The organism is Parafannyhessea umbonata (assembly GCF_900111255.1).
Lineage (GTDB): Bacteria > Actinomycetota > Coriobacteriia > Coriobacteriales > Atopobiaceae > Olsenella_J > Olsenella_J umbonata_A.
The window spans coordinates 1-57671 of sequence record NZ_FOGP01000005.1; the positions used below are offsets into that span (position 1 = coordinate 1).

Here is a 57671-nt window from a genome sequence, read left to right on the forward strand (position 1 = left end):
CTTCGTCATGCCCTCGTCGACGACGGCGCGCGCGGCGGCGACCTTGGTCTCATATGAGTAGACGGCGTATTTCTTTCCCATGTCTGTCAGCCCCTCGATGCCGACGGATCTGTACGTGTCGATCCATTTTCTCACGGCCTCGTAGGGAACACCGATCAGGCTGGAGATGGCTTTGACACCGTTCCCCGCGTCGTAGAGCTCGGCGGCTTTCGACCTCGTGGCGGCGTCGTACAAAGTTCTTCGGGTCATGAAAGAAGCCTCCCTTTTCTCATGTCCAAGAAAAGGGAGGCGGTTCAATGCGCTCCGGGCGGGCCGCCTTTCTCTCGCACGTTGTCTCTCGTGCTACTCCGGTGCCTCGTCGGGGTACTTGGGGGCGAAGCCGTCGTCCCGGTTGAGGATGTTCATGAACTCCTCGCCGGTGATGGTCTCCTTCTTCTGGAGGTAGTGTGCGATCTCGTGCAGCTTGAAGCGGTTCTCCTTGAGCGTTCTGAGAGCCGTCTGGTGACCCTCCTCGACCAAGGCGCTGACCTCGGCGTCGACGGCTGTCGCCGTCTCGTCGGAGCATGTGAGTTCGGTGCCTCCGCCGAGGTACCTGTTCCTGGTCTCGCCGAGTGCCATCATGCCGAACCTGTCGGACATTCCGAGCTGCGTGACCATGGCCCTCGCGATCTTCGTGGCCTTCTCGATGTCGTTGGCAGCCCCCGAGGTCATCTGGCCGAAGATGAGCTCCTCTGCTGCGCGGCCGCCGCAGATCACGGCGATGCGCTGCTTGTACTCCTCGCGCGTCGTCAGGTAGTGCTCGTCCTCCTCCGTCTGCATCGTGAAGCCCAGTGCGCCCGACGTTCGCGGGACGATCGTGATTTTCGAGACGGGGCGCTTCCCGTTCTGCACGGCAGCGACGATGGCGTGGCCGGTCTCGTGGTAGGACACCACCTCCTTCTCGTGCTCCGACAGAACCGTCGACTTCTTCTTCGCACCCGCGATGACCACGTCGACCGACTCGGTGATGTCTTCCTGCGTGACCCTGTCGCGTCCCATCCTGACGGCCCTTAGTGCGGCTTCGTTGATCATGTTCGCCAGATCGGCTCCCGATGCGCCTGGCGTCTGGCGTGCGATCGCGCCGAAGTCCACGCCGGGCTCTATCTTCACGTCGTTGCCGTGGAGCTTGAGGATGGCCTCGCGACCCGTCAAGTCGGGGAGCTCGACGGGCACGCGGCGGTCGAATCGGCCGGGGCGCAGCAGCGCGGGGTCAAGCGAGTCCGGCCTGTTCGTGGCTCCGAGGACGACGATGCCCTTGTGGTTGTCGAAGCCGTCCATCTCGGTGAGGAGCTGGTTGAGCGTCTGCTCGCGCTCGTCGTTGGTGTTGAGCGAGACATCTCGCTTCTTGCCGATGGTGTCGATCTCGTCGATGAACACGATGCAGGGGGCCTTCTCGTTCGCCTGCTTGAAGAGGTCGCGGACCTTGGCGGCGCCGCGGCCGACGAACATCTCGACGAACTCTGAGCCGGATATCTGGAAGAAGGGTACATTGGCCTCGCCGGCGACCGCCTTGGCGAGCAGCGTCTTGCCGGTTCCCGGAGGGCCCACGAGCAGGGCGCCCCTTGGGCATCGGGCGCCGATCGCGGAGTACTTCTCGGGGTGCTCGAGGAAGTTGACGATCTCGGCCAGGGATTCCTTTGCCTCGTCCTGTCCGGCGACGTCCTTGAACGTGACGCCGGTCTCTCGACCCTTGACCTCCTTGACGTTCGAGCGACCGAGTCCTCCACCCATGCCGAAGCCGCTTCCGAAGTTCATGGAGGGACCGTCCTCACCCATCTGCTTTCGAAGCTGGCGGTTGAGCAGATATCCGCCGCCCAGGATTAGCAGAATCGGAAGGCCATAGCTTGCGAGCAGGTAGATCCACATGTTCGAGGACTCGTCCGGGATTTGGGCCGAGAAGTCCACGTTCTTCTTCTCAAGCCTCTTGACCAGGGAGTCGTCATTGGGGAACTGGTTGGTCTGGTAGGTCTGCTTGTCGTCGCCCTCGCCGGTCGTGAAGCGGATGATGCTCTTGCCGGTGTCGAGCTGGACCTGGCTGACCTTGCCGTCGTCCACCATTCCCAGGAACTCGCTGTAGCTCACCTCCTTTATCTGGGGCTGAGTGATGCTTGGGTACAGCACTGACCTCAGCACAATCGCGGCGACGACTGCGACGATCAGGTAGAGGATCATCGACTGTCGCTTCTTCTTGTCGTCCATCTGCATCGGGCTTTGCTCCTTACAGGGTCTGTTAGTTGCCTTCGCTTTGGCTACATAGATACCCATCCGCGTGCCTTTCACGCACCCGACACAACTATTAAAGGTAAATTCGGGATTCGCGCCTTCGGCCAAGCGTCGTGCTAGAATGCTTCCGAAGCATTGATGGGGACATTAGCCTGGGTTGCCGTCGCAAAGCGAGCGGGGGAGTGGTGAGAGCTCCGCCGACGGTCCAAGTGAACATCACCCCGGAGCTGCGGCCCGAAAGCGTTGGTTCACGACGCGAGTAGACGTCGCCGGAGTGGCCGCCGATACAGGTCAGCCGAGTAAGGCGGATTTCCGCTCGCTGGGTGGTTACAAGCGAAGTGACTTTCGGGAGCGCTTCGTCCCAGCCTGAGGGACGAGTGCTCTTTTTTATTGCGCTCGGTACGGGAAAGGTGTGAAAGGTGGCAAATCAGTACAAGAAGACGATGAACCTGCCCAAGACCAGGTTCTCGATGAGGGCTGGTCTCGCCCAGCACGAGCCCGAGCGGCTTAAGGACTGGGACGAGAACGACGTCTACGGCCAGCTCATGAAGAAGAACGAGGGGCACGAAAAGTTCGTGCTCCACGATGGCCCTCCGTATGCCAACGGACCTATTCACCTCGGCCACGCTCAGAATAAGATCTCGAAGGACATCATCAACCGCTACTGGTCGATGCGCGGCTACCAGACTCCCTATGTCCCCGGATGGGACTGCCACGGCCAGCCCATCGAGCACAAGGTCGAGGAGATGCTGGGCACCGCCAAGTTCAACCAGCTTCCCACCGAGAAGATTCGCGAGCTCTGCCGCAAGATGGCCGTCGAGCAGGTCGACACCCAGCGTCAGGGCTTCAAACGCCTCGGTGTCCTTGCCGAGTGGGACAATCCCTACCTGACATACGTTCACGACTACGACGCCACTGACGTCGAGATCTTCAAGGCCATCTTTGACAAGGGGGCCATCTATCGTGGGCGCAAGCCGGTTCACTGGTGCCCCCACTGCCACACCGCCCTGGCGGAGGCCGAGATTGAGTACGGCGATGAGGTCTCACCCGCCATCTTCGTGCGCTTCGAGATGACGACGGTTCCTGCCGGCCTCGAGGCCTACGAAGGCAGGCTTTGGGTCGACATCTGGACCACGACCCCCTGGACCCTTCCCGCTGACGACGCCGTCATCCTTCATCCCGAGGCTGACTACGTTGCCGTTCTCGTCGATGGTCGCGCCGAGATCATGGCGCGCGCCCTCGTCGAGAAGGACTGCGCCAAGTTCGGCTACGAGTCGTATAAACTTGCGACCGACGCCGATGGCAACGTATGGAGCATGACGGGCACCGAGCTCGCCCACAACAAGTACAAGCAGCCCATCTTCGCTGACCAGGGCGAGGAGGGCGAGTTCATCTACGCCGACTATGTCACGCTCGACGACGGCACGGGCATCGTCCACACCGCGCCTGGCCACGGCGTTGACGACTACAACGCTGGCATGCGCTTCAACATCCCCATCATCATGCCCGTCGACGACAACGGCTGCTTCTACAAGGGCGATGGCATCGGCACCGGCGGCCCGTGGTCTGGCATGGACGTCAACGAGGCCAACCCCAAGATTATCGAGTGGCTCGACGAGCGCGGCACGCTCATCCTGCACGAGGACATCAACCACAGTTACCCCCACTGCTGGCGTTGCAAGCGCCCCGTCATCTTCCGCGCCACCAGTCAGTGGTTCGTCTCTATGGATAAGACCGGCCTGCGCAAGGACGCCCTCGAGGAGATCTCCAAGGTCAAGTTCTACCCGACGCACGCGGTCAAGCGCATTGGCTCTATGGTCGAGGGCCGTCCGGACTGGTGCATCAGCCGCCAGCGCAACTGGGGCGTCCCTATTCCCGCCTTCACCTGTCAGGACTGCGGCGAGGTCGTCATGAACGACGCCACGCTCGACAAGGTCATAGAGCTCTTCCGCGAGAAGGGCTCTGACGCATGGTTCACCGATGACCCCAAGGATTATCTGGGCGACGCCTGCGTCTGCGAGAAGTGCGGCAGCCACAACCTCAAGGCGAACAAGGACATCCTCGACGTCTGGTGGGACTCCGGTGTCTCGCACACCGCCGTCTGCAAGCACCGCGACAATCTGAAGTTCCCCGCTGACGTGTACCTCGAGGGCTCAGACCAGCATCGAGGCTGGTTCATGAGTTCCCTCATGACCTCGGTGGGCGCCTATGGCATGGCTCCCTACAAAGCCGTTATCTCGCAGGGCTTCACTCTCGACGGCCAGGGCCGCAAGATGTCCAAGTCGCTGGGCAACGTCATCGACCCAAACAAGGTCTGCGACAACCAGGGCGCTGACGTGCTTCGTCTGTGGCTCTCTTCGGTCGACACCTCCGTTGACGTCCCGTGCGACGACACCATCCTGAGCCACGTCGGCGATGCCTACCGCAAGATCCGCAACACGCTGCGCTTCCTGCTTGGCGAGCTCGAGGGTCAGTTTGATCCCTCCGTCGACGGCCTTCCCTTCGAAGAGCTCGAGGAATTCGACAAGGTGACTCTTGCCCACATGTGCGAGGTTCACGACCAGGTCTCCAAGGCCTACCCCGAGTACCGCTTCAACGTCGTGTATCGCACGCTCTACGACTACGTCACCGAGCTCTCCAACGGTTACCTCAACGCGACGAAGGACCGCACCTACTGCGGCGGCAAGGGCAGCCGCGAGCGCCTCTCCGCGCAGACCGTCTGGGCCCACATTCTGACGATGCTCGTCCACGACCTGCAGCCCATCCTCGCCTACACCACCGACGAGATCATGGAGTTCCTGCCCGAGTCCATGCGTGACGGCCAGAAGTACGCCGCCCTTCTTGACTGGTATGAGAACCCCGTCTCGTCTGAGGTCTACGCGAAGTACCTTCCTGCGTACAAAGCACTCGTCGACGCTCGCGCCGCTTTCACCAAGTCCTACGAGGAGGCCACGACCAACGGTACCGTTACCGAGAAGACGACCCAGGCCACGCGTGCCGAGCTGACCGTCGGGCCCGACGAGTACGCCCTTCTCGGCTCCCTTGGCCGCGACGGCCTTGCCGAGGCCTTCGTCTGCTCCGACGTCTGCCTGCACGAGGGAGACGAGCTCTCCTGCGAGGTGCTTCCCGCCAATGGCGAGAAGTGCCCGCGCTGCTGGAACTGGAGGGAGCTTGGCGAGGATGGGCTCTGCGAGAGGTGCTCTGCGGTTGTCTCCGCTCTGCCGGCAGGGGAGTAGTGATTTCTTGGGCTCACGCACACTTAGGTCGACGCGCGGTCAGCGCGTCATGGCCTTTTGGATCATCGTTGTTCTGGGTGTCATCGTTGACCAGGTGGTCAAGGCTGCCATCCGCGCGACGCTTTCCGTTGGGGAGAGCGCGCCCTTCGTGCCAGGTGTGATTGAGCTGCGTCACGTCGAGAACACCGGCGCCGCCTTTGGCATGGGCGCCGGTGCCGGCGTAGCCTTCGTGGTGATAGCGGCTGTCGTTCTTGTCGCTTCTCTCATGTTCGTCTGGCGCAAGCGGATTCCCATGCAGCTTGCGGTGTCTATCGGTCTCGTTGCCTCCGGTGGCGTGGGAAACATGGTCGACCGTGTGATTGCGGGCTCGGTGACGGATTTTCTCTGCACTACGTTCGTGAGCTTCCCGGTCTTCAACGTGGCTGACATTATGGTTACGTGTGGTGTCGCCGTATCGCTTGTCGGCTACTACGTCTGGGAGTCGCGCACCGAGAGCTAGCGGCGAGTCCTGACAAGCGACCAATGGCTTCCATGGGACGCCCTCGCGCTTGCGCGACGGCGTCCCTCTTGTCGCATGAGAGGAGTTTGATGGCAATCAAGGTAGTTAATGCACTCGTCGGGCCTTCTGGCGACGGGATGCGCCTGGACGTGTTTCTTGCCCAGGTCGAAGGCTGTCCCTCGCGCAGCGCCTGTGCGCGCCTCGTCGAGAGCGGAGCCGTTACCATCAACTCGACTGAAGCCACGTCGAAGAGCGAGGCCGTCTGTCTTGGCGATCGAATCTGCGTGCAGGTCGACGTTCCGGAGCCGCAGGGGCCGCTCTCGCCGAACCCTGACATTCCACTCGATATAAGGTTTGAGGACGAGAGGCTCATCGTGTTGAGCAAGCAGGCTGGTCTCGTCTGCCACCCCAGTCCAGGCCACGTGAACGACACCCTCGCGAACGCCCTGGTCGCGCACTGCGGCTATGGGCATCTTGGCATGCTCCAGGGTGACGACCGCCCTGGCATCGTGCACAGGCTCGACATGGACACCTCTGGGCTCATGGTCGCCGCCAAGGACGACGAGGTCCAGAAAGACCTGCAGGACCTTATTCGCCTTCGCGTTCTTGACAGACGATACGTGACACTCGTCCACGGCTACGTTGCCCTTGACGAAGGGAACATCACGACGGGCATCGCGCGCTCGACGAGGGATCGCCTTAGGATGGCCGTTTCGGATGCGCCCGGCGCCCGCGAGTCAATCACGACCTTCAGGACACTTGAACGCTTTGAGGCCGGGCGCTTCGACGACGGGTACACCCTTCTTGAGTGTCATCTCTACACGGGCAGAACACATCAGATTAGGGTCCATATGCGCCACGTTGGGCACCCTTGCGTCGGCGACCCGCTCTACGGCAGGGGGGATGACCGTGCGAACAGGGGTCTTAGGAGGCAGTTCCTCCACTCGTGGAGCATTGCCTTTGACCATCCCATTACGGGAGAGGCGATCGAGCGAACCGATCGTCTGCCGAAAGATCTTCTTGCTGTACTAGAATCCCTTAAAGGAACCTCAATGGGCCGTACTGCGGCGGGCGAGGAAATTTGCCCGAAGCTCGGCCTTGGTGACCTTTCGTAAATAACGGAACAGAGAGGTTGTTCTCGTGGAAATCAGCAGGCTTGGCCTAACGCCCATCGTCATCTTCAACCTGGTGGTGTGGCTGTTCTTCACTCTGGCTTACTTCTATCAGATTGTGTATATCGTCAGGGTCATCGCCAAGGGAGACGTCATGCTTCCCAAGGCGAAGAAGAAGCACACCTACGCCTTCGTAATTGCCGCGCACAACGAGGAGCCTGTTATCGGCAACCTTGTGCGCTCTATCCTCGGGCAGGAGTACGACGGACGGATCGACTGTTACGTCGTTGCGGACGCCTGCACTGACTCGACGGCCGAGGAGGCCCGCAAGGCAGGCGCCATCACCTGGGAGCGCAACGATCTTGTCCGCAAGGGCAAGAGCTGGGTTCTCGACTTTGCGTTCGACCGCATTCTCAACGAGACGGGCGACAAGTACGAGGCGTTCTTCGTCATGGATGCCGACAACATCATCGCGCCCAACTACGTCGACATCATGAACGATGCCTTTGATGCCGGCTACCTTGTCTGCACGAGCTACCGCAACTCGAAGAACTTTGACTCCAGCTGGATTAGTTCGGCCTATGCCCTCTGGTTCCTGCGCGAGGCGAAGTTCCTCAACAACGCCCGCATGATGCTTGGTACAAGTTGCGCCATCTCGGGTTCCGGTTGGATGGTTTCCTCGGCCATCATTCGCGGCATGCACGGTTGGAACTTCCATACCCTTACCGAGGACATCCAGTTCACGACCTTCTGCAACACGCACGGTATCCAGATTGGGTACGCGCCCGCGGAGTTCTTCGACGAGCAGCCGCTTACGTTCAAGGCCTCGTGGACCCAGAGGATGCGCTGGACCAAGGGGTTCTACCAGGTGTTCTTCTCGTATAACAAGAACTTCCTGCACGGCGTATTCGTGGATCACTCCTTCGCGTCCTATGACATGCTCATGACGGTCGCACCGGGCATGATCCTTACGCTGCTCTCGTTCTTCATCAACGCCGCCTATCTAATAATTGGCACCCTGAGTCACGGTTTCATCGCGACGCAGGCAGAGCTCACCATGTGTGTGGGATCGCTGGTGATGACGTTCGCCTCGATGTACCTTGTCTTCTTCGTCCTTGGCGTTCTGACCACGGTCTCCGAGCGCAAGCATATTCACACGAATAAGAAATGGCGCATCGTCTCCAACTGTTTCACGTTCCCGATTTTCATGATGTCCTATATTCCCATCACTGTTGCCGCGCTGTTCAAGAAGGTCGAGTGGGTTCCTACGAAGCACGACATCGTGGTTAACTTTGATGAGGTTATGGGCGAGGGCTCAAAGTAGCATTTTCGTAACGTATCAGCGCTATACTTTCCTGCAATTTATCTGCTAACGGACTGAAATGGCGCCAAGGTCCACGTCGAAAGGAGACATGCATGGCAACGTTCTTCGAGGGGGAGTCGCACACTTTCTCCGAGTACCTACTAGTCCCTGGATATTCCTCTCATGAGAACATACCGGCCAACGTGTCCCTCGAGACCCCTTTGGTGAAGTTCAAGCGCGGCGAAGAGTCTGCTATCAAAATGAATATCCCGATGGTCTCCGCCATCATGCAGGCTGTCTCTGGCCCGCGCTTGGCCATCGCGCTTGCGCAGGAGGGTGGCATTTCGTTCATCTACGGCTCTCAGACGCCTGAGAACGAGGCTGCGATGATTCGTGAGGTCAAGACATACAAGGCTGGCTTCGTCGTCTCAGACTCGACCCTCACTCCCGACATGACCCTTCAGGACGTTCTCGACCTTCGCGAGATGACCGGTCACACCACCATGCCCGTCACCGAGGACGGTACCGCCCACGGCAAGTTCTGCGGCATCGTCACCTCTCGTGACTACCGCGTCTCCCGAGACGATCGCAGCAAGAAGGTCTCCGAGTTCATGACCCCTGCTTCCGAGTGCGTCACCGCTGACCTGAGCACTTCGCTCAAGGTCTGCAATGACATCATCTGGGAGCACAAGATCAACACTCTGCCGATTGTCGACGGCGAGGGCAACCTCTCTTCCCTCGTGTTCCGCAAGGACTACGACTCGCACAAGTCCCGTCCCGAGGAGCTCCTGGACGAGCACAAGCGCTACATCGTCGGTGCGGGCATCAACACGCGTGACTATGCCGAGCGTGTCCCCCTGCTGGTCGAGGCTGGCGCTGATGTTCTTTGCATCGACTCCTCCGAGGGCTATTCCGAGTGGCAGAAGCTTACCCTTGATTGGATTCGCGAGCACTACGGCGACTCCGTCAAGGTTGGTGCGGGTAACGTCGTCGACGCAGACGGCTTCCGCTTCCTCGCCGAGGCCGGTGCCGACTTCGTCAAGGTCGGCATCGGCGGCGGTTCCATCTGCATCACTCGTGAGCAGAAGGGCATCGGCCGCGGGCAGGCTTCCGCACTTATCGACGTTTGCCGTGCGCGTGACGAGTATTTCGAGGAGACGGGCATCTACGTCCCGGTTTGCTCCGACGGTGGCATCGTCTACGACTACCACATGACGCTTGCTCTCGCCATGGGCGCCGACTTCCTCATGCTCGGCCGCTACTTCGCCCGCTTTGACGAGTCTCCCACGCGGCGCCTCAACGTCAACGGCTCCTATGTCAAGGAGTACTGGGGCGAGGGCTCTGCCCGTGCGCGTAACTGGGCTCGCTACGACCTTGGCGGATCCAAGAAGCTCTCCTTCGTCGAGGGCGTCGATTCCTACGTTCCCTACGCTGGCCCCCTCAAGGACAATGTCGACAACTCGCTTACTAAGGTTCGCTCGACCATGTGCAACTGCGGTGCGCTAAACCTAGCCGAGCTACGGGACAAGGCAAAGATCACGCTCGTCTCCTCCACCTCCCTCGTCGAGGGCGGCGCACATGACGTTATCCTTAAGGACTCCCAGTCTGACGGGTTCCGCTCTTAGCGCACTCCGCCCGGTTCCGTAGGACCGGGCTAGTTTCGAGTATCAGACGGTTCGTGGTCTGCCACCGCTTTCCCCGTATAATGGGGCGCGGTGGCAGACTAGGTTAGAAAGGTAGCTACGTGACTGACAACAATGACGCCGAGCGCGAGCAGGACTATCCGTCCTACGACGCTCAGGCAATCGAGAAGAAGTGGCAGGCCGCGTGGGAGCGCGACGACCTCTACAAGACTGACGAGGATCCCTCCAAGCCCAAGAAGTACGTCCTCGAGATGTTCCCGTATCCCTCAGGCGACCTCCACATGGGGCATGCCCGCAACTACACCATCGGCGACGCGATGGCCCGCCAGGCACGCATGCGCGGCTTCGATGTCCTTCACCCCATGGGCTTCGACGCATTCGGCCTTCCCGCCGAGAACGCTGCCATCAAGCACAACACGCAGGCGTCGAAGTGGACTCACCAGAACATCTCGCAGGCCGTCGAGACCATGAAGCGCATGGGCTTCTCGTATGACTACGACCGCATGTTCAACACCTGCGACCCCGAGTACTACAAGTGGGGCCAGTGGATGTTCATCAAGATGTGGGAGAAGGGACTGGCATACCGAGACACGTCTCCCGTCAACTGGTGCCCGACGTGTCAGACGGTTCTTGCAAACGAACAGGTCGTTGACGGCAAGTGCTGGCGTTGCGGATCCGTCCCCGAGAAGCGCAACCTCTCGCAGTGGTATTTCAAGATCACCGACTACGCCCAGGAGCTCCTGGACGACCTTGACAAGCTTGGCGGCTGGCCCGAGAACGTTAAGGCGCAGCAGCGTAATTGGATTGGTCGCTCCGAGGGTGCCGAGATCGACTTCACGCTTGCCGCCGAGGATGGCGTGACCCCGACTGACCGCAAGGTCACCGTCTTCACCACGAGGGCCGACACCATCTTCGGCGTCTCGTTTATGGTGCTGCCTCCCGAGTCCGAGTTCGCCCACGAGCTCGTGAGCGGCACTGAGTACGAGCAGGCTTACCTCGAGCTCAAGGCTGCCACCGAGAAGGTCTCGAGCGTTGACCGCCAGGGTTCGGATCGCGAGAAGCACGGTATCTTCACTGGTCGCTACGTTATCAACCCGGTCAACGGCCGCCAGGTCCCCGTCTGGGTCGCAGACTACGTCCTTATAGACTACGGTACCGGCGCGGTCATGGGCGTGCCCTGTGGCGACCAGCGCGACTTCGACTTTGCTAAGAAGTATGGTCTCGAGATCGCCCCGATCATCTGCAAGGAGGATGACCCCCTCTACGAGGAGCTCAAGGACGAGAAGGAGCTTCGCGTGCGCTCCGTCGACTGGGACCACGCCATGGCTGCCGAGGGCATCCTCGTCCAGTCTGGCGAGTTCACCGGCCTCAAGGGCGGCAAGCACTCTGAGGCTGTCGACGCCATCATCAAGTGGCTATCCGACAACGGCTGCGGCCGCGAGACCATCCAGTTCCGCCTGCGCGACTGGCTCATCTCCCGCCAGCGCTACTGGGGCAACCCTATCCCCATGATTCACTGCGACGACTGCGGTGACGTCCCTGTCCCAGAGTCCGACCTGCCCGTCATGTTGCCCGACAACCTTGACCTGGGTGCGGGGGAGACCCTCGCGGAGTACGCTCCGTTCTACGAGACCGTCTGCCCCAAGTGCGGCAAGCCCGCGAAGCGCATCACCGATACCATGGACACCTTCACCTGCTCTAGCTGGTATTACATGCGCTACACCGATCCCCACAACGACAAGGCTCCCTTCTCTAGGGATGCGGTCAACCGCTGGATGCCCGTTGACAACTATGTCGGCGGCATCGAGCACGCGATCCTCCACCTTCTGTACTCGCGCTTCTGGACCAAGGTCATGCGCGACCTCGGCATGATCGACGTGGACGAGCCGTTCACCAACCTGCTCTGCCAGGGCATGGTTAAGGACGAGCATGGCGACGTCATGTCCAAGTCCAAGGGCAACGTCGTTCCCCCCTCGAGCGTCATCGAGCCCTACGGCGCGGACACCATGCGCCTCACCATCCTCTTCGTCGCTCCTCCCGAGAAGGACTTCGACTGGGACCCCGACGCCGTTGCGGGTGCCAACCGCTTCCTCAAGCGCGCGTGGCGCATCGTCTGGGCACTCGCCAAGTCTGGCGACAAGGAATCCAAGCTTGACCTGGCGTCCCTCGACTCCCAGAGCAAGGAGCTCAATCGAGTCCTCCATGAGATGGGTCTGAGGTGTACCAACGACTTTGACCGTTGCCAGTTTAACACCGCCATCTCGGCCGTCATGGAGCTCGTCAACGCCGCTTCCAAGTACGTGCTTGACGTTCCCACCGAGAAGCGCGACGCCGCCGTGTGCTACCGCGTCGCCCATGACATCGTCGCTATGCTTGCACCCATCTGCCCCCACTGGGCCGAGGAGCTGTTCCATGCGGCGCTCGGCTGCGATGGCTCGGTCTACAACGAGCCCTGGCCCACGTTTGACACCTCGCAGGCGAAGAGCGACACGGTCGAGATCGCCGTCCAGATCAAGGGCAAGGTGCGTGCCCGCATCGTCGTGTCTGCTGAGGCATCAAAGGAAGAGCTTGAGCGGGCGGCAAAGGAGGCCGTTGCTGACCAGATTGCCGGCAAGGAGATCAAAAAGGTCATCGTCGTTCCTAGCAGACTCGTAAACATCGTCGCGGTCTAGCCGATCGCCTCGCAATATCGCTATTCTCCTGAAGGCGCCCCATCGCTTTTTGTGGTGAGGCGCCTTCCTACTGTCCTATTTTGTGACTAAAAATGGCGCCCCCACTGGGGGCGCCATGTCATAAGCCTTGTGCGGTCTCCTTCTGGCGGGAGCCATGCGGCTTACGCAGGCTGTTCAGCCACGGCCTTCTTCCCCTGCTGTTTTGCCTGGTTCTGCTTGTAGACGTAAGAGGTGATGAGCGGCGTGAGTATCGCGGTCACGATTGCGCATGCCGCGACCTGCGCGGTTGCCGTCGCAAGCACGGCACCCCCAAACTGCTCGGCGTTGACCGTCGCCATGGCTGCGGGAGTCGCGACGTTGGCGCCTGCGCAGCTGGAGATAGCTGCACCCGCGACGCCGGAGCCGCCCGTCAGCCTGTCTGCGGTCACGTTGATGACGGCTCCACCGACAGAGCAGATGATTCCAAGCAGGATTCCGGGGAGGCCTGCCTCGACGATCTGGCCCAGGGTCATGGTCGAACCCATGGCGAAGAAGACGATCATGATGATGCCGGGGAGGCCGGCCGAGAGCGTTTTCTTGAGGCTCGGGAAGAGGTTGCCCAGCACGATGCCGACGAGGATCGGGAGTACGGCCCCGAGGAGGCTCCAGCCGAGAGGGGCTTGGCCTGCTGCGCCGAGTGCGATCATCGTGACGGGGGGTCCTACGACCAGGGTCGTGATTGCGACCGCGCCACGCTCGATCTCGGTGCCGTATGTTCCAGTGAGACCCGCATAGAGCGAGTTGTTGGCGCCGGAGCAGGCCGCGAGGATGACCATGGCGCTCAGGCCGAAGAGATTGTTGCCCAGACCGAACTGGACGACCATTGCGAGGGCGACGCAGAACGCGACCTTCGTGATGATTATGACGGCTCCCCTAAAGGCTGCCTGGGGAGCAGACTTGAACGAAATCGTGGTTCCCACGATCAGGAGGAACGCGCCTACGAGCGCGCCAGAGCCCTGCGTGGTCATCGCGGTGGTAAAGCTGCCGATGCCGAAGACCTGAGGGAAGAACGTGTTGATGACGCATGCGCTCAGAAGCGGGATGAGGATGTTCGCACCGGGAAACTTCCCGAGCTTTTTGAAGAAGCCCTCTTTTTGGGGCTGTTCGTCGTTAGCCATCTTTTGCTCCTTCTCTCTCTTGTATCAACTTGTGTCCCCTTATGGTTGGGACACATAAAAATGGGGCCTGAGGCTCTTGTCCCCAGGCCCCGTATTGGCTGGTTCAGAACAACTAGCCGTCCATGACGATTCCGCCGTCGCAGTCGCCTATTTCGCCGTTGACGAAGCTTGCGAGGTCGGATGCGAAGAACAGAACCATCTGTGCGGGCTCGGAGGGCTTTGCCGCGCGGCCAAGAGGAATCATGCCGATGACCTTTGCGTACTTGTCAGGGTCATTCTGGAGTGCGGTGGTCATGCCCGTGATGGTGAAGGAGGGGCAGACGGCATTGCATGAGATGCCGTACTTGCCGCCCTCTTTTGCGATTGCCTTAGTGAGGCCGTTGACGCCAGCCTTGGAGGAGGCGTAAGCAGCGGTTCCGAGGAGGCCGCCGCCGAGCTTGCCGGCAACCGAGGAGACGTTGACGATACGTCCGCCGCCGTTCTTCTTGAAATAGGGGAAGATGGCGCTGCACATGGTAAACGTGCCCGTCAGGTTGATGTTGATCGTGCGAGCCCACTCGGCGTCGTCAATCTCCTCGAACGGCTTGGCAGAGATGATGCCAGCGACGTTTACGAGTACGTTGACCTCGGGAACCTCAGCCATGATCTTGTCAACGGTCGCGCGAACCTCGGCGGGATCAGAGACGTTGAGCTTGTAGAAGTGGTTGCCTTCGCCAAGGGACTTCACGAACTCGTTGCCGCGCTCCTCGTTGATGTCGGTGACGACGACATGTCCGCCTCCATCAACGATGCCCTTGACAATCTCGCTACCAATGCCGCCGACGCCGCCGGTGACTATGGCAGTTTTGCCTGAAAAATCAAACGCCATTGTCTTCCCTTCTAAATCGCTTGCGAACTATGGTTCTGTTTACACGGGCCCCTAAAGACCGGGGGGAAAGATATCACTGGTGGGAACGAATGAAATGAGTGGGGCTCTCCCGATTGCGCATAGGATTCCTTTTGATTGCCTTCAAATATTTATTTCGCGCGCGAAATTATTCTCTGCGTCTCTGCCGCCTTTCGCGAGGCCGGCCGTCCGTATGCAATAGTGGACCTCGGCGATTCGGCGTTGTGGTTTGACTTTCCGGTATATAACACCATAAAACCTACATCTACCTAAAATTGATTAGAAATACTTGAACCAAAAGATGAAACGGCTTAATCAAATGTGTAGAAAAACGTAGAACAAAGCACGTAGACCCAACCGTTTGCCCGTCTCGTTCTCTGGTGGCAGTGCCTTTGGAGTCGTCTTGAGCTAGGCCTGAAAACTTTCTTTCCCACGTGTGTCAAAACGTGTTATCATTTCTTGAGCTTAATCGTGATTGTTCGAGGAAGTGGGGCGTTAGGTCGCCCCGCTTCCTTTCTGTATGTAGGGACTCCGGTCCCAGAGAGGGGGGAGCGTGGCGTCCAGCGAACTTGAGCTCAAGATTGTCGACGCCCTCGAGGCCGTTGCAGGTGAGCACGGCATCGACGTTGTGGACGTGGAGGTCGTCGGGTCCAGCAAGGTTCCCATCGTCCGTGTTAGGCTTGACTATGCGGATGAGGAGAGCGGACCCATTTCACTTGACGAGGTGTCTGCGCAAAGCCCCTGGGTCAACGAGGTGATTGACGCTGTAGACCCCTTCCCGGGCTCCTATACGCTCGAGATCTCTTCTCCCGGGCTTTCGCGTCCCCTGCGCAAATCGCGCGACTACGAGCGCTTCGCAGGCGAGACCGTCTCGCTTAACACGTTTGCCAAGGAGGGCAGGAAGCACTTTACCGGCAAGCTCCTTGGTCTCGAGGACGGCAAGGTGAAGCTCGACTGTGACGATGGCAGCTTTGCTTTTGACCTCGACGAGATTAAGAACTGCAAGATCAAGCCCACATTCTAGAAGCGGCTCAATAACTATTCGCAAGAATCGATATATGGAAGGAACAACAATGGCATCTGAAATGATGGAAGCCCTGATGATGCTCTGCCAGGAGAAGCACATCGACGAGCTGTACCTGATCGACCAGCTCGAGCAGTCTCTCGCCAAGAGCTACGCCGAGGTCATGCACCTCCAGGATGGCGCTCGCGTCACCATCGACCGCGCCACCGGCAAGGTCTACGTGTACAAGCTCGTTCCCAAGGAGGAGTCCTGGGATGACGAGGTTGGCCTCTACACCGAGTTCGACGAGGAGGACGTTACCCCCAAGGATACGAGCCGCACCGCAGCCCAGCACGCCAAGTCCGTCATCAACGAGATCGTCCGCAACTCTGCCCGCCAGCAGATTTACGAGGAGTTCAGCCAGCGCATCGGTGACATCATCACTGGTACCGTGCTCCAGACCACGCCCGACTTCGCCTTTATTAAGATTCGCGAGAACGTCGAGGCCGAGCTGCCCTATTTCGACCAGCGTCGCTATCCCGACGAGCGCAACGAGCGCCCAGCGGGCGAGCGTTATGCCCACAACCAGAGAATCCGTGCGATCATCGTCGACGTTCGCGACCCCAACAGCAACCAGCCTCCCATCCGTGGCGAGCGTCAGCGTCCGTCCATCGTCGTTTCTCGTACCCATCCCGATCTGATCCGTCGCCTCTTCGAGCTTGAGGTTCCCGAGGTCTATGACGGCGTAGTCGAGATTCGCTCTGTCGCGCGAGAGGCTGGCGTCCGCTCCAAGGTCGCCGTTTCCTCCCTCGACGACCGCCTTGACCCCGTCGGAGCCTGCGTCGGCCCCAAGGGCAGCCGTGTGCGCACTGTCGTCTCCGAGCTCCGTGGTGAGCGCGTCGACGTCGTCCTATGGAGCGACGATCCCGCCAAGTGCGTTGCGAACGCTCTTTCCCCGGCGCGTGTCTCCCGCGTCCTCGTTGACCGCGAGAACAACTACGCGACGGTAATCGTCCCCGACGACCAGCTTTCGCTCGCCATCGGTAAGGAGGGTCAGAATGCCCGTCTCGCGGCCCGTCTCACCGGTATGCACATCGACATCAAGAATGAGTCTCTTGCGGCTGACATCATGCGTGAGATGCCCAAGGAGGTCGAGGCTCCCGCAGAGGAGGGCGAGCACCGCTGCGAGTATGTCGGCCCGACCGGCATCCAATGTCGTAACATGGCTCGCCCCGGCTCCAGGTACTGCGGCATCCATGAGAAGCTTGCAGAGCTTGGCGACGACGTTATCACCGACGATCCCGACTCCCTGATCTAGCGCGAAACGTTAGGTCCCGATTCGTTTCGCCCTACGGAAAGGAAGGTTGGTCACATGGCAAAGACCCGCGTACATGACCTTGCCAAGGAATATGGCATGACAAGCAAGGAGATGCTTGGGCATCTCGCAGACATGAAGATTCCCGCGAAGTCGCCGTCCTCCACCCTTGAGGATGCCTACGTCTCCATCGTCCGCAAGAAACTCAAGCCAATCCTGGAGGAGCGTGCCGCGGTCATCGAGGCCGAGAAGAAGGCCGAGGCCGAGAAGAAGGCCGAGGAGGAGCGCATCGCTGCCGAAAAGGCGGAGAAGGAGCGCATCGAGGCCGAGAAGCGCCGCGAGAAGGAACGTGCCGAGGAGGAGAGGCGTCGTGCCGCCGAGGAGGCCGCTCGCAAGGAGGCCGAGGAGAAGCGCGCCGCCGAGGAGGCCGCTCGCAAGGAGGAAGAGGAGCGCAACCGCGTGCGCGACAACGCTCCGAAGAGCACTCCGTCCTTCTCGAGCCTGCTTGACCAGATCGCCCAGCAGGAGAAGGTCCTCCAGCAGCAGGCGGAGGAGAACGCCCAGAAGAAAGAAGCTTCGAGGGGCCGTGGCGACTCCGATGGCCGTAGGGGCAGGAAGAACTCCTCCTCCAGGAACAACTCCGCCGACACCGAGTCCGAGAGTCGCGGTCGCGGTAAGGGCCGCAAGGGCGGTCGCCGCGGAGGTCAGGAGGAGGACCGCTACTCCCGCATGGCCAGGGAGGCCGAGGAGTACAGCAGGTCTAAGGTGCTCGAGGAGGCCCGCGAGGCCGTCGAGGAGGCGACCCGCGAGTCGACCGGCAGGCGCAAGGAACGCAAGAAGCGCCGCAAGCAGCAGCAGGCCGAGGCGGCCAAGGAGGCCCGCATCGAGGAGGCCCTCGCCAACGACCAGGACATCTCGCAGCTTGACACGGTTAAGGTTCCCCAGGGTTCCACCGTCGCCGACCTGGCCGACCTTCTGGGTATCAACCCGAACGACATCATCAAGCGCCTGTTCCTCCTGGGAACCCCGCTCACGATGACCGAGTCCATGTCCGACGAGCTCATCGAGCTCGTCGCCGACGACCTCGGCCGTGACGTTAAGGTCATGACCAAGGAGGAGGAGAACTCCTTCACGTTCTACGACGACCCGAAGGACCTTAAGCCGCGTCCGCCCGTGGTTACCGTCATGGGCCACGTTGACCACGGCAAAACCAGCCTTCTGGACGCCATCCGTCACACCGGTGTTGCCGAGGGCGAGGCAGGCGGCATCACCCAGGCCATCGGCGCGTCTCAGGTCAAGATCAATGACCGCATCATCACGTTCATTGATACGCCTGGCCACGAGACCTTTACCGCCATGCGTGCCCGTGGCGCCAAGGTTACCGATATCGTCATCCTGATCGTCGCCGCAGATGACGGCGTCATGCCTCAGACCATCGAGTCCATCAACCACGCGAAGGCCGCCGAGGTGCCCATCATCGTCGCCGTAAACAAGATCGACAAGCCCGGTGCCGATCCGACCCGCGTGCGTCAGGAGCTCACCGAATACGGCATCATTCCTGAGGAGTGGGGCGGACAGAACATGTTCGTCGACATCTCGGCAAAGAAGCACATGGGCATCGACACCCTTCTTGAGAGCGTCCTGCTTGAGGCCGACGTTCTTGAGCTCAAGGCCAATCCCGACACATTCGCTTCCGGCAACGTCCTCGAGGCGAAGCTCGACCGCGGCCGCGGCTCGGTCGCGACGCTGCTGGTCAACCGTGGCACCCTTCACGTTGGCGACGCCATCGTTGCGGGTCTCTCCTTCGGCAAGATCCGCGCCATGATCGACCCCCGCGGCAACAACGTCACCGAGGCGGGTCCCTCGTACCCCGTCGAGGTCCTCGGCCTTCAGAGCGTCCCCATGGCCGGTGATGAGTTCCGCGTCTTCCAGGACGAGCGCGACGCCCGTAGCCTCGCGGACGAGCGTGCGCTCAAGGCTCGCATCGAGGAGCAGAACAAGGTCAAGCACGTCACCCTCGAGAATCTGTTCACCACAATGGAAGATGCCGAGGTCAAGGAGCTCAACCTCATCATCAAGGCGGACGTCCAGGGTTCCATTGAGGCCCTTCAGGACTCGCTCGACAAGATGGATCAATCCGAGGTTCGCATCAACACGATTCACTCTGCCGTCGGCGCCATCACCGAGACCGACGTCATTCTTGCAGACGCCTCCAACGCCATCATCATCGGCTTCGGCGTTCGTCCCGAGTCGAAGGCCAAGGCCGCCGCAGAGCACGCCGGCGTCGAGATCAGGACCTACAGTGTCATCTACAAGTGCATCGAGGATATCGATGCCGCTCGCATCGGCATGCTCAAGCCGACCGAGCAGGAGGTCCAGACCGCCTCGATCGAGGTTCGCAACACCTTCAAGGTTCCCAAGGTCGGCATCGCCGCTGGCTGCATGGTCGAGGACGGCGAGGTCTCTCGCGACGACCTCTGCAGGCTCGTGCGCGACGGCATCGTCGTCTACGAGGGACGGCTTGCGTCGCTGCGCCGCTACAAGGACGACGTCAAGTCCGTCAAGGCGGGCTTCGAGTGCGGCGTGGGACTCGAGAACTTCCAGGACATCCATGTTGGCGACGTCATCGAGACGTATCGCATCGAGCAGGTCGCCCGAACGGAGTAGTCGCTTATGAAGCAGAATCGCAATTCTCGCCGCATCAACAAGATCGCGCGTGAAAAGCTGGCAAGCATCCTTCTGTTCGAGGTTTCCGACCCCGACCTGGCGCTCGTGACCCTTACGAGCGTCGAGGTCTCGGTCGACAAGTCCGTGCTCAAGGCCTATGTCAGCTGCGACAGGGACCGCTATGAGGATGTCTCTGCAGCCCTTCAGAGGGCCAAGGGGCGCATCCGCGGCTTGCTGGGCCATGCGCTCGACTGGCGCGTCACCCCTGAGCTCATCTTCGAGATCGACACGACCGCCGACGAGGCGGAGCGCATCGCCATCGCCCTTGAGAACGTGCCTCCGACGCTCTCTGTCGAGAAGGACGATGCGGGCTATCCTGTTGCATCCGACGAAGACGAAGAGGAACCAAAGGAGTAGCTCGAATGGGATTGTGTTTTAGCCCTGAGCAGGCGGAGTCCTTCTCTGAGATTGAGGGGCTCATCGAGTCAAGTCAGACAATCGCCATCTGTGCTCACACTAGTCCGGATGGCGATGCCCTGGGGTCGACTCTCGGACTCAGGCAAGTCATCCTCTCCAAATGGCCCGACAAGTGCGTCGTCGGCCTGCTGGCGGACGACGACCAGGTCCCTCGCATCTACTCCTACCTTCCGGGCGCGGGCCAGCTCGTTCATGCCTCCGACTTCGACGAGAGCGTTGACCTCTTCGTGAGCGTCGACGTCTCCGTCGCTAGTCGCCTCAACGAGGGCGAGAAGGTCATGCGCCGCGCTCGTAGGACCGCCATCATCGACCACCATCCCTGCGACGATCCTGAGGCGGACGCGTACTTCATCAGGCCTGACGCGGCGGCGGTCGGCGTGCTCGTCTGCGAGTTCGCCCTTCAGCTTGGTGTTGAGGTGACGGCCGATATTGCGCGCTGCCTCTACTGCGCCGTCGCGACTGACACTGGCAGGTTTCAGTACCAGAATGCCGACCCGGAGTCGTTTCAGGTCGCATCCCTCCTGGTCGACGCTGGCGCTTCGCCCTCCGAGCTGTCGCTCAACGTCTATCAGAACTTCAGCCTCTCCTATCTTCACCTGGAGTCCCTCGTGATGGGCAGGATCACGACGTTTGCTGACGGCAAAATCTCTTACAGCTACGCGACCTCAGCCGACCTCGAGCGTACGGGCGCGAGTCTCGACGAGTGCGATGGCCTCGTCGATGTCGTCAGGAGCGTCGCCAGCTCCGAGGTCGCCCTGTTTCTTAAGGAGGTTCCCGGCAACAAGGTCCGAGGCAACCTCCGCTCAAAGACGGATAAGGACGTGTCGCAGGTCGCCCGTTCCCTTGGCGGCGGAGGGCACAAGGCTGCCGCAGGCTTTACGGTGGAAGGCGATATCGACCAAGCCCTGGCGTCGGCGTTGCCCCAGCTTGTCGCGCTCTTCTCGGATGCGCGTAAGCAGGAGGGAAACGATAGCGAGTGAAGCGTGGTCTCAGCGGAATAAACTGCCTCCTGGCGGTCGACAAGCCATTGGGCATGTCGAGTCATGACGTTGTCAACAAGGTTCGGCGCGCGCTTGGCGAGCGTAGGGTCGGCCATGCCGGCACGCTTGACCCGGCCGCCTCGGGCGTCCTCGTCGTCGGCGTCGGACAGGGAACCAGGCTGATGGGTAATCTCACCCTGGACACTAAGTCTTACCTCGCCCAGGTCGAGTTCGGGTTCGAGACGTCGACCGACGATGCCGAGGGTGAGCCCGTCGCCCGTGCCGAGGTTTCCGACGAGCTGCACGATCTCGGGTACGCTCGTCGCGTCGTCTCCGGCCTGGTGGGGGAGCACGATCAGATCCCTCCTGCGTACTCGGCCATCTCCGTCGACGGGAAGCGCGCCTACGCCCGGGCGCGGTCCGGCGAGGAGGTCGTCCTGCCCAGCCGCCATGTGAGCGTGCTCGAGGCGGACTGCCTTTCCTGCGGCGGTGACCCGCTCGTGTGGACCTGCGCCTTCACCGTCTCGAAGGGGACCTACATTCGCAGCATCGCTCGCGACCTCGGCCGCCAGCTTGGAACTGCGGCGCACCTCCGCGGCCTGCGCAGGACCGCCTCGGGGTCTATCGACATCGGCTGCTGTCTCACGCTCGAGCAGGTTGCCGAGCTTGGTCCCGGGCGTATCGTCACGCGTGCGCTCGATCCGCTTGCTTGCCTTGGCATCGTCTCCCAGGAGCTTGGCAAGAGGACTCTCGCGGACGCCATGTGCGGCAAGTCCATTCCTAACCGCTCCGGCGCCGCCGAGGGCGAGCGCGTCGGCCTCGTGTCCGACGGCAAGCTGATGGGCATCTGGCATGTCGTTGGCTCGTCGCTGCGCTGCGACGCAAACTTTCCATCGGGCGTCTCGGGGGTGGTCCTGTGACGCCGCTCTCGTACCCGTTGTCCTCGGCGACGTCCAGGGAGCTCATCTGCGAGTCGGTCTTCTCCGATGTCCAGCGCGGGTACGGTCGAGTCGAGCTTCCCTTTGGCATGGCGTACGTCGCCGATGGTGCCAGTCTTGCGGACAAGCCCCCTGTGGCATGCTGCATAGGTGCGTTCGACGGACTGCACCTGGGGCATCGCGACCTTGTCGGCTCATGCATGTCCGATGCACGCTCCCTTGGCGTCCTGAGTGCCGCGGTGACCTTCGATCCCGACCCGAGCGAGGTGCTGTCGTGCCCCTCCGCGAGGCTTCTGGGCTGTGCTGACCGGCTTCGCGGCCTCATGTCGCTTGGCCTCGACCTCATCCTGGTCGTGCGATTCGACGAGTGCCTGGCTGCCACCGATTATCGCGCCTTCCTCGAGGACCGCCTCGGTGGGGTCGTGCGGCTCTGCAGCGTGCACGTGGGCTCGAACTTCAGGTTCGGAGCTGGTGGCGCGGGAGACGTTGCGGCAATCTCCTCCTGGGGAGAAGCGCATGGCGTTCGCTGCTGCGGCCACGACCTCGTCTGCAGCGAGGGGCTGCCCGTGAGCGCCACGCGCATACGCTCGCTCGTGGCGTCTGGCGACATCGACTCCGCCCGCGAGCTTCTCGGACGCTGCCACTTCGTGTCCGGCGTTGTCGAGCATGGCCGCGGCCAGGGCAGGGCATTCGGCTTTCCTACTGCCAATCTGCGCTTTTCTCCGCTGTCTTGCGTTCCGGGCGCTGGCGTGTACGCCGGGTTCTTCCTCTTCGGGGGAAGGGCGTGGCCAGCTGCCGTCAACGTCGGTGTCCCGCCCTCGTTCGGAGGTCCTGACCCGTTCTTCCTCGAGGCACACCTCGTGGGGTTTGAGGGTGATATCTATGGGCGCTCTGCGAGCGTCGTCTTCGTCCGCTGGCTTCGGCCCTCCCGCGTCTTCGCGTCCACCGAAGAGTTGGAGACCGTCGTTCGCGGCAACATCGATTGGGTACAAGAGAACCTAGGCGTCGGCCTGGGCGACTCTGGTCTGGAGGTGAGCGCGTGATAACCGATGAAGACAAGGAGCGCGTTCGACAGGCCTCCGACATCCTGCAGATTGTCGGCGAGACCGTCGAGCTGCGCCAGCGCGGGAATGACTTCTGGGGCTGCTGTCCCTTCCACCACGAGAAGAGCCCGTCGTTCCACGTCATTCCCGCCACAGGCCTCTGGCACTGCTTCGGCTGCGGGGAGGGCGGAGACATCTTCGCGTACATCATGAAACGCGAGAGCCTGGACTTTCCCGACTCCATCCGCTACCTCGCCGACAAGGCGGGCATCGAGCTGCAGGAGGAGCGAGGCGGCCGACGCGGTCCCAAGCGCAACCGCCTGATCGAGTGCATGGGCGAGGCCGAGGCCTTCTACTCGCTCCAGCTGCTCAGGGGCAGGGGAGAAGGGCCCGACTCCGGACGCAGCTACCTTGGCGGCAGGGGATTCGGCTCCGACGTCTGCAGGCGCTGGGGGCTCGGCTACGCTCCTGGCCATGGCGCGCTCGTTCGGCACCTTCGCGAGAAGGGCTTCAGCGAGCAGGAGATGATTGCCTGCAACGCCGCGCTCGACGGAAGGGGCGGAGGAGCGCGCGACCGCTTCTTCGACCGCGTGATCTTCCCCATTCACGACGAGCTGGGGCGCACCATAGCCATGGGCGGAAGGGTCCTGACCAAGGGAAAGCCTGCCGTCGGCGGAAAATACGTCAACACGAGCGAGACCGCGATCTTCTCGAAGAAGAAGCACCTCTTCGCCTTCGATCGTGCCAAGGACACCATGGCGGCCACCGGTACCGCCATCGTCTGCGAGGGCTACACCGACGTCATCTCGATGCACGAGGCCGGCTTCACCAACACCGTCGCGACGATGGGGACGGCCCTGACTATGGACCACGTGAAGCTCCTTGAGCGCTTTGCCAAGCAGCGGATCATCTGCATGTTCGATGGCGACGCGGCAGGCCAGAAGGCCGCCGAGCGCGCTGTCCAGTACATCGGCAGTACCAGCGTCGAGCTGCTGTGCGTCGTGCTTCCGGACAATCAGGACCCGATGGAGTTCCTCTCGGCCCACCAGCCGTCCGAGCTCCAGGAGATCCTGGATCGGGCACGCCCTTTGATGGACTTCGTGTTCGAGAAGCGACTCGATGGCTACGACCTCTCGGTTCCCGGTCGCAGGGTGGCGGCGATGAACGACATGGCCGCCCTTCTGGCGCCGCTCAAGGGATCGATCCTCATCGACGGCTATGCCTCCCAGCTCGCCGACCTCCTTGGTGTAGAAGTGCAGCGCGTCAAGCAGATCGTGAGCGAGACGCCCGTGAAGTCTCCGGAGCAGAGGGGGACCGCACGCGCGGAGCGTCGTCCCGAGTATGATGCGAGAAGCTACGACGAGGTGCCCGCCTACGACGGACCTTATGGCGATCCGGTTCCCGCCCGCCCCTCGGGCTTCGGATCGATGCGGGGCCTGACCACGGACGAGAAGATGATCAAGGCGTCTGAGCGGGAGCTCCTCTCGCTCATCGCGACCCACCCCGACGTTCTGAGGCCCCAGTCGGAGCGCATCGCATCGTTCACCTGGACCGATCCGCGATATGAGAGCATGGCCTGGGCCATGCTCGCGACGCCTGCGGGATCATCTCCCCAGGACGTGGTGGCCGCGGCCTCCGAGGTCGTCCCCGAGGCACCCCGCGTGCTCTCCTCTGGACGGCTCGAGTCGACCTCCGCAATGTCAACCGAGGACCGAGCTTCATTCCTCCTTGACATGATCGACCTCTGGTCGAGCAGGCGTGAGATTCGCAGAATCAAGGGAAAGCTCAAGTCCGCTTCCTGCAGCGTGAATGATGCCGAGTCGGTAGAGCTGTTCAAGAAGGCGACCGAGCTACAAAAGCACGTAAATGAGTTGTCAAATAAGGTTTCAAGTGTTGTATGAGCGCATTTTTTGGGTAACATCTCAAAGGCATATGCGTCGAAAGGATTTCTGTGGCCACGAAGAAAGCTACCTCCGAGAGTACTGCTAACTTGTCCGACGAGCTTCTTGGTGTTGTTGACCAGCTGGTAAAGGGTGCCTCTGACTCAAGCATTACCGAGGATGACATTCAGGCTGCCATCGGTGACGTCGATGTCGACGACGACGAGCTCTCCGACATGTATGACCTCATTCGCTCGAAGGGCGTTTCCATCGAGAGCGACGGTGATGCCTCGACTTCCATGGTTTCTGACGACGAGGATGACAATCTCGACGAGGATGACATGGACGACGACAGTCTCGACGACGATGACGAGATGTCCGAGGCGAAAAAGGAGGCCAGGGTCGCAAACGAGGTCCTGCGCTCCGTGCCGAAGCAGAAGTCTCGCAAGCGCTCCTCGCGCGCCCGCGCCCGTCGGGTCGACGGCTCCACGGTCATGCTCACGGGCGACCCCGTCAGGATGTACCTCAAGGAGATCGGCAAGGTCGACCTCCTGACGGCCGCCGAGGAGGTCAACCTCGCCATGAAGATCGAGGCTGGCACGGAGGCGTCCGAGAAGCTCGAGGCCGCCGAGCGCGGTGACATTGAGCTCACCCGTTCTGAGAAGCGCCGTCTCATGCGCATCGAACAGGTCGGTCTCGATGCAAAGCAGGCGCTCATCAGTGCCAACCTCCGCCTCACGGTCTCAATCGCCAAGCGCTACGTCGGCCGTGGCATGCTCTTTCTCGACCTTATTCAGGAAGGCAACCTTGGCCTCATCCGCGCGGTCGAGAAGTTCGACTACACCAAGGGCTTCAAGTTCTCCACCTACGCAACGTGGTGGATTCGCCAGGCCATTACGCGCGCGATCGCCGACCAGGCCCGCACCATTCGCATTCCCGTCCACATGGTTGAGACGATCAACAAGCTCGTCCGCGTGCAACGCCAGCTCCTGCAGGACCTAGGCCGCGACCCGACTCCCGAGGAGATCGGTGCCGAGATGGGCATCTCTGCCGACAAGGTGCGCGAGATTCAGAAGATCAGCCAGGAGCCCGTCTCCCTCGAGACGCCTATCGGCGAGGAGGAGGACTCCCAGCTCGGCGACTTCATCGAGGATTCTTCCGCTGTCGCCCCTCCCGAGGCTGCTAGCGACTCAATGCTGCGCGAGCAGCTTGAGCAGGTTCTCGATGGCCTTGCCGACCGCGAGCGCAAGGTCATTAAGTTCCGCTTCGGCCTCGAGGACGGTCACCCACGCACCCTCGAGGAGGTCGGGCGTGAGTTTGGCGTCACGCGCGAGCGCATCCGCCAGATTGAGTCAAAGACTCTTGCCAAGCTTCGTCACCCGTCTCGCTCCGGCCGCCTCAAGGACTATATGGAGGAGTAGCCCCACGCAAGTGGCTTAAGATGCGGATTTGCGTGCCTTTTGATAACTGCCAAGAAATTTGATTTTCTGCTTGCATCGTGAGGGCGTATCCGTATACTTATTTCTTGCGTCGCGAGAGCGATTATTCCCCGATGGCGCAGTGGTAGCGCAGCTGACTGTTAATCAGCGTGTCGCAGGTTCGAATCCTGCTCGGGGAGCCAGAATCTTCGCAGCTGGAGCTAATGCTTCGGCTGCTTATATTCCCCGATGGCGCAGTGGTAGCGCAGCTGACTGTTAATCAGCGTGTCGCAGGTTCGAATCCTGCTCGGGGAGCCATGATTTTTCAGCCCGGGATCTTCTGCTCCCGGGCTTTTTGTTTGCTCGCATTCTGGTCTTGAGCTGCGCTTTGACTTGCCTGCTCTGACGTTTGTATGGCATCCACGGCCGCAATAGGCTCCTATGCTAATATTTTCCCGCTTATGTCCCTATCAAATGGGGCGATGTCGGATATAACCGTATGGAGGCAAATTGCAATCAGCCACCACCAAAGCGGGGGTTTCGGCAAAGGACGCCTGGTACCCCGCCTCTAAGCGAGACATCTTCATTCTGAAGGAGCTCGTCTCCAAGGACTTCAAGCTCAAGTACCGTCGCAGTGCCCTGGGTGTCGTGTGGAGCGTTCTCAACCCGCTGCTCATGATGCTTGTTATGGCGGCGGTCTTCGGCAGCTTCATGCGCTACAACGACCCCACCTTGGGTAACTACGCCGTCTACCTCATTCTTGGCAACACCGCGTTCCAGCTCATGAACGACGCGACGAGCCAGGGTATGGGCTCCATCATTGGTGCCTCGTCCCTTCTCAAGAAGGTCAAGATCAACCGATACGTCTTTCCGGTAGAAAAGGCGCTTTTTGCGGGCGTCAACTATCTTTTCTCGCTCATCGCAATTGCCATCGTCATGCTCGTCGAGCAGGTGCCCCTTGGAGTCACGGCGCTTCTCCTGCCTTTTGGCATCCTCATGTTGCTCTTCTTTAGCATCGGCTTGTCGCTCCTGCTCTCGGCGCTCTCGGTGTTCTTCCGCGACGTCATGCACCTCTGGAGCGTCGTGCTGACTGCGTGGACCTACGCCACCCCGCTCTTCTATCCCTTCGCTATCCTTCCCGGTTGGATGCAGGCGCTCGAGCGCTTCAATCCCATGTACGTGTACGTCACCTACGTTAGGGATGTCGTTCTGTACCAGACCGTCCCCTCGGTTGGCATGCACGTCGCATGCGTCGCCTTTGCCGCGGTCTCGCTCTTGCTGGGCATGGTGGTCTTCAAGAAGAACCAGCACAAGTTCATCCTCTTTATCTAGGAGCAGGTTTTGCCTAACACTTCAGCAGAGATGCCTGAATGGCTTCCCGTCGCGACGCTTACGCAGAGCGACCTCACGTTCGGCGAGCACACATTCCTCGATGCCTCCGTCATCGGCAATGCTCCTCGTCACGTTCTCTATTCCTATTACTGGAACATCGAGGGTGGCGGACTTGGCGACAAGACCGGCACTCCCGGCGATCAGACGAGGTTCGGCTTCATCCCTCCGTGTCCCGGCCGCTTCCTCCTCACCGTCGAGGCCCATGGCTCCGACGGCGTGGTGAGAAACGCGAGTGCCTGGGTCACCGTTAGGTCCTCGTCGGAGGCGACCCTCAAGCGTCCGGACGTATCCCAGAGCGATGCCGAGGACGTCATCTCCGTCGACGACGTCTCGATGATCTTCAACGTCGCCTCCGAGCAGTTCGGCTCGCTCAAGGAGTACTTCATCGCCCTCATGCGCCACGAACTCAAGTTCAAGGAGTTCCGCGCGCTCAACCACATCAGCTTCAACGTGAAGCGCGGCGAGGCGTTCGGACTCGTGGGCACCAATGGCTCGGGCAAGTCGACCATGCTCAAGATCATCGCCGGCGTCCTCGAGGCCTCCGAGGGCAACTGCAGTGTGCATGGGTCCATCGCACCGCTCATCGAGCTTGGCGCAGGCTTCGACATGGAACTCACCGCCAAGGAGAACATCTATCTCAACGGCGCCCTGCTGGGCTACCGCAAGGAGTTCATCGACGAGCACTTCAATGACATCGTCGAGTTCGCCGAGCTCCAGAACTTTATGGACATGCCCCTCAAGAACTACTCCTCGGGCATGGTCGCGCGCATCGCCTTCGCCATCGCCACGATCACTGAACCCGACATCCTCATCGTCGACGAGACGCTCTCCGTCGGCGACTACCTGTTCCAGCAGAAGTGCGAGAAGCGCATCCAGGAACTCGTTGCGTCGGGCAACGTCACGGTGCTTCTCGTCAGCCACTCCATCGACCTGGTCGAGCGCATCTGCAACAGGGTCTGCTGGATCGAGAAGGGGCAGATGAGGATGCTGGGCACGACCGACGAGGTCTGCGCGGCGTACAAGAGCATCGGAGCATAAATGAACTCGCAGGTAGACGTTACCGTCGTCCTTCCCATCTATAACACCGACAAATACCTTGACCAGGCGCTCTCGTCTGTCGAGAAGAACGATCGCATCAATCTCGAAATTCTTGCCATCAACGACGGCTCCACTGACCTCTCGCTCCAGATCATGAGGGAGCACGAGGCAAGGGACTCGCGCGTGCGCGTGATCGACAAGGCCAACCAGGGTTACGGCGCCTCCGTCAACAGGGGCTTCCGCGAGGCTCGCGGTACCTACGTGGCCATCCTCGAGCCCGATGACTATGTCGAGCCCCACATGTACGACGACCTGTTCGAGTTTGCGATGAGCTTCGGTATGGTCACGCCTCCCGACGTGGTCAAGTCCCCGTACTGGCGCATCTACATGCCTGGCACGCCCGAAGAGACGAGGCTCAACTGCGCCTACTACGATCGCATCAAGCCCAAGCGGCAGCCCTTCACCATCTTCGACTGCCCGCGCGTCGTCCAGCACCACCCCTCCATCTGGTCCGCTCTTTATCGCAAGGGCTTCCTGGAGGAGAAGGGCATCACCTTCAAGGAGGTGCCCGGTGCGGGATGGGTGGACAATCCGTTCCTGTTCGAGACCATGTGCCGGGCCGAATCCATAGTCTTCAAGAACACTCCGTACTACTGCTACCGAGAGGACCTGCCCGGCTCGTCGTCTGCCACGCGCGTGCTCTCGCTCTCGTTCGAGCGTTGGAATGACATGGCCGACGTCGTAGAGCGCCTGGGCATCACCGACGGGGGAGTCCTCAAGGCACTCGCAACCATCGGCTTCCGCTATGCCGGAGAAGCAATAGGCAGGGGAGCGCTCGACGACCCCGCCCTCAAGGACCAGATGGCCAAGCTCTTCTCGCGAATTGACGAAGAGACGATTCTGGGCCTGCAGAACGTCTCGCCCCAGCTGAGGAAGCTCGCCTTTGAGCTCTCGAATCGTCCCGTCCCCTCGATTTCGAAGCTCGGCTACCTCCTTGGACTCGTTTCCGAGTTCGCCTACGCCACGCGCTGCAACGGCCTTGGCTTTGCTATTTCGCAGATTTCGCGCTATCGCGACCGTAGGAAGCGTCAGGACAAGTGCTCCGAGGGGCATTCCGCCGAGGTCTAGCGAGGGCGATTGGCTTGCCGCGGGCTTGCTCGTGCGGTGGGGGAAGCCCCGCATTCGCTTACGTTTTTTATCGACCCGTCTATGGCGGGTCGATTTTTTTGCTATTGGCAAGATTCTCGCTTGTATCCGTTGTTTCTCGCGATATATTGAATAAGACCTTTAAGCGCGGTACGAGATGCCGGCAAGGACGCTTTGATTATTGTAGGATCTCCGTTTAGGTGGTCTGACATAGCTTTCTTCCGACGCTTGTGCCGCATGTGCGGACAGGCGTTTTTTATTGGAAGGAGTGCCATGGCAGAGAACAGCCCCAAGGCCGTCATCATGGATGGGCAGGCAATGGCTAGGGCAGTGACTCGCATTGCCCACGAGATCATCGAGCGCAACGAGGGTGCCCAGGACCTCGCCCTCGTTGGCATCATCAGGCGCGGCGAGACGCTTGCTAACAGACTCGCCGATGCAATCGAGGGGATCGAGGGGACGCGTCCCGTGATCGGCTCGCTCGACATCAGCTTCTATCGCGACGACTTCATGCGCAACGTAGCGCCCGTGCTGCACGGCACGAACATTCCCTTTGACATCGACAATCGCACGATCGTCCTGGTGGACGACGTGCTCTACACCGGCAGGACGGTCCGCTCCGCGCTCAATGCGCTGATGGACTACGGCCGTCCCCAGTCCGTGCAGCTCGCCGTCATGGTTGACCGCGGCCACCGCGAGCTTCCCATCCGTGCGGACTTCGTTGGCAAGAACGTGCCTTCTTCCCACGAGGAGGACGTGCGCGTGTGCATTACTCCGCTCGACGAGCGTGACTCCGTCGAGATCTGGAGTCTCGATACCGAAAAGAATGCCGGAGGTGCAAACTAGATGCTCTCAGTCAAACATCTCATCGACACGTACAGCCTTACAGCCGATGACATCACCCAGATTCTCGACACGGCCGCCGCGTTCGAGTCCGTCAACAACGCGCGCGTCATCAAGAAGGTTCCCGCGCTGCGCGGCCGCACGATCGTGAATCTCTTCCTTGAGCCCTCCACGCGCACCAAGAGCTCCTTCGAGCTCGCCGAGAAGCGCCTCTCTGCCGACTCCATCTCCATGGGCGGCAGCACCTCTTCCGTCGTCAAGGGTGAGAGCCTCGCGGACACGATCCAGACCATCGACGCAATGAACGTTGACATGTTCATCTGCCGCGCCCGTCTCGCCGGCACGCCCCAGAAGATCACCGAGAACACCGACGCCATCGTCATCAACGCAGGTGACGGCAAGCACCAGCACCCCACGCAGGCCATGCTTGACCTCTACACCATTCGCAAGCACTTCGGCCACCTCGCGGGCCTCAAGGTCGCCATCGTCGGCGACCTTGCCCACAGCCGCGTCTGCGGATCGCTCGCCCCTGCGCTCAAGACCATGGGCGCGGAGGTTGTACTCGTCGGCCCTCCCACCTTCCAGGTGGACGACCCCGAGTGGTTCGGCTGCCCCCAGACCTGGAGCCTCGATGAGGTAATAGACGACGTTGACGTCGTCTACATGCTTCGCGTTCAGCTCGAGCGCATGGAGGGCGCGACCATTCCTTCTCGCCGCGAGTACAACCGCCTCTACGGCCTCGACATGAACCGCGTGCACCGCATGAAGGAGAACGCGATCATCTGCCACCCTGGCCCCATGAACCGTGGCATGGAGATCAACGCTGACGTGGCCGACTGTGGCCGCTCTAGGATTCTGAACCAGGTCAACGCTGGTGTTCTTACCCGCATGGCCGAGATGTACCTGCTGCTGGGAGGAGAGAACAATGGCATTTCTGCTTAAGGGAGCCCACGCCGTCGACCCTCAGGTCGGCCTCGACAAGGTAGTCGACGTCCTGATTGACGGCGAGGATATTGTTGAGGTCGCGGAGTCCATCGACGCGCCCGAGGCCGAGGTGGTCGACGCCCGCGGCAAGTACCTGGTTCCGGGCCTCGTCGACATGCACGTCCACTTCCGCGATCCCGGCTTCGAGTACAAGGAGGACATCGCCTCCGGCTGCCGCGCCGCGACCCATGGCGGCTTCACCGACGTCGCGACAATGCCCAACACCGACCCCGTCACCGACACGGGTACCGGCGTACGCTACCAGATCGACCGTGGTCGTGCGGCCGACCTCTGCCACGTCCGTCCAATCGGCGCGCTTACCCGTGGCGAGAAGGGCGAGGCCCTTGCGGAGATCGGTGACATGGTCCTCGAGGGTGCCTGCGCCTTCTCTGACGACGGCCACGGCGTCCAGAGCGCCGGCATGATGCGCACCGCAATGGGCTACGTCTCCCAGTTTGACCGCGTCGCCATCGCGCACTGTGAGGTCGAGTCGCTCACCACGCACGGCGTCATCAACGAGGGTCGCGCCTCGACGCGCCTTGGCATGTTCGGCTGGCCGGCGCTTGGCGAGGAGCTCGAGATCTATCGCGACATCGAGCTCTGCCGCCTCACTGGCTGCCCTCTCCACATCGCCCACATTTCGACCAAGAAGGGACTGGACCTTGTCAAGGCTGCAAAGGCCGAGGGTCTTCCGGTCACCTGCGAGGTCACGCCGCACCACATCTTCCTCAACGAGGATGACGTGACCGCCGAGTACAACACCAACCTCAAGATGAATCCTCCTCTGAGGCTCAAGAGCGATATGGAAGCCCTGCGCGAGGGCATCGTCGACGGCTCCATCGATTGCATCGTCACCGATCACGCTCCTCACGCCAAGCACGAGAAGGACTGCGAGTGGGAGATCGCCTTCTTTGGCACCATCGGCCTCGAGACCTCGCTGCCCCTCATGCTCAACAACATGGTTCGCTCCGGCGAGATGAGCTGGGCTAGGCTCGTCGAGGTCATGGCCATCAACCCCCGCTCCGTCCTGAGGTTGAAGCCGGTCAAGATCGAGAAGGGCTCCAAGGCAGACCTCACGCTCATCGATCCCGAGAAGGAGATCACCGTCAGCGAGGACTATTTCGAGAGCAAGTCCAAGAACTCCGCGTTCCTGGGCATGAACCTCGTCGGTGTCGCCACCGACGTCTTTGTCGACGGCAAGAGGACCCTCGTGGACGGTCAGGTGGCCTAGTCCGCTCGCATCACATCTCGTGGCGCGATACCCTAATGGGGTCTCGCGCCACGTCTGTATAAGGAGGACGTACTGTGCATCTGGATGCCAAGGTACATCAATACGACTTTACGGTTGTATCGAACGAGCGGGTGGGAGACGGAATATTTCGCCTCGTCATCAGCTGTCCCGAGCTCGCCTCGCTGATTCTTCCGGGGCAGTTCATGAACTTCCGCGTTCCGGGGGACGCTTCCCACATCGTCAGGATCCCGCTTTCCTTCGCTTCGAGCGATGCGGGTACGGGCACCATCGAGCTCGTTTACGCCGCGGTGGGCGAGGGGACGAGGCGACTCTCCCTCTTGGAGGCCGGAGACGGTTCCGACCTGTTGGGGCCTTGCGGCCATGGCTGGAATGTCAGGCCTGGAGGCAGGGCACTCTGCGTCGCCGGCGGCGTCGGTGTTCCTCCGGTGCTTGCTGCCGCGAGGGCTCTCGTGCAGGCCGGCCGCACCGTCGACGTCGTGCTTGGCGCCCAGACCGCCTCGAGGCTCTGGGGCGAGACGGACGCGCTCGCCCTTGGCGCCGGGGAGGTCATGGTCTGCACCGACGACGGCTCCTATGGCATGAGGGGCTTTGCGACCATCGCCGTAGAGAAGCTCTTCTCCGCCAACGAGTACGACCTCGTGGTCACCTGCGGGCCCAACGTCATGATGGGCGCCGTCGCGCGCATTGCAGAGGATGCCGGCGTGGAGTGCCAGGCCTCCCTCGAGCGCATGATGACCTGCGGGTTCGGTGCCTGCAGCACCTGCAACGTCGCCATGAGGGCCGGCGGCTACAAGGCCTGCTGCATGGACGGTCCCGTATTTGACGCAAAGGAGGTCGCGTGGTGAGCGATACCGTGAACATGTCCGTCGACCTCGGCGGCATCAAGATGAAGAACCCCATCAACACTGCGTCCGGAACCTTCGGCAACGGTTGGCAGTTCGAGGGATTCTACGACGTCAGCACCCTTGGCGCCATCACGACCAAGGGTTGCGCGGCCGAGCCGTGGGACGGCAATCCCGCACCGCGCATGTGCGAGGTCAACTCGGCCATCATGAACTCCGTCGGCCTTCAGAATCCCGGGGCCCACGCGTTCGTAGAGACCTATGGCGAATACCTGGCGGGACTCGAGGGTCGTGGAACGCGCGTCATCGTCCAGGTCGCGGGCCACTCCCTCGAGGAGTACGCCCGGGCCGTCGAGCTTTTTGACGAGCTCGCGCCGTTTGCCTCCGGCTTCGAAATTAACATCTCGTGTCCCAACGTGAGCAAGGGCGGCGCCGCCATGGGCGCAACTCCCAAAGCGGCCGCCGAGGTCATGCGTGCGGTTCGCCCCCTCACTTCGAGGCCCGTCGTTGTCAAGATGGCGCCGCATGACGTCGCCGAGATCGGGCGCGCGCTGGAGGCCGAGGGTGCGGACGCACTCTCGCTCATCAATACCATTCCCGCCATGGCCATCGACGTGAGGACTAGAAGAAGCCGCCTCTCGAGGGCCACGGCTGGCCTTTCCGGCCCCGCCATTCACAACATCGCGGTGCGCATGGTCTGGGAATGCCACAACGCGGTCGATATCCCGCTGTGCGGAATCGGCGGCGTCTCCTCGGGTGCGGACGCGGCCGAGTTCATCCTGGCCGGAGCCACGGCCGTCTCTGTCGGTACGGCGAACCTTACCGACCCCACGAGTGCCCCGAGGATACTGTCAGAGCTTGAGCAATGGGCCGAGTCCCAGGGTGTCCGTGACATCAACGATTTGATTGGAGCTGCCGAATGCTAGGTGAAGAGGCTGCGCGTGAGTCCGTTATCGTCGCGCTAGATTGTGACAAGCAGATCGCGCTAGAGCTTGCCGACAGGCTTCGTGACAAGGCACGCTGGGTCAAGGTCGGCATGACGCTCTTCTACGCCGAGGGCCCGTCCATCGTGAGAGAGATGCACGATAGGGGGTTCAAGGTATTTCTCGACCTAAAGATCCACGACATCCCCTTCCAGGTCAGGGGAGCTGCCCGCTCCGCCTCGCTCTCGGGTGCAGATATCCTTTCCATTCACGGCCTGGGCTCCTCTGCCATGATCGCCCAGGCGCGTGAGGGCGTTGAGGAGGCCGCTGCCAAGCGCGACGGCGACCGCACGAGGCTCGTCGCGATTTCCGTGCTGACGAGCATGGACCAGGGCTCGCTTTCCGAGGTCGGCATCGAGCTTCCTGTCAAGGACGAGGTCGCAAGGCTCGCTAAGCTCTCCTTTGACGCGGGCTCCGACGGCATCGTCTGCTCTCCGCAGGAGGCTGCCCAGATGCGCAAACTTCTGGGTCCGGAGGCCCTGCTCGTAACCCCGGGCGTCAGGCCGGTCGGCTCTGCGGTCGGTGACCAGAAGCGCGTTGCCACGCCTGCGGCTGCGATTGCTGCTGGAGCATCGAAAATTGTGGTCGGTCGCCCAATAACGCAGGCCGATGAGCCAATTTCTGCCTTCGAATGCATAGTGAATGAGCTAGTGAAGGGCTAATATTCTTTACGGGAGCGGTATTGAAGTGCAGTTATGTGTATTTCAGCCCGTCCACGTGCGTTTTTGCCAATAGGTACTTGATAAATACAGGACATATTGGCAAACTATCGTCTTGCACGTTGATTAACAGCGCTTTTGCAAGGCGTTATACGTATGAATTCCGATGTTTGGAGGAACCCATGGCACTACCTCAGCTTACTGACGAGCAGCGTAAGGCAGCACTCGAGAAGGCCGCTGCGGCCCGTCACGCGCGTGCTGAGCTGCGTGAGAAGATCAAGCAGGGTGAGATTTCTCTCGAGGAGGTTCTCAACTCTGAGGATCCTATCGCCAGCCGTATGAAGGTCTCCGCACTCATCGAGTCCCTGCCTGGCTATGGCAAGGCTAAGGCTGCCAAGATTATGGACGAGCTCGCCATCTCCTCCACTCGTCGCGTTAAGGGCCTCGGTGCTCGTCAGCGCGAGCAGCTTCTCGAGGTGCTTTCCAAGTAAGTGAGCACTCCTCGTTTATTTGTCATTTCCGGACCGTCGGGTGCGGGGAAGGGTACTTTGCTCTCGCTTGTTCGCGAGCAACGGCCTGACCTCGGCCTGACGGTTTCGGCTACCACTCGTTCGCCGCGTCCCGGCGATGTGAATGGTGTCACGTACCACTTCCTCACCGATTCCGAGTTCGTCTCCAAGGTCGAGGCCGGAGAGTTTCTCGAGTGGGCGGACGTGCATGGCCACAAATACGGGACGCTTAAGAGTGAGGTTGACTCTCGAATCGCCGATGGCAAGTCGGTCATTCTCGAGATTGACGTTCAGGGGGCCTTTAACGTCAAGAGGATCTACCCCTCTGCCGTACTCATCTTCATCGAGCCGCCCTCCCTAGAGGTTCTCGAGCGGAGGCTGCGCGGTAGGGGTACCGAGGACGAGGCTTCCGTTGAGCTGAGGCTCACGAACGCCCGTCGAGAGATGGATTTGGCCGATCGCTACGATGCCCGGGTTGTCAATGACGATTTGGACAGGGCGGCAGCTGAACTTGCCCGCATTTTTGATCACTACGAGACGAATGGAGGTAACTCCTAACATGGCAGTTACTAAGCCCGAGATCGATGATCTCCTATCGATGACCGAGCAGAACCCGTTCCTGCTCTGCACCGTCGCTTCCAAGCGTGCGTGCGACATCAATAACATGGTACGTGGCCAGCACCTCCGCGTCACCGCCATCCAAGACTTTGACGACATCACTCCCGTCGTTTCGGGAGAGGACCCCGTCACCATCGCCATGACTGAGATCGAGGACGGCACCCTCGGCTTCGTCAAGGAGAAGTTTGACGAGGAGATCAAGGGCAACAACACTCGCGTCGAGCGCAACCTCTAGGCATGACTAACAGAGTCTGTCTGGTCCACTACCACGAGATCGGCCTCAAGGGCAAGAACCGTTCCACCTTTGAGAACCAGCTCGTGAGGAACCTTCGCTGTGCGCTTCGTAGCTTTCCCGTCAAGGGGATCAAGAGGATCTCGGGTCATCTGCTCGTGACGGTGGAGGATGGCTTCGCCTCTCAGGAGCTTGCTCATGCCATCTCCCGCGTTCCCGGAGTGGCGCGCGTCTCTCTTGCATACCTCTGCGGTCTTGAGCAGGATGAGTACTGTGCCGCTGCCGTCAAGGCCCTTGGCGAGGCGGGGGAGTTCACAACCTTCAAGGTTCATGCGCGTAGGTCGTCGACCGACTACGAGCTTCACACGCTTGACATCAACCGACTCGTGGGCGGCGTACTCTGCCAGGAGTTCCCCGACAAGAAGGTTGCCATGCACGGCCCCGACGTGACGGTCATCGTCATGGTCGTCAACGCGAGCGTCTACGTGTACGCCGACACCGGTCGTGGCGTCGGCGGTCTTCCCGTCGGCACCGCAGGTAAGGTCGTCACGCTCCTCTCGAGCGGCTTCGACTCTCCGGTCGCTACGTGGATGGTCGGACGTCGTGGTGCTACCTGTGTTCCCGTGCACTTCTCGGGTCGCCCCATGACCGCCGACACCAGCGAGTACCTCTGTCAGGACATCGTCAACGCGCTTGCTCCCTCCGGCATGATTGGGCGTATGTACGTCGTTCCGTTTGGCGAGAAACAGCGCGAGATCTCACTTGCCGTTCCGCAGAGCCTGCGCATCATCACCTACCGTAGGATCATGTTCGCCGTGGCCGAGAGGATTGCGCAGATCGAGGGTGCCAAGGCCCTCGTCACCGGTGAGTCCCTGGGGCAGGTCGCCTCTCAGACGCTCGATAACATCTCGGTCGTCAATGAGATGGTCTCGCTTCCCGTGCTCCGCCCCCTCATCGGGTCGGACAAGCTTGAGATCATGAGCCGTGCCGAGGAGATTGGCACGTACGACATTAGCTCCCAGGACGCCGCCGACTGCTGCACCCTTTTCATGCCGCGTCGCCCCGAGACCCACGCGAAGCCCGACCAGGTACACGAGGCCTGGGACTCCTTCGACCATGATGCCATGATCGACGACCTGGTTAACAGCATCGAGTACGTCGACTTTGACCAGTGCCCGAGCTACAAGCCCCCTCGTGGGTACCGTGCACGCCACCGCGAGCTCGCTCCTGCCGCCTTCGAACGTGATGACGTCAAGTAGGGTGTGCGTCGTGCCCCGTCAGCTAGGCGAGAGCTTGAAGTGACTTAGGAGCGACCATACCTTTCTGTTTCGCCAAAGCATGCCACCCCTGGGACGATGATTGTCCTGGGGGTGGTTTTTATGGCGCAGCGCAGAAGCAAGGGTCGGGCGAGTTCGTCGGTTTCCCTCTTTTCCGACTCGGTCTCCAAAAGGATTGCCCTGTCTGGGCGGCGGCGGAGTGCCGTCATCGTTCTTGCGTGCTGCTTCCTGTTTGCGGTCGTGGGCATCACGTTCGTCCTGCTTCGGCAGGGTGAGTATAGGCTCACGCGCTCATCGGGACCTGGGGTCGCGGCGGAGGCTGACGCTCGCCAGGGTGCGCACGAGTCGGAGCCTGTAGATCGGGGGGAACCCTCCGACTCAGAAGGCTCCTCGAAGGCGTCCGACTCCACGGAGACGTTCTTCGTGCACGTCGACGGCGCCGTCGCCTCGCCCGGAGTCTACGAGCTCGCCGCCGGCTCGCGTGCCAACGACGCGGTCCGCGCTGCCGGTGGACCCACCGAGGGTGCAGACCTTTCCATGCTCAACCTTGCGCAGAAGGTCTCGGACGGGGAGAAGATCCATGTCCCCGCTCAAGGCGAGGCGGCTCCCCAACCCTCGCAGGCAGATGTCGGTTCCATCGATCCCTCCGTCCCCCCTATCGGTTCTGGCTCGTCTAAGGGCGGCGCGTCGCTCGTTAACATCAACACGGCCAGTGTCGACGAGCTTAAGACGCTCAGTGGCGTAGGAGAGTCCACTGCCAAGGCGATCGTGGAGGACCGGACAAATAACGGGCCGTTCGCCAGCAAGGAAGACCTGATGCGCGTCTCTGGCATAGGCGAGAAGAAATACGCCAAGCTTGAGGGGAGCATCTGTGTCTAGGGAAGCGAGGTTTCCCGACCGCCCCGGCATTCCCGTCTCCCTCTACTCGCTCATCGTCGTCATGGCGGTGGAGAGGCTCGTCCTTCTCGGCGGGATGGTGCCGCCTCCCCTTGCAACGGCACCTCTTTTCCTACTTCTCCTCGCGCTTTCGTGCGTCCTCGTTCGAAGGGTCGGGTCCGAGGTCGTGGCGCTTACCGTGTTTGTCGCCGCTTCGGCGACGATTGCCCTATTCGCCTCCTCGGCGCGTTCGTCCTCGCTCGAACGTGCTGCTTGCGTTCTGGCCCGCACGCCTCCGTCTGCATGTACGTACCGCGTTTCTTCGGATTCCGCCGCATCGACGGGCGGATATCGTTCGCGTGCCGTCGCTTGCGTGGACGGCGAGGCCGTCGCAGATGTGTGGCTGTCTTCCAAAGATGAGCTTCGCGCGGGCGACGTCGTACGCTGCGTCGGTCGCTTTCGATCCAATTCGGATGACGAGTGGGGGAGGAGCAATCGCGGCCGGGGAATTATGGGCTCCGTCAGCGCGGTTCGCGTCGTCTCGCGCGGTTCCGACGACGGCGCGCTCGCACCTTTGCGTGCGTTTCGCGAGGACGTAATTTCGGATATCGTCTCGCAAGGTTCCGATGGGTCGACCGTCCTTGCGGGCTGTTTGTGCGGCTATCGAGGAGCCCTTAAGGAACGTGAGGTAGATAGGCTCTTCTCGACCTGTGGGGTGTCCCACCTCATTGCCGTGTCGGGGACTCACATCGCGATTGTGGCCGAGCTTGTGGCTATGGTCATGTCGCGTATTGGCGCTCGGCGCCTTGTCTCCGCTGTCGTTCTGTTGCTGTCGATCGGTTCCTTCGTCCTCTTTTGTGGAGCGCCGCCGTCCGCCGTCCGCGCGGGCCTCATGTCCGTCGTGGCTTCGGGTGCGGCGCTCGCCGGAAGGAGGGGGCAGTCGCTTTCGGCCGTCTGCGCGGTCGCCATTCCGCTGTGCCTCGTCGAACCTTGTCTCTCGTGTGAGGTTGGGTTTTTGCTGTCTGTCGTCGCGGTGGCCTCGCTTTGCCTGTTCGCGCCGTATGCCGCCTACGTCATCGAGGTGCTCTTCTCGTCCGAGGCGGCTTCTCGCTGGGCCTCTCGCAGAAGATGGGGGAGAAGGGCCCTCGAAACGCTCTCGGGAGCCAGACGCGCCCTTGCCGTCACCCTCGTTGCCCAGGTTGCGACGGCTCCCATTATTGTCTCGAACTTCTCCGAGATATCGCTCGTGGCACCGTTCACCAACCTGCTGGTGTCGCCTTTTGTCGCAATCGTCGTGGCCCTCGGCGTCGCGTCCTGCCTTCTCCGCCCCGCACCCTGGGCCTCCTTTGTCCTCGTCAGGACCGCCTCGGTGATAGGGGATGCGGTGGTTGCCGTGCTTCGCGCAGTATCCGCCTGTCCCTTCTCGTCTGTCTCCGTTTCGGCCTCTGAGGGCGTGGCATTTGCCGTCTTCTTTGGTCTCTCCCTCGCCCTGCTCATTTGGTGGCCTCGCGTTAACGCGAGGCTTGTCCGGCATGTGATGCTCGCGGTTTTCGTTGGAAGTGCTTGTCTGCTGTTCAGATGGCGCTTCTTCGCTCCAGCGCGGGTCTGCGTACTGGACGTCGGACAGGGTGACGCTATCCTGGTGCAGGACGGTTCCTCCGCGATCCTGGTCGACGTCGGTCCCGACGACAGCGTCGTCCAGGAGCTCCAGAGCCTTCACGTCCTTCATCTTGACGCCGTGGTCGTCACCCACCTTCATGGCGACCACTATGGTGGTTTCGACTCGCTTTCGAGGGGAATCGGATGCGACCGGGTCCTCGTGGCGCGCGGGGTCTCCTCCGGCTTTGCCCGGATCGAGTCGGGCGCTTTGGCCCGCACGGCTCCCGAAGGTGTCGGCGAGTTGGGTCTTGGCGATGCCCTTGACTGCGGAGGATTCCACCTTCGCGTCGTATGGCCCGAGTCTGACGTCGATGGCACGCAGAATGCGCACTCGCTTGAGCTTGTGCTTTCTTACGACGAGGGTGGTCGCTCGATGACGGGACTCCTTACGGGAGATGCCGAGCGTGACGAGACCGGTGAGGTCGTCGACTCGGGTCGTGTCGGTCGGATTGACTTCCTCAAGGTTGGGCACCATGGTTCGCGAGTTTGCCTCACGCCCTCCGAGACAAAGGCGTTGTCACCGCTTTTGAGTGTCGCAAGTGCGGGTGAGGGCAACTCCTACGGACACCCGTCCGAGGAGGCCGTCGACATGCTGGAGGACGTTGGCTCTCGCTTCTTCTGCACGAAGGACGTCGGTCGCGTCGTGGTGGCTCCCGGGTCGGGAGGGCTTGAGGTTTCATGCGAAAGGGTGCCGGAGCCCCTGCCCGATGTGGCATAGTATTCAAGGACGAAAGGGGATGTCTTGGCAAGAATTTCAAATGCGGCTCTGCTTCCCGCCTACCTGGTGGTCGGAAGCGACGAGCTCAAAGTCGAGAAGACGGTCTGCAGGCTCAAGTCCCGCCTGGACGAGGGTCTCGCCACCTTCAACCTCGACGAGCTGAAAGCATCTGCCGACCTGCTGCCCGGCACCCTGACCTCCTCGCTCAACACCATCCCCGTCGGCACCGGCTTTAGGCTCGTGGTTGTGCACGACGCCGAGAAGCTTCCCAAGCCGACCTCCGAGGCCATCATCTCCTACCTCAAGGACCCGAACGAGGGCTGCGTACTTCTCCTCGTCGCAAAGACTCTCGCCAAGACGACCAGGCTCTACAAGGCGGTCAAGGCGTGCGGCGACAAGTCCGTCATCGATTGCTTCCCGCCGAAGAAGCGCTGGGAACTCTCCGGCCAGGTCTGCAAGCTCGCTCGCGCGCACGGCCTCCAGATGGACGAGGCCGCCGCGACGGAGCTCATATCGCGCGTCGGCGAGTCGACCGTCATGCTCGATGCCCAGCTCAAGTCACTTGCTGCGCTTTTTGGTGACGGTGCCTGCATAGGTGTGCCAGAGGTCGAGAAGAACGTGGCGCGCATTGCCGACGTCAAGCCCTGGGACCTTCTTGATGCCGTCTCGGCGCGTGATGCGCAGAAGGCCCTGAGACTCTATCGCATGATGAGGAAGCCCTCCCAGATCGCGCTCGTCACCTTCCTGAGTGGAAGGATTCGCGAGCTCATCTGCGCCAAGTCGCTCGACGCTCGTGGCGAGGGCGGGATGCTCCCCGGCGAGCTGAAGAAGCAGCAATGGCAGGTCAAGAACTACGTCGGCTGGGCCCGGCGCTTCGCTCCCGGCGAGCTTGAGTCCGCGCTTTCCTCCCTTGCGCGCTGCGAGGCTGACCTCAAGAGCGGAGCGGATGCCGAGACCACCTTCGTCACGCTCATGCTCGAGCTCTGTGGGGTTTAGGCTCCGTTCCTCTCATACGGTCTTTCCCACGCCGTTTCTCTCGAGTGACGCTTCCAAAACATGGCGCAATTGTGTCGTTTCGAGTGATCGCTCGTGTCGCGGTGCATGCATTTCTCTGCTGTGCTGTTTTTTTGACATAAAAAGGGCGCATCCAATGGATGCGCCCCATGAGCCTTTATGAGGTGAAGAAGCGTCTTACTTGAGGGTGTTGACGAGCTTCTGCATGCCAGACTTGCGCTCGGCAGCCTGATTCTTGTGGATGATGCCCTTGGAGGCGGCCTTGTCCATCAGACGACCGGCGACGTTGGCAGCCTTCTGGGCCTCCTCGACGTCCTTGGCCTCGACGGCAAGACGAACCTTCTTGACGGCGGTCTTGAGCTCGGAGCGGACTGCCCTGTTGCGGATGCGAGCCTTCTCTGCGGTGAGAATGCGCTTCTTCTGAGACTTGATGTTAGCCACGTGTGGTTCCTTTCGGTTCTTATCCTTGAGGCCTCTTATTTACGAGGTGTAGGACGTGGGGAATCCGACACCTGACACGGCGAGGTCGACTTCGGGAGTATAGCACGTAACGTGCGATTTACGCTATTATCTTCCGCATGGCTAACAATGATACTTCACATATTCGCAATTTCTCGATCGTTGCGCACATCGACCACGGCAAGTCGACCATCTCTGACAGGATCCTCGAGCTCACCCACACGGTAGAGCGGCGAGACCTAGCGAGCCAGATGCTCGACTCCATGGAGATCGAGCGCGAGCGTGGCATTACCATCAAGAGCAATGCCGTTCGCGTGGTCTACACCGCAGACAACGGGGAGGACTACCAGTTCAACCTGATTGACACTCCTGGCCACGTCGACTTCACCTACGAGGTCTCCCGCTCGCTTGCGGCCTGCGAGGGCGCGGTTCTGGTCGTCGATGCCACGCAGGGTGTCGAGGCCCAGACGGTCTCGAACGCGAGCCTCGCGATGAATGCGAATCTCGACATCGTCCCCGCTATCAACAAGATTGACCTTCCGTCGGCTCACCCTGACGAGGTCAAGGCTGAGATCGAGGAGGACCTTGCCATCCCGGCCGACGACGCCGTCCTTGTGTCGGGCAAGACCGGCGAGGGCATCCACGACCTCCTCGAGTCGATCGTGTATCTGGTCTCGCCGCCGAAGGGCGACGCGAACGCCCCGCTCAAGGCCCTCATTCTGGACTCGTATTTCGACGAGTACCGCGGCGTGGTGGCGACGGTGCGCGTGTTCGACGGCGTCATGCGCGCCGGCAAGAGCATGCGCATGATGGCACTCGGCGACACCTTCCTGTGCGACGGCGTCGGCGTCAAGCGCCCACTCGAAACGCCCCTCGACGAGCTCGGGGTGGGCGAGGTCGGCTACGTCGTCACTGGATTGAAGGATCCCGCCCTCGTCAAGACCGGCGACACCATCACGCTTGTAGACGATCCCTGTGCCGAGCCCTGTCCCGGCTACCACGAGGCGAAGCCCATGGTCTTCACGGGCCTTTTCCCGATTGACAACAAGCAGTACGAGAACCTTCGCGACGCGCTCGAGAAGCTCAAGGTCAACGACCCGTCGCTCACCTGGGACCCCGAGACCTCCGTCGCACTGGGCTTTGGCTTCCGCGTGGGATTCCTCGGTCTTCTCCACATGGAGGTCGTGAAGGAGCGCCTGGAGCGCGAGTTCAACCTCGACCTGATTGCGACGAGTCCCTCCGTCAACTACCACGTGTTCAAGACAGACGGCTCCATGATCGAGATCACGAGCCCTCAGGACATGCCCGAGGTGACGAGGATCGACCATATCGAGGAGCCCTACCTCAAGGCAAAGGTCATCGTTCCGCCCGAGTTCATGGGCGCCGTCATGCAGCTTGCCATCGACCACCGTGGCATCACGCAGGACATGGTCTACCTCTCCGAGAAGTCGGTCGAGATGCACTTCGACATGCCTTTGGCCGAGCTCATTTTGGACTTCTTCGACCAGCTGAAGAGCCGCACCAAGGGCTACGCCTCCCTCGACTACGAGCTGTCCGACTACCGCAGCTCCGACCTCGTCAAGCTTGACATCCTGCTCTCGGGTGACGAGGTTGACGCGCTCTCGTTCATCGTTCACAAGGACAAGGCCTACGAGCTCGCCCGCCGCCTGTGCGACAAGCTCAAGGAGATCATCCCGCGCCAGCAGTTCGAGGTTCCCATCCAGGGAGCCATCGGCAACAAGATCATCAGTCGCTCGACTGTCAAGGCTCATCGCAAGGACGTCCTCGCCAAGTGCTACGGCGGCGACATCTCGCGTAAGCGCAAGCTTCTCGAGAAGCAGAAGGAGGGCAAGAAGCGCATGAAGTCCATCGGCTCCGTCGAGGTCCCACAGGAGGCGTTCCTCGCCGTCCTCAAGGTGGATGACGACAAGTGATGCATGGTCTGAACTTCGAGGATTCTCGTCGCAAAGCCCCCGGGTCGCTTTGCGACGCCCCCGCCGCGTCCGAGGTGCTCGCCGCTTTGGCGAGAGGTGCCGGACTCTCCGACGCGCTCGAGCGCTTCCCCCGTGCGGGCACCCTTCGCGAGCGTCTCGAGCGCGCCCGCTACCTCATGGCGCCCATGGCCGGCGTATCTGACGCGGCCTATCGTATGATGGCGCGCGCCGGCGGGGCCGGTCTGGCATACTCCGAGATGGTGTCGGTCGCTGGCATCCACTACGAAGGCGAGAAGACCTGGGACCTCGTTATCCCGCGCGATCCCGAGCCCGACCTCGCCGTCCAGCTGTTCGGGTCGAAGCCCGACCAGTTCAGGGAGGCTGCGGCTCAGGTGTCTGAGCGCCTCGGCGACCGTCTTGCGCTCATCGACATCAACATGGCCTGCCCGGTTCCGAAGGTCACCAAGAAGGGCGAGGGCTCGGCTCTCCTGGACGAGCCGGAGCTCGCGGCCGATATCGTGCGTGCCTGCGTGCGAGAGGCGAGCGTCCCCGTTACCTGCAAGATCAGACGTAGCCGACGCCCCGGCCCCGAGCAGGCGCCCGACTTCGCGCGCGCTCTCGAGCAGGCGGGCGCCTCTGCCGTCGCGGTTCATGGCAGGTGCGCGAGCCAGCTCTATCGCGGCGAGGCCGACTGGTCCGTCGTCAGGCACGTGGTCGACGCGGTCTCGATACCGGTCATCGGCTCTGGTGACGTGCTCAGCGCCGAGAGCGCGTCTCGCATGCGCGCGGAGACCGGTGCGAGTGCGGTCATGGTCGCGCGCGGAACCTACGGAAACCCCTGGATCTTCGGGTCCGCTCGTCTCGTTGACGCTGGGAAGCCCCCCAAGGAGCCCTCGGCCCTGGAGCGTATCTCGGCATTCGAGTGCCACGTCAGACTGCTTGCTGCCACCGGTGCCCACCTGGCTCGCGCCCGCAGCCTTGCCGGCTGGTACTTCAAGGGCATGCCGCATGCTGCCGCCTGGAGAAACAACGCTATGTCCTGCGTCTTGCTCGAGGATTTTCTGAAGCTCGCGCGCGATCTGCGCATTCGCGCGCTGGAGGGCTAGCGTGCCTGCCGCGGGAGAGGTCGCGCTTTGGTCGGACCATTCGCTCGACCGCTCTGTGGGCGCGCTCTACGTCCACGTTCCCTTTTGCAAGAGCAAGTGTGCCTACTGTGACTTCTCCTCTCGGGCCACGAGCGCGGACGACCCGCTGCTTGCCGAGTACGCACGGGCAATCGAGGCGCAGCTCGAGGCGTTCGCCGACGTCGGCCTGCTCGATCGCTCCGACACCGCCTACGTTGGCGGAGGAACGCCGTCGAGGCTCGGCCCGGCGCTGCCGCCTCTTGTCGAGACCATCCGGCGCCTCTGCTCGCCGTCCGAGCTGAGCTGCGAGGCCAACCCAGAGTCGCTCGACGGGGCGCTCGCGCGCTCGCTCGCGCGGGCCGGCGCCTCGCGCATCTCGCTTGGCGTGCAGTCGACCTGCGACGTCGAGCTTCGTGCCCTCGGGCGCGCTCACGATGCCGCCGAGGCGCTTGCTGCCGTCTCGCGCGCCCGCGATGCCGGACTTACCGTCTCGTGCGACCTCATGTGCGCTACTCCTGAGCAGACGGACGAGTCGTGGGACCGCTCGGTCTCCGACGTCATCGCGGCCGGAGCCGATCACGTGAGCGTCTATCCGCTCGCCATCGAGGAGGGTACGGCGTTTGGAAGGCGCTTTGGAGACGACGCCCAGCCCTGGAACGACGAGGACGTCCAGGCCCGCCGCATGAAGATCGCTCGCGAGATTCTTGCCTCTTGCGGTTTCGCCCGCTACGAGGTCGCCAGCTACGCGCGGCCCGGGTGTCGATGCGCGCACAACATCGCCTACTGGACCGGCGTTCCGTACCTCGGCGTCGGCACCGCCGCGGCTGGCATGCTCACGCGTCGTGGCTACGAGCGCCTTAGGCTGGCGTGCCCGCAGCTCCCCGATGCTCCAGGCGGCGTCGTGCGCATACGCCTAACCGTGAGGTCAGACGCCCGGCAGATCGCGGGCGACCCGAGGACTGAGGCGCTCCTGTTCGACGGCGAGTTCCTGAGCGAGGAACAAGCCGCGGCCGAGGACCTCATGCTTGGCGCGCGCCTCGTCGACGGCGTGTCGCCTGCGCTTCTGGGCCACGCACGCGACGTATTCGGCCCCTCACGGCTCGACGATACGCTTGAGTCGGTGCTGGGGTCCGGCCTCGCCGTGCTCGAGGACGGGCGCTTGCGCCCGACCGAGAGCGGATGGCTTTTGGGCAACGAGCTCTACGGCTCTTTGTGGTCGCTCTCGAGCGGCGAAGTGACGTCCTTCTCGGCTTAGCGCAAGATCCGCGCAAACGCTTCTTTTTGAAGATTCGTGCAGCTAGCGCGGGTCCGTGTATAACGGGTGGGCGCTAGGGATAGAATTCTCTGGACTGTTTGGAAGATCCTGTCGATTGGTATAGCCGATGCCCTCCATGAACGAAAAGGACTACTACGCCATCCTTGGCGTCGAGAAGGACGCTACGAGTGACCAGGTGCGCAAGGCCTTCCAGCAGAAGGCGCGCAAGCTCCATCCCGACGTGAACAAGGAGCCGGACGCCGAGGAGCGCTTCAAGGAGGTCTCCGAGGCCTACGCGGTCCTTTCCGACGAGAGCAAGCGTCGCCGTTACGACGCAATGCGCTCCGGCTCTCCCTTCGGCGGCTATGGCGCGCCCGCGGGCGAGGCGCAGGGCGACCCGTTCACTGGCGGATCTCCCTTTGGCTGGGGTTTCCCCTTCGGTGCCGCTGGCTATGGAAGGCGCAGCGCCACGCGAGCGCGCTCCTATAACCCTCGGGCTGGTGCCGACATCACGTTCAACCTCACTCTCGACGACGAGACCGCTCGCAAGGGCGGCAGCCGCGGCGTGACTTTCCAACGCTTCGTCGTCTGCGACGTGTGCTCTGGCAAGGGCTCGGTCGAATCGGCGCATGCCGAGACCTGTCCCACCTGCGGCGGGCGTGGCAGGATCCAGGTCGACCTGACCGGCGTCTTCGGCTTCGGCGCCCTCGACGTCGAGTGCCCCGAGTGCGAGGGCTCGGGAAAGGTCGTTGCCGATCCCTGCGAGAACTGCGGCGGCTCCGGCCGCGTCCTTTCTGCCAGCGAGGTGGTCGTCGAGATTCCCGCGGGCTCCCATGACGGTGACGTTGTCAGGGTCAAGGGCATGGGCAACGCGGGCACGAACGGCTCGAGCTCTGGAGACTTCGTCTGCAGGTTGGGCGTTCCCTCCGAGCAGCTGTCCCCGCGCCAGGCCTTCGGGTTCCAGGTGCTCGGCTTCGACGCCCCGTTCATCGTGTTCGGCGCCATCGCGGGAGTGATTCCCTCCATGTTGCTCTACGTTGTAGCTCTGCTGCTGCTCGGCGCTTTCATGGTCGTCCGGGGTGGCCCCGTCGGTCGCAATGCCCGCTGGTGGAGAAATGCGCTCACCACGTTCCTGGGCGGCGCCGCCAACGGGGCGCTTCTCGCGCTGGTCATGGTTTCGATGTTCTCATGCGGGAGCTCCATGGGCAGGCGCGCTCTCTACCGGTCCGGCTTCGTCGGGCTCTAGGGGTCCCGATTCCGATAATTGTTCGATTTGTTCGTTGCTGTGTGGGAGATTGGTTAGATGTCTTCAGGTCGTGACTACTACGAGGTATTGGGCGTCGACAAGGACGCCGATGCGAAAACCATCAAGCGTGCTTTTCTTAAGCTTGCCAGGAAACTCCATCCTGACGTTAACAAGGAGCCGGGCGCCGAGGAGAAGTTCAAAGAGGTGAACGAGGCCTACTCGGTCCTTTCGGACGAGCGCAAGCGCGCCAACTACGATCGCTACGGCACCGCCGAGGGTCCCGGCGGCTTCGGCTCCGACTACGTCGACATGTCCGACATCTTCGGCGGCGGCTTCGGCATCGACGACATCTTCGACTCCTTCTTCGGAGGCTCTCGCGGCGGCTCGCGCCCGGCACGCACGCGTGGTCGCGACATGGGCATCACGCTGCAGCTAACGCTTGCTGAGGCGGCGGCCGGATGCAAGAAGACCGTCTCGTATGAGCGCCTGGCGCCCTGCGACGACTGCAACGGCACCGGCATTGCCGAGGGCGGGCACGAGACCACCTGCACCCGCTGCAACGGAACGGGCCGCGTGACCGAGTACCAGCGCACCATCTTTGGCCAGATGAAGTCCACCGGCGTCTGTCCCGAATGCGGCGGATCCGGAAAGGTCATCGACAAGCCTTGCGAGACCTGCGACGGCCAGGGGCGCACGCCGTCTCGCGAGACGGTCGAGGTGGACATCCCGGCCGGTGTGCACTCCGGTCAGTCGCTCTCCGTCAAGGGCAAGGGCGAGGCCGGCGTTCGCGGCGACGCGGCGGGCGACCTGATCGTCAGAATTGAGATCAAGCAGGACGAGCTCTTCGAGCGCCAGGGAGACGACCTCTTCTGCAAGGTCGAGCTCGACTACCTCGAGGCAATCGTGGGCAAGCGCGTTCGCGTCGAGGGCATCCTCGCAGACGAGGAGGTCGTCGTCGACGTTCCCGCCGGCTGCGAGTACGGTCAGCAGGTTCGCGTCGAGGGCAAGGGCATGCCGCGTCTCGGCTCGAGCGCGCGCGGAAGCCTGTATGCCGTCGTAGAGGTCATCGCCCCAAAGGACCTCGACGCATCTCAGCTCGCCTCGATCGGCGCGCTCGTCGAGGCACGCGGCGGCTCCACTGACGGCGATGCCCCTCGCAAGCCGCGCTTTCACGCGCACGGCCGCAAGGCCAAGGGTGCCGCGAAGTGAGTGTCGGCAAGGTCGCCTTCGCAAACCTTGGATGCCGCGTCAATCGCGTCGAGATCGACGTTATCGCCTCCGAGCTCGAGCGTGCCGGCTGCGAGTTCGTCGGAGAGCAGGATGCGGACGTTATCGTGGTCAACAGCTGTGCTGTTACCGGCGAGGCCGAGGCCAAGACGCGAAAGGCCATCAGGCACGCCGCCTCGCTTCCTCAGGTGCCGATTGTCATCGCGACCGGCTGCGTTGCGACGCTGTTTGGTGGAGAGCTCGAGGCCATTGGCGCCAACGTGCGCGTGGTCCGTTCCAAGGCCAAGGTCTCTGGCGAGGTCCTTCGCGAGCTCGGCGCTCCCGAGGGAGGCGTCAGCGACGAGGGGGCCGTCTTGGACGCGCCGTCGCCTACGGGAAGGACCCGACCCGGCATCAAGATTCAGGACGGCTGCGACAACCGATGCACCTACTGCATCGTCTGGAAGGCCAGGGGCCGCTCGCGCTCCGTCCCCGTCGAGGATATCGTGAGCTCCGTTCGGGAGGCCGTGGGCCGCGGTGCCCGCGAGGTCGTCCTGACGGGCATCAACATAGGAAGGTTCCGCGGAGAAATCGAGGGCGCCGTTCGCGGTCTGCCGGCACTTCTCGAGCACCTTCTCGGCGCTACGGACGTCGAGCGCCTGAGAGTCACCTCCATCGAGCCCCCCGACGTCACCGATGAGCTGTTGCGTGTCATGGCCTCCCATCCCGAGCGGATTGCGCCTTTTCTGCACATTTGCCTCCAGTCGGGCAGCGATGCCACCCTGGCGCGTATGGGTCGCGTGTATGACACGGCCTTCTACCGCGACGTCGTGCGGCGCTCTCGTGAGATGGTCCCCGGTCTCGCGCTCGGTACCGACGTGATTGTGGGCTTCCCGGGCGAGACGGACGAGGAGTTCGAGGATTCGCTCGCGTTTTGCCGGGAGATGGACTTCTCGAAGATGCACGTCTTCCGTTACTCGCAGCGCCCCGGCACGCCCGCAGCGGAGATGGAGCAGGTGGACGCGCGCATCAAGGCGGAACGCGGCAGGAGGATGCGTGCCCTCGCTCGCACGATGCGGTTGGCGGCCGCCAGACGCTTGGTTGGCACCGAGCAGCTCGTTCTCGTACAGGCTGCGGGTGCGGGCGTAACTGGCGGCCTGTTCGACGTGGTGGTCGACCGCGACATCGAGCCCGACACCTTCGCACGGCTGACTGTCTCGTCGGCCGCCGCAGACGGCACGCTCTTCGCGACGATGCGGCAAGACGACTCCGTAGCGATATGATGTAGGTACAGAGCTATCTGGCCTGCAGCTGCGATTCTGACTGGAGATACCTTGGACCCTACTCGCGTTCGCCTCACCATTCCCGATTCCGTCGATCCCACGGTTCTCATGGGGCCTGCCGACCTCCTGCTGCGCAGGATCGAGGCCGCGTTTGACGCGGCGATATCTGTCCGTGGCAACCAGATCACAGCGACGGGTCCGTCTGACGAGGTGGAGCGCGTGGTCTCTGTCTTCAGCGGGCTCATACGGCTGATTGAGATGGGGGAGTCCCCGTCGACGGCGGACCTGGACCTTTTGATCGGTCAGGTCTCGAGCGGGGTGGCGAGCGCAGACGACTTCCCCGACGACATCCTGCTCACCTACCGCGGACGTGCCATCAGGCCGAAGACCTCGGGTCAGAAGCGCTACATCGAGTCCATTCGCGACAACACGATCACCTTCGGGCTGGGGCCCGCCGGAACCGGAAAGACGTACCTGGCAATGGCCATGGCCGTGGCGGCCCTCAAGCGCAAGGAGGTCTCGCGCATCGTTCTGACCAGGCCCGTCGTCGAGGCGGGTGAGTCGCTGGGGTACCTCCCGGGCACGCTCGAGGAAAAGCTCGACCCATACGTGCGTCCCCTGTACGACGCGCTCTTCGACATGACCGATCTCGAGAAGGGCAACGCCCTCATCGAGCAGGGTGTCATCGAGATTGCGCCCCTGGCCTTCATGCGCGGCCGCACGCTCAACGACGCCTTCGTCATTCTCGACGAGGCGCAGAACACGACGCCCGACCAGATGAAGATGTTCCTCACGAGGCTCGGGTTCAACTCGAAAATGGTTGTCACTGGCGACGCGAGCCAGCGCGACCTGCTTGGGGTCAACGGCCTCGAGACGGCTCGCCGCGTCCTCGGGGGTGTGGACGACATCTGCTTCGTCGACCTTGGCCGCAATGACATCGTTAGGCACTCTCTTGTCGCCAAGATCGTCGATGCGTACGAGCGTGACGACCGTGCGTCCGCGGGCCCCGCGCGCAGAGACGCTAAATAGTTGACCCGTCGCATTCACCGTGCGAGGATGCGACATGAGGAGGGGATATGGCGCACGAGTACGATATTGACATCGAGGACGACGTAAATTCACTTCTCTGCGAGGACGAGATTTGCCGTATCTGCGACTTCGTTCTTGAAGAGGAGGGTGTGGAGCGCCCCTGCATGGTCTCCGTCTCGATTGTGAGCGACGAGCGCATCCACGAGCTCAATCGAGAGTGGCGTGACGTCGACCGCCCGACGGACGTCGTGTCGCTGGAGTGCGAGAGGCCCGACGACCCCGATCTCGCCCCGGGCGAGCCCTGCGAGCTCGGCGACATCGTCTTGGCACCGGCGTTCATCTTCAGGCAGGCCGAGGGCTTCGGCACCACGCCCGAGGACGAGTGCAGGCTCTTGTTGGTCCACGGCATGCTGCACCTCCTGGGGTACGACCACCTCGAGGATGACGAGGCGGAGGTCATGGAAGCTCGCGAGGACGAGCTGCTCGTGGGGCTCAAGACCGATGCGCCTCTCGGCCGCGTGGCCTTCACGCGGCATCGCGGCGGTGAAGACTGATGATTCCCGGCAGGAAGTCGAACCACCCATCTTTTAGGAGAAGCTTCCTCTTTGCGCTTCAGGGCTTCCGCACGGCCTTTAGTCTTGAGAGAAACATCAAGGTCATGCTTGCGGGAGGCCTCGTTGCGGTCATCGCCGGCTTTGCGCTGAGGCTTGATCCCGTCAGTTGGGGAGTCATCTTCCTGTGCTGCGGTTCCGTCCTCTCTATGGAGCTCATCAACACCGCGATAGAGACGGTCGTCGACCTTGTCTCGCCTGAGTTCCACCCCCTTGCGGGCCGCGCGAAGGACATCGCCGCTGCGGCCTCGTGGGTGCTCTGCATCCTCGTCGCCGGTGCGGGTCTCGTCATCTACGGATATGCCTTATTTAGGCTCTTGGGGCTGGCCTAGCGTCGCGTCATGCCACGCATGCTATCCTGCTCTGAGCTATCGCATCGAGTTTTTGGAGTTGGTGAATTCATGGGCGGGAGCAGTACCGACCAGCAGGCAAACGTCGACCGAACGTTCAGGAGTGGCTTCGTCGCGCTCGTGGGGCGCCCCAGTGTCGGCAAGTCGACGCTGCTCAACGCGGTGATGGGTGCCAAGCTTGCCATTACGAGTCCCGTTGCCCAGACCACGCGCAGGCGCATGAGGGCGGTCGTTAACACCGACTCCTCGCAGCTCGTCATCGTCGACACCCCGGGCCTGCACAAGCCCAAGGACGCCCTGGGCAAGGAGCTCAACAAGGTCGCCTTGGCCGAGCTCGCCGACGTCGACGTCGTCGCGTTTCTTATCGATGCGACCAAGCCCGTCGGCAGGGGAGACGAGTGGGTGGCGAAGCACGTGGAGGGCTCTGGCGCCACGTTCAAGCTGCTCGTTATCACGAAGGCCGACATCGCCAAGCCCGACCAGGTCTCCTCTCAGATCGAGGCGGCAAGCTCCCTGGCGCATTTTGACGAGACGCTCGTCGTCAGCGCTCGCGAGGGATTCAACGTCGACTCCTTCGTCGGCCTCGTCGCGTCACACCTGCCTGCGGGTCCCAAGTGGTTCCCCGACGACATGGACTGCGACGCCACCGACGAGGAGCTTGTCGCCGAGTACGTGCGCGAGAAGATCCTCAATAACCTGCGCCAGGAAGTCCCGCACTCCGTTGGCGTCATCTGCGAGGACATCGAGTGGGCCAAGGATGGCCATGCCTCCATCTCGGCGACAGTCATCGTCGAGCGTGAGGGACAGAAGGGCATCGTCATCGGCCGTGGCGGCAAGATGATCAAGAAGATCGGCACCGAGGCACGCAGGGACATCGAGCGTCTCTTCGACTGCAAGTGCTTCCTCGACCTCGAAGTCCGCGTGCGTCCCGACTGGCGTCGCGACCAGAACGAGATCAGGCGTCTTGGCTACGAGGCCGAGTAGCGTCCATGGCTTCAAGGCGGACGAGACGGGCACGTGGGATCGTACTCGATAGGACCAAGCTGGGCGAGCAGGACCTCATACTGACGCTCCTCATCCAGTCGGGAGAGCGCGTCAGTGTCGTTGCACGTGGAGCGCGTAAGCCCGGCGGGCGCCTTGCGGCCCGCTGTGAGCTCTTCAGCGAGACGGACTTTCTGCTTGCCCGCGGGCGTGGCCTCGAGGTCGTTGCCGAGGCTTCCCTGGTCGAGAGTCATTCGGGCATCAGGGGGGACCTTGCGCGTGTCAGCGCGGCCTCCGCCGTGTGCGAGGTCGCCTCGCTCACGAGTTTCGACGACGCACCCGACCCGTTCCTGTACCCCCTGTGCTCGCGCGTCCTGCGCGCGTGCGAGGAGGCCCGGGACCAGCAGGGGCTTGACGTCGCCGTGGCGGCCTACGTCTTCAAGGTCCTCGCTCACGGAGGCTGGTTCGCGCAGCTCGGCTCGTGCGTCTTGTGCGGCGACCAGTCTCGGTCGTACTTCTCGGCGACGTCTGGCGGGGCCCTGTGTTCGAGCTGCGCCAAGGACGTGCCAGACGCGATCGAGATGGGTCCTTCGGAGCTCAAGTGGATTGACGCGTTCATCCGTTCCACCTTCGACGAGCTCGTTCTGGCGAGCATTGACATGGGTATGTCGACAAAGCTCCTGGGTGTCGCCCACACCTGGGCCGCCACGCACCTTGACGCGCGCCTCAGGTCCATGGAGTTCATGCTGAGCCTGTAGCGTTTGTGTTCATGATGCGGGTTTTTCGACGGGCGAGAGCGTCGCACCCGCCTCGCCTTTTGCAGTGCGCGGCGTTAGTGGTATCCTCGTCTGGTCGTTACCCCGCTCTTGGTGGCTCGTCCATTGCCAGACGGCCAACCCAGTCCGGGGCGTATCTATGTGAAAGGGGTTTTCATGGCAATTTCCAAGGAGCGTAAGGCTGAGCTCATCAAGCAGTACGGCAAGAACGAGCACGACTCCGGTTCCGCTGAGGTTCAGGTCGCCCTGCTGACCGAGCGCATCCGTGAGCTCACCGAGCACGTCAAGGTGCACATCCACGACCACCACACCCGTCGTGGCCTGCTGATGCTCGTCGGCAAGCGTCGTCGCCTCCTGTCCTACATCAAGAAGCAGGACATCGAGAACTACCGTTCGCTCATCAAGAGCCTCGGCATTCGCGACAACATCCAGTAACAAGGTGTTTAGAGGGGGCGCCAGAAGGGCGCTCCCTTGCTATTGACGGCCCGTCTGCGATGTGGCAGGCGGAGATAAGAGGAAAAGATAATGGCAAAGGTTACGCACGAGTTCGACCTGTACGGCAAGCACTACAAGTTTGAGACCGGCGAGCTCGCGAAGCAGGCAACGGGCGAGTGCCTCGTGTCCTGCGGAGACTCCACCGTCAACGTGACGGTCGTCGTCTCGAAGGAGCGCAAGAACTACGACTTCTTCCCCCTGACCGTGGACTTCATCGAGAAGATGTACTCCGTCGGTCGCATCCCCGGTGGCTATCTCAAGCGCGAGGCGCGTCCTTCCGAGAAGGCCACCCTCACCGCTCGCATGATAGATCGCCCCATTCGCCCGTCGTTCCCCGACGGCTTCCGCAACGAGGTTCAGATCGTGGCCATGCCGCTCGTGGCTGACCAGGTCAACCCCGTCGACACCATCTCGATCATGGGAGCCTCCGCTGCCCTGACCGTCGGTGGCGTGCCCTTCGAGGGTCCGCTCGCCTGCGTCCGCATCGGCCGTGACGCCGAGACCGGCGAGTTCATCGTCAATCCGACCTACGAGGAGCGTGACGCCTCTGACCTCGACCTCGAGCTCGGAGGCTCCGCCACGTTCATCTCAATGCTCGAGGCTGGCGCCGACGAGATCTCCGAGGAGGACATGCTTGCTGCCATGGCTTTCGGCCAGGAGGCCATCGCAGCCTTCTGCGAGGAGCAGAAGAGGTTCTTTGACAAGGTCATCGAGGCCAACGGCCCGTTCCCGGTGCGCGAGTACATCCTCGACGAGCCCATTCCCGAGGTTCACGAGAGGATCTTCGCCCACTTCGACGAGATGTCCGCCGCCCTCAAGGACGCTGACAAGCAGTCCCGCATGGGCAAGGTCGAGGAGCTGAAGGAGGCCATCAAGGCCGAGTTCACCGAGGAGGAGCAGCTTGAGTGGGATCGTGCGATTCCCGTCGAGCTCAAGAGCCTCGAGAAGCACGCGATGCGCAAGATGGTCGTCGAGACCGGCGAGCGCGTTGACGGCCGTACGGCCACGGAGGTCCGTCCCCTGATGGTCAAGCCCGACTACCTGCCGCTGGTTCACGGCTCTGGCCTCTTCCAGCGTGGCCAGACCCAGGTGCTCTCCGTCGCCACGCTTGGCATGCTCAACGAGTGGCAGCGTCTTGACACCATCGAGCCCGTCGACGGAAAGCGCTACATCCACCACTACAACTTCCCGCCGTTCTGCACCGGCGAGACCGGCCGCATGGGCAGCCCCAAGCGCCGCGAGATCGGCCATGGCAACCTGGCCGAGCGCGCGCTTCTCCCCGTCATCCCCTCTGAGGACGAGTTCCCCTACACCATCCGTGTCGTCTCCGAGGTCATGGAGTCCAACGGCTCCTCGTCGATGGCGTCGACCTGCGGCTCCACGCTCGCCCTCATGGACGCCGGCGTTCCTCTGAAGCGTCCTGTCTCCGGCGTCGCCATGGGCCTCATCCAGGAGGAGGGCAAGACCGTCGTCCTGACCGACATCCAGGGCCTCGAGGACTTCCTCGGTGACATGGACTTCAAGGTGACGGGCACCACCAAGGGCATCACCGCCATGCAGATGGACAATAAGGCCACCGGCCTCACGCCCGAGATCCTCAAGCAGGCCCTACAGCAGGCGCACGAGGGGCGTATGTTCATCCTCGACGCCATGCTCGAACAGATCCCCGCTCCGCGCGAGAACACCAAGGACAGCGCGCCGCAGATTATCAGTCTCACCATCCCGACTGACAAGATTCGCGACGTCATCGGCTCCGGCGGCAAGGTCATCCGCGGCATCCAGGACGACACGGGCGCCACGATTGACATCCAGGAGGACGGCACTGTCTTTATCGCCGGTACCAACGGCGCGGGCGACGAGGCTGCCGAGCGCATCAAGGCTATCGTCAAGGTTCCCGAGGTGGGCGAGGAGTACACCGGCCGTGTCGTCAATATCCAGCCGTTTGGCGCCTTCGTCGAGCTGCTTCCTGGCAAGGACGGCCTGCTCCACATCTCCCGCGTCGCTCAGGGTCGCGTCGGCAAGGTCGAGGATGTCCTCAACATTGGCGACGAGGTCAAGGTCAAGGTCCTCGAGGTGGACGAGAAGGGCAAGATTAGCCTCGATCGCATCGACAAGCCGGAGGTCTCTGGCGGCCCTGACTCCGAGGGCGAGCGCAAGGGCGGCGAGCGCAGGCACCGTCGTCCCGGTGACAAGCATGGCAACGGCGGCAACGGTCGTCAGCCGCGTCGTCACCATGAGGGCTAGTCCTCTGGCGCAGAATTGAGCACACGCTTGGCGGGCGCCTTCGGGCGCCCGCTTTTTTGCTTCTCGGCTGCGCAAACTGGCGATTTCCTATGGGGTTTGGCCTACGAATCTCTCCTGACGGCGATATGTGAGTAAAATAAGAAAG

49 protein-coding genes and 2 tRNA genes are annotated in these 57671 nt (G+C 62.0%); 46 read left to right on the forward strand and 5 right to left on the reverse strand.

Going from position 1 to position 57671, the window contains the following annotated elements; translation table 11 throughout:
- Both BMY31_RS06865 and ftsH read right to left on the reverse strand, forming a co-directional pair.
- Positions 1-249: helix-turn-helix domain-containing protein (locus tag BMY31_RS06865; RefSeq protein ID WP_143802901.1), on the reverse strand; the 249-nt coding region annotated here is incomplete at its 3' end.
- A 93-nt stretch (positions 250-342) separates the two neighbouring features.
- The gene (gene ftsH, locus BMY31_RS06870; RefSeq protein WP_091009320.1) at positions 343-2244 is read right to left on the reverse strand and encodes an ATP-dependent zinc metalloprotease FtsH; all 1902 of its coding nucleotides are present in this window, start codon (positions 2242-2244) and stop codon (positions 343-345) included.
- A gap of 437 nt (positions 2245-2681) precedes the next feature.
- On the opposite strand from ftsH, the gene ileS reads away from it, so the two are divergent.
- The 6 genes from ileS (at position 2682) to leuS (ending at position 12727) form a co-directional block, all read left to right on the forward strand.
- Positions 2682-5498 carry an isoleucine--tRNA ligase gene (ileS, locus tag BMY31_RS06875; protein WP_091009323.1) on the forward strand — a complete coding sequence of 939 codons (2817 nt, stop codon included), beginning with the start codon at positions 2682-2684 and terminating at the stop codon, positions 5496-5498.
- Positions 5499-5505: 7 nt separating this feature from the next.
- A complete protein-coding gene (gene lspA / locus BMY31_RS06880) occupies positions 5506-5997 on the forward strand; it encodes a signal peptidase II (RefSeq protein ID WP_234970758.1) in 492 nt (163 codons plus the stop codon).
- Positions 5998-6086: 89 nt separating this feature from the next.
- A complete protein-coding gene (locus BMY31_RS06885; RefSeq protein WP_078687586.1) occupies positions 6087-7112 on the forward strand; it encodes an RluA family pseudouridine synthase in 1026 nt (341 codons plus the stop codon).
- Positions 7113-7137: 25 nt separating this feature from the next.
- Positions 7138-8433: a glycosyltransferase family 2 protein gene (locus tag BMY31_RS06890; RefSeq protein WP_091009326.1), complete on the forward strand. Its 1296-nt coding sequence runs from the start codon at positions 7138-7140 to the stop codon at positions 8431-8433.
- Between the two features lie 92 nt (positions 8434-8525).
- Complete coding sequence (locus tag BMY31_RS06895; RefSeq protein ID WP_078687588.1) at positions 8526-10037, forward strand: IMP dehydrogenase; 1512 nt, start codon at positions 8526-8528, stop codon at positions 10035-10037.
- Positions 10038-10156: 119 nt separating this feature from the next.
- On the forward strand, positions 10157-12727 hold the full coding sequence (leuS, locus tag BMY31_RS06900; RefSeq protein WP_091009329.1) for a leucine--tRNA ligase: 2571 nt from the start codon (positions 10157-10159) through the stop codon (positions 12725-12727).
- Between the two features lie 161 nt (positions 12728-12888).
- On the opposite strand, the gene BMY31_RS06905 is transcribed toward leuS, so the two are convergent.
- Together BMY31_RS06905 and BMY31_RS06910 are read right to left on the reverse strand one after the other, a co-directional pair.
- Positions 12889-13884, reverse strand: a complete 996-nt coding sequence (locus BMY31_RS06905) for a 2-keto-3-deoxygluconate permease (protein ID WP_078687590.1) — start codon at positions 13882-13884, stop codon at positions 12889-12891.
- Between the two features lie 112 nt (positions 13885-13996).
- Complete coding sequence (locus tag BMY31_RS06910) at positions 13997-14752, reverse strand: SDR family NAD(P)-dependent oxidoreductase (RefSeq protein ID WP_078687591.1); 756 nt, start codon at positions 14750-14752, stop codon at positions 13997-13999.
- A gap of 571 nt (positions 14753-15323) precedes the next feature.
- Between BMY31_RS06910 and rimP the strand changes: the two genes are divergently transcribed.
- The 27 genes from rimP to holA all read left to right on the forward strand — a co-directional run bounded on the left by rimP (position 15324) and on the right by holA (position 42515).
- Positions 15324-15794, forward strand: coding sequence for a ribosome maturation factor RimP (gene rimP, locus BMY31_RS06915; protein WP_091009332.1), 471 nt, complete (start codon positions 15324-15326; stop codon positions 15792-15794).
- A 49-nt stretch (positions 15795-15843) separates the two neighbouring features.
- Positions 15844-17091, forward strand: coding sequence for a transcription termination factor NusA (nusA, locus tag BMY31_RS06920; protein WP_078687593.1), 1248 nt, complete (start codon positions 15844-15846; stop codon positions 17089-17091).
- Positions 17092-17145: 54 nt separating this feature from the next.
- Positions 17146-19755 (forward strand): translation initiation factor IF-2, encoded by a 2610-nt coding sequence (infB, locus tag BMY31_RS06925; protein WP_091009335.1) that lies wholly within the window; start codon positions 17146-17148, stop codon positions 19753-19755.
- Between the two features lie 6 nt (positions 19756-19761).
- The gene (rbfA, locus tag BMY31_RS06930) at positions 19762-20172 is read left to right on the forward strand and encodes a 30S ribosome-binding factor RbfA (RefSeq protein ID WP_078687595.1); all 411 of its coding nucleotides are present in this window, start codon (positions 19762-19764) and stop codon (positions 20170-20172) included.
- A gap of 5 nt (positions 20173-20177) precedes the next feature.
- Positions 20178-21212, forward strand: a complete 1035-nt coding sequence (locus BMY31_RS06935) for a DHH family phosphoesterase (RefSeq protein ID WP_078687596.1) — start codon at positions 20178-20180, stop codon at positions 21210-21212.
- Positions 21209-22132, forward strand: coding sequence for a tRNA pseudouridine(55) synthase TruB (gene truB, locus BMY31_RS06940; RefSeq protein ID WP_078687597.1), 924 nt, complete (start codon positions 21209-21211; stop codon positions 22130-22132). The genes BMY31_RS06935 and truB overlap by 4 nt, the downstream gene beginning before the upstream one ends.
- Positions 22129-23193, forward strand: a complete 1065-nt coding sequence (locus tag BMY31_RS06945) for a riboflavin kinase (RefSeq protein WP_091009337.1) — start codon at positions 22129-22131, stop codon at positions 23191-23193. Before truB ends, BMY31_RS06945 begins: the two co-directional genes overlap by 4 nt.
- Positions 23190-25094 (forward strand): DNA primase, encoded by a 1905-nt coding sequence (gene dnaG / locus BMY31_RS06950; protein WP_180371374.1) that lies wholly within the window; start codon positions 23190-23192, stop codon positions 25092-25094. The genes BMY31_RS06945 and dnaG overlap by 4 nt, the downstream gene beginning before the upstream one ends.
- 50 nt (positions 25095-25144) lie before the next feature.
- On the forward strand, positions 25145-26494 hold the full coding sequence (gene rpoD, locus BMY31_RS06955; protein ID WP_078687600.1) for an RNA polymerase sigma factor RpoD: 1350 nt from the start codon (positions 25145-25147) through the stop codon (positions 26492-26494).
- Positions 26495-26619: 125 nt separating this feature from the next.
- A tRNA-Asn gene (locus BMY31_RS06960) sits at positions 26620-26694 on the forward strand.
- A 40-nt stretch (positions 26695-26734) separates the two neighbouring features.
- A tRNA-Asn gene (locus BMY31_RS06965) sits at positions 26735-26809 on the forward strand.
- 192 nt (positions 26810-27001) lie between these two features.
- Positions 27002-27823 (forward strand): ABC transporter permease, encoded by an 822-nt coding sequence (locus tag BMY31_RS06970; RefSeq protein ID WP_091009339.1) that lies wholly within the window; start codon positions 27002-27004, stop codon positions 27821-27823.
- A 9-nt stretch (positions 27824-27832) separates the two neighbouring features.
- Positions 27833-28921, forward strand: a complete 1089-nt coding sequence (locus BMY31_RS08950) for an ABC transporter ATP-binding protein (protein WP_234970760.1) — start codon at positions 27833-27835, stop codon at positions 28919-28921.
- Positions 28922-30049 (forward strand): glycosyltransferase family 2 protein, encoded by a 1128-nt coding sequence (locus tag BMY31_RS06980; RefSeq protein ID WP_078687603.1) that lies wholly within the window; start codon positions 28922-28924, stop codon positions 30047-30049.
- Positions 30050-30340: 291 nt separating this feature from the next.
- Positions 30341-30913, forward strand: a complete 573-nt coding sequence (pyrR, locus tag BMY31_RS06985) for a bifunctional pyr operon transcriptional regulator/uracil phosphoribosyltransferase PyrR (protein ID WP_078687604.1) — start codon at positions 30341-30343, stop codon at positions 30911-30913.
- Positions 30914-31852, forward strand: a complete 939-nt coding sequence (locus BMY31_RS06990; protein WP_078687605.1) for an aspartate carbamoyltransferase catalytic subunit — start codon at positions 30914-30916, stop codon at positions 31850-31852.
- Positions 31836-33125 carry a dihydroorotase gene (locus tag BMY31_RS06995; protein WP_078687606.1) on the forward strand — a complete coding sequence of 430 codons (1290 nt, stop codon included), beginning with the start codon at positions 31836-31838 and terminating at the stop codon, positions 33123-33125. The genes BMY31_RS06990 and BMY31_RS06995 overlap by 17 nt, the downstream gene beginning before the upstream one ends.
- A 74-nt stretch (positions 33126-33199) precedes the next feature.
- Positions 33200-33991 (forward strand): dihydroorotate dehydrogenase electron transfer subunit, encoded by a 792-nt coding sequence (locus tag BMY31_RS07000; RefSeq protein ID WP_180371376.1) that lies wholly within the window; start codon positions 33200-33202, stop codon positions 33989-33991.
- 14 nt (positions 33992-34005) lie between these two features.
- Entirely contained in the window at positions 34006-34914 is a 909-nt protein-coding gene (locus BMY31_RS07005; RefSeq protein ID WP_078687688.1) for a dihydroorotate dehydrogenase, read from the forward strand.
- Positions 34908-35633, forward strand: a complete 726-nt coding sequence (gene pyrF / locus BMY31_RS07010; RefSeq protein ID WP_091009342.1) for an orotidine-5'-phosphate decarboxylase — start codon at positions 34908-34910, stop codon at positions 35631-35633. The genes BMY31_RS07005 and pyrF overlap by 7 nt, the downstream gene beginning before the upstream one ends.
- A gap of 179 nt (positions 35634-35812) precedes the next feature.
- The gene (gene mihF / locus BMY31_RS07015; protein ID WP_078687608.1) at positions 35813-36121 is read left to right on the forward strand and encodes an integration host factor, actinobacterial type; all 309 of its coding nucleotides are present in this window, start codon (positions 35813-35815) and stop codon (positions 36119-36121) included.
- The gene (gene gmk, locus BMY31_RS07020) at positions 36122-36697 is read left to right on the forward strand and encodes a guanylate kinase (RefSeq protein WP_078687609.1); all 576 of its coding nucleotides are present in this window, start codon (positions 36122-36124) and stop codon (positions 36695-36697) included.
- Position 36698: 1 nt separating this feature from the next.
- Entirely contained in the window at positions 36699-36992 is a 294-nt protein-coding gene (locus BMY31_RS07025) for a DNA-directed RNA polymerase subunit omega (RefSeq protein WP_078687610.1), read from the forward strand.
- 2 nt (positions 36993-36994) lie between these two features.
- Entirely contained in the window at positions 36995-38248 is a 1254-nt protein-coding gene (gene thiI, locus BMY31_RS07030; RefSeq protein WP_091009343.1) for a tRNA uracil 4-sulfurtransferase ThiI, read from the forward strand.
- Between the two features lie 120 nt (positions 38249-38368).
- Positions 38369-39145: a ComEA family DNA-binding protein gene (locus BMY31_RS07035; RefSeq protein WP_091009347.1), complete on the forward strand. Its 777-nt coding sequence runs from the start codon at positions 38369-38371 to the stop codon at positions 39143-39145.
- Positions 39138-41519 (forward strand): ComEC/Rec2 family competence protein, encoded by a 2382-nt coding sequence (locus tag BMY31_RS07040; protein WP_091009349.1) that lies wholly within the window; start codon positions 39138-39140, stop codon positions 41517-41519. Before BMY31_RS07035 ends, BMY31_RS07040 begins: the two co-directional genes overlap by 8 nt.
- Positions 41520-41543: 24 nt before the next feature.
- Entirely contained in the window at positions 41544-42515 is a 972-nt protein-coding gene (gene holA / locus BMY31_RS07045) for a DNA polymerase III subunit delta (protein ID WP_090991481.1), read from the forward strand.
- A 195-nt stretch (positions 42516-42710) separates the two neighbouring features.
- Here holA and rpsT read toward each other — a convergent pair whose 3' ends face one another.
- Positions 42711-42974 (reverse strand): 30S ribosomal protein S20, encoded by a 264-nt coding sequence (rpsT, locus tag BMY31_RS07050; protein WP_078687614.1) that lies wholly within the window; start codon positions 42972-42974, stop codon positions 42711-42713.
- A 137-nt stretch (positions 42975-43111) separates the two neighbouring features.
- Here rpsT and lepA point away from each other — a divergent pair, with 137 nt between their 5' ends.
- The 13 genes from lepA (at position 43112) to BMY31_RS07115 (ending at position 57526) form a co-directional block, all read left to right on the forward strand.
- Entirely contained in the window at positions 43112-44926 is a 1815-nt protein-coding gene (gene lepA / locus BMY31_RS07055) for a translation elongation factor 4 (RefSeq protein WP_078687615.1), read from the forward strand.
- Positions 44923-46032 (forward strand): tRNA dihydrouridine synthase, encoded by a 1110-nt coding sequence (locus BMY31_RS07060; protein WP_374057311.1) that lies wholly within the window; start codon positions 44923-44925, stop codon positions 46030-46032. The genes lepA and BMY31_RS07060 overlap by 4 nt, the downstream gene beginning before the upstream one ends.
- Position 46033: 1 nt before the next feature.
- Entirely contained in the window at positions 46034-47305 is a 1272-nt protein-coding gene (locus tag BMY31_RS07065) for a coproporphyrinogen-III oxidase family protein (RefSeq protein ID WP_234970764.1), read from the forward strand.
- Positions 47306-47441: 136 nt separating this feature from the next.
- Positions 47442-48551 carry a DnaJ domain-containing protein gene (locus tag BMY31_RS07070; RefSeq protein ID WP_307777424.1) on the forward strand — a complete coding sequence of 370 codons (1110 nt, stop codon included), beginning with the start codon at positions 47442-47444 and terminating at the stop codon, positions 48549-48551.
- A gap of 57 nt (positions 48552-48608) precedes the next feature.
- Positions 48609-49760, forward strand: coding sequence for a molecular chaperone DnaJ (dnaJ, locus tag BMY31_RS07075; RefSeq protein ID WP_091009358.1), 1152 nt, complete (start codon positions 48609-48611; stop codon positions 49758-49760).
- Positions 49757-51040, forward strand: a complete 1284-nt coding sequence (locus BMY31_RS07080) for a MiaB/RimO family radical SAM methylthiotransferase (RefSeq protein WP_091009361.1) — start codon at positions 49757-49759, stop codon at positions 51038-51040. Before dnaJ ends, BMY31_RS07080 begins: the two co-directional genes overlap by 4 nt.
- Positions 51041-51091: 51 nt before the next feature.
- Positions 51092-52069, forward strand: coding sequence for a PhoH family protein (locus BMY31_RS07085; RefSeq protein WP_078687620.1), 978 nt, complete (start codon positions 51092-51094; stop codon positions 52067-52069).
- A gap of 47 nt (positions 52070-52116) precedes the next feature.
- Positions 52117-52623, forward strand: coding sequence for an rRNA maturation RNase YbeY (ybeY, locus tag BMY31_RS07090; RefSeq protein WP_091009364.1), 507 nt, complete (start codon positions 52117-52119; stop codon positions 52621-52623).
- Positions 52623-53012: a diacylglycerol kinase family protein gene (locus tag BMY31_RS07095; protein WP_078687622.1), complete on the forward strand. Its 390-nt coding sequence runs from the start codon at positions 52623-52625 to the stop codon at positions 53010-53012. The genes ybeY and BMY31_RS07095 overlap by 1 nt, the downstream gene beginning before the upstream one ends.
- Before the next feature lie 69 nt (positions 53013-53081).
- Positions 53082-54014 (forward strand): GTPase Era, encoded by a 933-nt coding sequence (era, locus tag BMY31_RS07100; RefSeq protein ID WP_091009367.1) that lies wholly within the window; start codon positions 53082-53084, stop codon positions 54012-54014.
- 5 nt (positions 54015-54019) lie between these two features.
- Complete coding sequence (recO, locus tag BMY31_RS07105; protein ID WP_091009369.1) at positions 54020-54769, forward strand: DNA repair protein RecO; 750 nt, start codon at positions 54020-54022, stop codon at positions 54767-54769.
- 174 nt (positions 54770-54943) lie between these two features.
- Positions 54944-55222 carry a 30S ribosomal protein S15 gene (gene rpsO, locus BMY31_RS07110; protein ID WP_078687625.1) on the forward strand — a complete coding sequence of 93 codons (279 nt, stop codon included), beginning with the start codon at positions 54944-54946 and terminating at the stop codon, positions 55220-55222.
- A gap of 90 nt (positions 55223-55312) precedes the next feature.
- Complete coding sequence (locus tag BMY31_RS07115) at positions 55313-57526, forward strand: polyribonucleotide nucleotidyltransferase (protein WP_078687626.1); 2214 nt, start codon at positions 55313-55315, stop codon at positions 57524-57526.
- Positions 57527-57671 lie beyond the last annotated feature (145 nt).

Coding starts and splice junctions, on each gene's coding strand:
- ftsH (WP_091009320.1), bottom strand. CDS start 2,244: ATGCAGATGGACGACAAGAAGAAGCGACAGTCGATGATCCTCTACCTG.
- BMY31_RS06885 (WP_078687586.1), top strand. CDS start 6,087: ATGGCAATCAAGGTAGTTAATGCACTCGTCGGGCCTTCTGGCGACGGG.
- BMY31_RS06895 (WP_078687588.1), top strand. CDS start 8,526: ATGGCAACGTTCTTCGAGGGGGAGTCGCACACTTTCTCCGAGTACCTA.
- BMY31_RS06905 (WP_078687590.1), bottom strand. CDS start 13,884: ATGGCTAACGACGAACAGCCCCAAAAAGAGGGCTTCTTCAAAAAGCTC.
- BMY31_RS06910 (WP_078687591.1), bottom strand. CDS start 14,752: ATGGCGTTTGATTTTTCAGGCAAAACTGCCATAGTCACCGGCGGCGTC.
- nusA (WP_078687593.1), top strand. CDS start 15,844: ATGGCATCTGAAATGATGGAAGCCCTGATGATGCTCTGCCAGGAGAAG.
- infB (WP_091009335.1), top strand. CDS start 17,146: ATGGCAAAGACCCGCGTACATGACCTTGCCAAGGAATATGGCATGACA.
- rbfA (WP_078687595.1), top strand. CDS start 19,762: ATGAAGCAGAATCGCAATTCTCGCCGCATCAACAAGATCGCGCGTGAA.
- BMY31_RS06935 (WP_078687596.1), top strand. CDS start 20,178: ATGGGATTGTGTTTTAGCCCTGAGCAGGCGGAGTCCTTCTCTGAGATT.
- BMY31_RS06980 (WP_078687603.1), top strand. CDS start 28,922: ATGAACTCGCAGGTAGACGTTACCGTCGTCCTTCCCATCTATAACACC.
- pyrR (WP_078687604.1), top strand. CDS start 30,341: ATGGCAGAGAACAGCCCCAAGGCCGTCATCATGGATGGGCAGGCAATG.
- BMY31_RS06990 (WP_078687605.1), top strand. CDS start 30,914: ATGCTCTCAGTCAAACATCTCATCGACACGTACAGCCTTACAGCCGAT.
- BMY31_RS06995 (WP_078687606.1), top strand. CDS start 31,836: ATGGCATTTCTGCTTAAGGGAGCCCACGCCGTCGACCCTCAGGTCGGC.
- BMY31_RS07005 (WP_078687688.1), top strand. CDS start 34,006: ATGTCCGTCGACCTCGGCGGCATCAAGATGAAGAACCCCATCAACACT.
- pyrF (WP_091009342.1), top strand. CDS start 34,908: ATGCTAGGTGAAGAGGCTGCGCGTGAGTCCGTTATCGTCGCGCTAGAT.
- mihF (WP_078687608.1), top strand. CDS start 35,813: ATGGCACTACCTCAGCTTACTGACGAGCAGCGTAAGGCAGCACTCGAG.
- BMY31_RS07025 (WP_078687610.1), top strand. CDS start 36,699: ATGGCAGTTACTAAGCCCGAGATCGATGATCTCCTATCGATGACCGAG.
- thiI (WP_091009343.1), top strand. CDS start 36,995: ATGACTAACAGAGTCTGTCTGGTCCACTACCACGAGATCGGCCTCAAG.
- BMY31_RS07035 (WP_091009347.1), top strand. CDS start 38,369: ATGGCGCAGCGCAGAAGCAAGGGTCGGGCGAGTTCGTCGGTTTCCCTC.
- lepA (WP_078687615.1), top strand. CDS start 43,112: ATGGCTAACAATGATACTTCACATATTCGCAATTTCTCGATCGTTGCG.
- BMY31_RS07070 (WP_307777424.1), top strand. CDS start 47,442: ATGAACGAAAAGGACTACTACGCCATCCTTGGCGTCGAGAAGGACGCT.
- dnaJ (WP_091009358.1), top strand. CDS start 48,609: ATGTCTTCAGGTCGTGACTACTACGAGGTATTGGGCGTCGACAAGGAC.
- ybeY (WP_091009364.1), top strand. CDS start 52,117: ATGGCGCACGAGTACGATATTGACATCGAGGACGACGTAAATTCACTT.
- BMY31_RS07095 (WP_078687622.1), top strand. CDS start 52,623: ATGATTCCCGGCAGGAAGTCGAACCACCCATCTTTTAGGAGAAGCTTC.
- era (WP_091009367.1), top strand. CDS start 53,082: ATGGGCGGGAGCAGTACCGACCAGCAGGCAAACGTCGACCGAACGTTC.
- recO (WP_091009369.1), top strand. CDS start 54,020: ATGGCTTCAAGGCGGACGAGACGGGCACGTGGGATCGTACTCGATAGG.
- rpsO (WP_078687625.1), top strand. CDS start 54,944: ATGGCAATTTCCAAGGAGCGTAAGGCTGAGCTCATCAAGCAGTACGGC.
- BMY31_RS07115 (WP_078687626.1), top strand. CDS start 55,313: ATGGCAAAGGTTACGCACGAGTTCGACCTGTACGGCAAGCACTACAAG.